At 63.0% G+C, this 54,492-nt stretch carries 59 protein-coding genes, 1 tRNA gene and 1 pseudogene (2 of these 61 cut by a window edge); 35 read left to right on the forward strand and 26 right to left on the reverse strand.

Translation table 11 applies throughout. The features are described from left to right. Positions 1-95: the 5' portion of a hypothetical protein gene (locus SZ64_RS19040; RefSeq protein ID WP_277813744.1), read on the reverse strand. Its footprint begins 37 nt before the window's first position; the window shows 95 of its 132 coding nt (coding positions 1-95); its start codon is at positions 93-95; the stop codon falls past the left edge of the window. Positions 96-110: 15 nt separating this feature from the next. On the opposite strand from SZ64_RS19040, the gene SZ64_RS15705 reads away from it, so the two are divergent. Then, positions 111-1,640 carry a DUF389 domain-containing protein gene (locus SZ64_RS15705; RefSeq protein WP_054531690.1) on the forward strand — a complete coding sequence of 510 codons (1,530 nt, stop codon included), beginning with the start codon at positions 111-113 and terminating at the stop codon, positions 1,638-1,640. Positions 1,641-1,650: 10 nt separating this feature from the next. After that, a complete protein-coding gene (locus SZ64_RS15710; protein WP_054531691.1) occupies positions 1,651-2,046 on the forward strand; it encodes an MAPEG family protein in 396 nt (131 codons plus the stop codon). 1,018 nt (positions 2,047-3,064) lie between these two features. Here SZ64_RS15710 and SZ64_RS15715 read toward each other — a convergent pair. Continuing rightward, on the reverse strand, positions 3,065-4,798 hold the full coding sequence (locus SZ64_RS15715; protein WP_054531692.1) for a fatty acyl-AMP ligase: 1,734 nt from the start codon (positions 4,796-4,798) through the stop codon (positions 3,065-3,067). Positions 4,799-4,957: 159 nt separating this feature from the next. Here SZ64_RS15715 and SZ64_RS15720 point away from each other — a divergent pair, with 159 nt between their 5' ends. The 4 genes and pseudogenes from SZ64_RS15720 to SZ64_RS18350 all read left to right on the forward strand — a co-directional run. After that, positions 4,958-5,530 (forward strand): regulatory protein RecX, encoded by a 573-nt coding sequence (locus SZ64_RS15720; RefSeq protein ID WP_054531693.1) that lies wholly within the window; start codon positions 4,958-4,960, stop codon positions 5,528-5,530. Continuing rightward, the gene (locus SZ64_RS15725) at positions 5,527-6,027 is read left to right on the forward strand and encodes a DUF192 domain-containing protein (RefSeq protein ID WP_054531694.1); all 501 of its coding nucleotides are present in this window, start codon (positions 5,527-5,529) and stop codon (positions 6,025-6,027) included. The genes SZ64_RS15720 and SZ64_RS15725 overlap by 4 nt, the downstream gene beginning before the upstream one ends. Before the next feature lie 94 nt (positions 6,028-6,121). Then, positions 6,122-6,532: an NADH:ubiquinone oxidoreductase subunit NDUFA12 gene (locus tag SZ64_RS15730; protein ID WP_054531695.1), complete on the forward strand. Its 411-nt coding sequence runs from the start codon at positions 6,122-6,124 to the stop codon at positions 6,530-6,532. Between the two features lie 49 nt (positions 6,533-6,581). Further along, a pseudogene (locus tag SZ64_RS18350) lies at positions 6,582-6,962 on the forward strand (DUF2155 domain-containing protein); the annotation flags it as partial. Positions 6,963-6,997: 35 nt separating this feature from the next. On the opposite strand, the gene aat reads toward SZ64_RS18350, so the two are convergent. After that, positions 6,998-7,789 (reverse strand): leucyl/phenylalanyl-tRNA--protein transferase, encoded by a 792-nt coding sequence (gene aat, locus SZ64_RS15735; protein WP_193391533.1) that lies wholly within the window; start codon positions 7,787-7,789, stop codon positions 6,998-7,000. Positions 7,790-7,915: 126 nt separating this feature from the next. Here aat and SZ64_RS15740 point away from each other — a divergent pair. Together SZ64_RS15740 and SZ64_RS15745 are read left to right on the forward strand one after the other, a co-directional pair. Next, positions 7,916-7,991: transfer RNA gene (locus SZ64_RS15740), tRNA-Trp, on the forward strand. 119 nt (positions 7,992-8,110) lie between these two features. After that, positions 8,111-9,268, forward strand: coding sequence for a glycosyltransferase family 87 protein (locus SZ64_RS15745; protein WP_082384631.1), 1,158 nt, complete (start codon positions 8,111-8,113; stop codon positions 9,266-9,268). On the opposite strand, the gene SZ64_RS15750 is transcribed toward SZ64_RS15745, so the two are convergent. Further along, on the reverse strand, positions 9,256-10,767 hold the full coding sequence (locus SZ64_RS15750; protein WP_054531697.1) for a sodium:alanine symporter family protein: 1,512 nt from the start codon (positions 10,765-10,767) through the stop codon (positions 9,256-9,258). The two genes, SZ64_RS15745 and SZ64_RS15750, sit on opposite strands and share 13 nt — an antisense overlap. Before the next feature lie 318 nt (positions 10,768-11,085). Between SZ64_RS15750 and secE the strand changes: the two genes are divergently transcribed. The 5 genes from secE to SZ64_RS15775 all read left to right on the forward strand — a co-directional run bounded on the left by secE (position 11,086) and on the right by SZ64_RS15775 (position 13,690). Further along, complete coding sequence (gene secE, locus SZ64_RS15755; protein ID WP_054532310.1) at positions 11,086-11,280, forward strand: preprotein translocase subunit SecE; 195 nt, start codon at positions 11,086-11,088, stop codon at positions 11,278-11,280. Between the two features lie 28 nt (positions 11,281-11,308). Next, positions 11,309-11,845 (forward strand): transcription termination/antitermination protein NusG, encoded by a 537-nt coding sequence (gene nusG, locus SZ64_RS15760; RefSeq protein ID WP_054531698.1) that lies wholly within the window; start codon positions 11,309-11,311, stop codon positions 11,843-11,845. Positions 11,846-12,062: 217 nt separating this feature from the next. Then, positions 12,063-12,494: a 50S ribosomal protein L11 gene (gene rplK, locus SZ64_RS15765; protein WP_054531699.1), complete on the forward strand. Its 432-nt coding sequence runs from the start codon at positions 12,063-12,065 to the stop codon at positions 12,492-12,494. Between the two features lie 4 nt (positions 12,495-12,498). Further along, a complete protein-coding gene (gene rplA / locus SZ64_RS15770) occupies positions 12,499-13,197 on the forward strand; it encodes a 50S ribosomal protein L1 (protein WP_054531700.1) in 699 nt (232 codons plus the stop codon). A gap of 94 nt (positions 13,198-13,291) precedes the next feature. Then, complete coding sequence (locus SZ64_RS15775) at positions 13,292-13,690, forward strand: DUF1801 domain-containing protein (RefSeq protein WP_054532311.1); 399 nt, start codon at positions 13,292-13,294, stop codon at positions 13,688-13,690. 78 nt (positions 13,691-13,768) lie between these two features. Here SZ64_RS15775 and SZ64_RS15780 read toward each other — a convergent pair whose 3' ends face one another. The 5 genes from SZ64_RS15780 to SZ64_RS15800 form a co-directional block, all read right to left on the reverse strand. Then, entirely contained in the window at positions 13,769-16,090 is a 2,322-nt protein-coding gene (locus tag SZ64_RS15780; RefSeq protein ID WP_054531701.1) for a TonB-dependent receptor, read from the reverse strand. A 189-nt stretch (positions 16,091-16,279) separates the two neighbouring features. Continuing rightward, positions 16,280-16,870: a hypothetical protein gene (locus SZ64_RS15785; protein WP_054531702.1), complete on the reverse strand. Its 591-nt coding sequence runs from the start codon at positions 16,868-16,870 to the stop codon at positions 16,280-16,282. Next, positions 16,867-17,799 carry a hypothetical protein gene (locus tag SZ64_RS15790; protein ID WP_054531703.1) on the reverse strand — a complete coding sequence of 311 codons (933 nt, stop codon included), beginning with the start codon at positions 17,797-17,799 and terminating at the stop codon, positions 16,867-16,869. The genes SZ64_RS15785 and SZ64_RS15790 overlap by 4 nt, the downstream gene beginning before the upstream one ends. 46 nt (positions 17,800-17,845) lie before the next feature. Next, on the reverse strand, positions 17,846-18,607 hold the full coding sequence (locus SZ64_RS15795; protein WP_054531704.1) for a molybdopterin-binding protein: 762 nt from the start codon (positions 18,605-18,607) through the stop codon (positions 17,846-17,848). Between the two features lie 34 nt (positions 18,608-18,641). After that, positions 18,642-20,120: an NAD(P)/FAD-dependent oxidoreductase gene (locus SZ64_RS15800; protein WP_054531705.1), complete on the reverse strand. Its 1,479-nt coding sequence runs from the start codon at positions 20,118-20,120 to the stop codon at positions 18,642-18,644. Positions 20,121-20,230: 110 nt separating this feature from the next. On the opposite strand from SZ64_RS15800, the gene SZ64_RS15805 reads away from it, so the two are divergent. Then, on the forward strand, positions 20,231-21,202 hold the full coding sequence (locus SZ64_RS15805; protein ID WP_054531706.1) for a magnesium and cobalt transport protein CorA: 972 nt from the start codon (positions 20,231-20,233) through the stop codon (positions 21,200-21,202). A gap of 51 nt (positions 21,203-21,253) precedes the next feature. Here SZ64_RS15805 and folD read toward each other — a convergent pair whose 3' ends face one another. Continuing rightward, complete coding sequence (gene folD, locus SZ64_RS15810) at positions 21,254-22,192, reverse strand: bifunctional methylenetetrahydrofolate dehydrogenase/methenyltetrahydrofolate cyclohydrolase FolD (protein WP_082384634.1); 939 nt, start codon at positions 22,190-22,192, stop codon at positions 21,254-21,256. Positions 22,193-22,206: 14 nt separating this feature from the next. Continuing rightward, positions 22,207-23,076 carry a methylenetetrahydrofolate reductase gene (locus SZ64_RS15815; RefSeq protein ID WP_054531707.1) on the reverse strand — a complete coding sequence of 290 codons (870 nt, stop codon included), beginning with the start codon at positions 23,074-23,076 and terminating at the stop codon, positions 22,207-22,209. A gap of 188 nt (positions 23,077-23,264) precedes the next feature. Between SZ64_RS15815 and SZ64_RS15820 the strand changes: the two genes are divergently transcribed. From SZ64_RS15820 to SZ64_RS15845, 6 genes are all read left to right on the forward strand, one after another. Then, complete coding sequence (locus tag SZ64_RS15820) at positions 23,265-23,957, forward strand: alpha/beta hydrolase (RefSeq protein ID WP_054531708.1); 693 nt, start codon at positions 23,265-23,267, stop codon at positions 23,955-23,957. Positions 23,958-24,014: 57 nt separating this feature from the next. Further along, complete coding sequence (locus tag SZ64_RS15825; RefSeq protein ID WP_054531709.1) at positions 24,015-25,424, forward strand: aminomethyltransferase family protein; 1,410 nt, start codon at positions 24,015-24,017, stop codon at positions 25,422-25,424. A gap of 212 nt (positions 25,425-25,636) precedes the next feature. After that, positions 25,637-26,539 carry a hypothetical protein gene (locus tag SZ64_RS15830; protein ID WP_156313664.1) on the forward strand — a complete coding sequence of 301 codons (903 nt, stop codon included), beginning with the start codon at positions 25,637-25,639 and terminating at the stop codon, positions 26,537-26,539. Next, on the forward strand, positions 26,532-26,951 hold the full coding sequence (locus SZ64_RS15835) for a DUF6152 family protein (protein WP_054531711.1): 420 nt from the start codon (positions 26,532-26,534) through the stop codon (positions 26,949-26,951). The genes SZ64_RS15830 and SZ64_RS15835 overlap by 8 nt, the downstream gene beginning before the upstream one ends. A gap of 11 nt (positions 26,952-26,962) precedes the next feature. Continuing rightward, a complete protein-coding gene (locus SZ64_RS15840) occupies positions 26,963-27,334 on the forward strand; it encodes a DUF6152 family protein (protein WP_054531712.1) in 372 nt (123 codons plus the stop codon). Continuing rightward, entirely contained in the window at positions 27,331-28,125 is a 795-nt protein-coding gene (locus SZ64_RS15845) for a hypothetical protein (protein ID WP_054531713.1), read from the forward strand. The genes SZ64_RS15840 and SZ64_RS15845 overlap by 4 nt, the downstream gene beginning before the upstream one ends. 91 nt (positions 28,126-28,216) lie before the next feature. Here SZ64_RS15845 and SZ64_RS15850 read toward each other — a convergent pair whose 3' ends face one another. Beyond that, positions 28,217-30,280, reverse strand: coding sequence for a TonB-dependent receptor (locus SZ64_RS15850; RefSeq protein ID WP_162225126.1), 2,064 nt, complete (start codon positions 30,278-30,280; stop codon positions 28,217-28,219). A 184-nt stretch (positions 30,281-30,464) separates the two neighbouring features. On the opposite strand from SZ64_RS15850, the gene SZ64_RS15855 reads away from it, so the two are divergent. Beyond that, positions 30,465-31,697: a helix-turn-helix domain-containing protein gene (locus SZ64_RS15855; RefSeq protein ID WP_054531715.1), complete on the forward strand. Its 1,233-nt coding sequence runs from the start codon at positions 30,465-30,467 to the stop codon at positions 31,695-31,697. 19 nt (positions 31,698-31,716) lie between these two features. On the opposite strand, the gene SZ64_RS15860 is transcribed toward SZ64_RS15855, so the two are convergent. The 3 genes from SZ64_RS15860 to SZ64_RS15870 all read right to left on the reverse strand — a co-directional run bounded on the left by SZ64_RS15860 (position 31,717) and on the right by SZ64_RS15870 (position 34,109). Then, positions 31,717-32,487 (reverse strand): IclR family transcriptional regulator, encoded by a 771-nt coding sequence (locus SZ64_RS15860; RefSeq protein ID WP_241773062.1) that lies wholly within the window; start codon positions 32,485-32,487, stop codon positions 31,717-31,719. After that, positions 32,480-33,604, reverse strand: coding sequence for a cobalamin-independent methionine synthase II family protein (locus SZ64_RS15865; RefSeq protein ID WP_054531717.1), 1,125 nt, complete (start codon positions 33,602-33,604; stop codon positions 32,480-32,482). The genes SZ64_RS15860 and SZ64_RS15865 overlap by 8 nt, the downstream gene beginning before the upstream one ends. A 112-nt stretch (positions 33,605-33,716) precedes the next feature. Continuing rightward, positions 33,717-34,109, reverse strand: coding sequence for a nuclear transport factor 2 family protein (locus SZ64_RS15870; RefSeq protein ID WP_054531718.1), 393 nt, complete (start codon positions 34,107-34,109; stop codon positions 33,717-33,719). A gap of 80 nt (positions 34,110-34,189) precedes the next feature. Between SZ64_RS15870 and SZ64_RS15875 the strand changes: the two genes are divergently transcribed. From SZ64_RS15875 to SZ64_RS15900, 6 genes are all read left to right on the forward strand, one after another. Continuing rightward, on the forward strand, positions 34,190-35,845 hold the full coding sequence (locus SZ64_RS15875) for a GMC family oxidoreductase N-terminal domain-containing protein (protein WP_054531719.1): 1,656 nt from the start codon (positions 34,190-34,192) through the stop codon (positions 35,843-35,845). Continuing rightward, positions 35,842-36,231, forward strand: a complete 390-nt coding sequence (locus tag SZ64_RS15880) for a nuclear transport factor 2 family protein (protein WP_054531720.1) — start codon at positions 35,842-35,844, stop codon at positions 36,229-36,231. The genes SZ64_RS15875 and SZ64_RS15880 overlap by 4 nt, the downstream gene beginning before the upstream one ends. A 122-nt stretch (positions 36,232-36,353) precedes the next feature. After that, a complete protein-coding gene (locus tag SZ64_RS15885) occupies positions 36,354-37,106 on the forward strand; it encodes an SDR family oxidoreductase (RefSeq protein WP_241773063.1) in 753 nt (250 codons plus the stop codon). Beyond that, entirely contained in the window at positions 37,106-37,633 is a 528-nt protein-coding gene (locus SZ64_RS15890) for a DUF3237 domain-containing protein (RefSeq protein ID WP_054531721.1), read from the forward strand. Before SZ64_RS15885 ends, SZ64_RS15890 begins: the two co-directional genes overlap by 1 nt. 11 nt (positions 37,634-37,644) lie before the next feature. Next, positions 37,645-38,034 (forward strand): nuclear transport factor 2 family protein, encoded by a 390-nt coding sequence (locus SZ64_RS15895; RefSeq protein ID WP_054531722.1) that lies wholly within the window; start codon positions 37,645-37,647, stop codon positions 38,032-38,034. Positions 38,035-38,182: 148 nt separating this feature from the next. Further along, a complete protein-coding gene (locus SZ64_RS15900) occupies positions 38,183-38,686 on the forward strand; it encodes a DUF1097 domain-containing protein (protein WP_054531723.1) in 504 nt (167 codons plus the stop codon). Positions 38,687-38,752: 66 nt separating this feature from the next. Here SZ64_RS15900 and SZ64_RS15905 read toward each other — a convergent pair whose 3' ends face one another. From SZ64_RS15905 to SZ64_RS15915, 3 genes are all read right to left on the reverse strand, one after another. Then, a complete protein-coding gene (locus tag SZ64_RS15905; RefSeq protein WP_054531724.1) occupies positions 38,753-39,301 on the reverse strand; it encodes a nuclear transport factor 2 family protein in 549 nt (182 codons plus the stop codon). Position 39,302: 1 nt separating this feature from the next. After that, positions 39,303-40,274: a hypothetical protein gene (locus tag SZ64_RS15910; protein WP_156313665.1), complete on the reverse strand. Its 972-nt coding sequence runs from the start codon at positions 40,272-40,274 to the stop codon at positions 39,303-39,305. Positions 40,275-40,375: 101 nt separating this feature from the next. Beyond that, positions 40,376-41,425: an aromatic ring-hydroxylating dioxygenase subunit alpha gene (locus tag SZ64_RS15915; RefSeq protein ID WP_054531726.1), complete on the reverse strand. Its 1,050-nt coding sequence runs from the start codon at positions 41,423-41,425 to the stop codon at positions 40,376-40,378. 73 nt (positions 41,426-41,498) lie between these two features. Between SZ64_RS15915 and SZ64_RS15920 the strand changes: the two genes are divergently transcribed. Beyond that, entirely contained in the window at positions 41,499-42,128 is a 630-nt protein-coding gene (locus SZ64_RS15920) for a TetR family transcriptional regulator (RefSeq protein ID WP_054531727.1), read from the forward strand. Here SZ64_RS15920 and SZ64_RS15925 read toward each other — a convergent pair. From SZ64_RS15925 to SZ64_RS15935, 3 genes are all read right to left on the reverse strand, one after another. Beyond that, positions 42,076-42,498, reverse strand: a complete 423-nt coding sequence (locus tag SZ64_RS15925; RefSeq protein WP_193391534.1) for a hypothetical protein — start codon at positions 42,496-42,498, stop codon at positions 42,076-42,078. The two genes, SZ64_RS15920 and SZ64_RS15925, sit on opposite strands and share 53 nt — an antisense overlap. 22 nt (positions 42,499-42,520) lie before the next feature. Next, positions 42,521-43,525 carry a hypothetical protein gene (locus SZ64_RS15930; protein ID WP_054531728.1) on the reverse strand — a complete coding sequence of 335 codons (1,005 nt, stop codon included), beginning with the start codon at positions 43,523-43,525 and terminating at the stop codon, positions 42,521-42,523. A gap of 99 nt (positions 43,526-43,624) precedes the next feature. After that, on the reverse strand, positions 43,625-45,115 hold the full coding sequence (locus SZ64_RS15935; RefSeq protein WP_054531729.1) for a carotenoid oxygenase family protein: 1,491 nt from the start codon (positions 45,113-45,115) through the stop codon (positions 43,625-43,627). Positions 45,116-45,283: 168 nt separating this feature from the next. Here SZ64_RS15935 and SZ64_RS15940 point away from each other — a divergent pair, with 168 nt between their 5' ends. Beyond that, the gene (locus tag SZ64_RS15940) at positions 45,284-45,796 is read left to right on the forward strand and encodes a MarR family winged helix-turn-helix transcriptional regulator (RefSeq protein WP_054532313.1); all 513 of its coding nucleotides are present in this window, start codon (positions 45,284-45,286) and stop codon (positions 45,794-45,796) included. Between the two features lie 3 nt (positions 45,797-45,799). On the opposite strand, the gene SZ64_RS15945 is transcribed toward SZ64_RS15940, so the two are convergent. Further along, positions 45,800-46,351, reverse strand: coding sequence for a TetR family transcriptional regulator (locus SZ64_RS15945; RefSeq protein WP_054531730.1), 552 nt, complete (start codon positions 46,349-46,351; stop codon positions 45,800-45,802). A gap of 102 nt (positions 46,352-46,453) precedes the next feature. Here SZ64_RS15945 and SZ64_RS15950 point away from each other — a divergent pair, with 102 nt between their 5' ends. Then, the gene (locus SZ64_RS15950) at positions 46,454-47,506 is read left to right on the forward strand and encodes an aromatic ring-hydroxylating dioxygenase subunit alpha (RefSeq protein WP_054531731.1); all 1,053 of its coding nucleotides are present in this window, start codon (positions 46,454-46,456) and stop codon (positions 47,504-47,506) included. A gap of 4 nt (positions 47,507-47,510) precedes the next feature. Beyond that, a complete protein-coding gene (locus SZ64_RS15955) occupies positions 47,511-47,939 on the forward strand; it encodes a nuclear transport factor 2 family protein (RefSeq protein ID WP_082384637.1) in 429 nt (142 codons plus the stop codon). Here the strand turns inward: SZ64_RS15955 and SZ64_RS15960 are convergent. Both SZ64_RS15960 and SZ64_RS15965 read right to left on the reverse strand, forming a co-directional pair. Beyond that, on the reverse strand, positions 47,929-49,125 hold the full coding sequence (locus SZ64_RS15960) for an MFS transporter (protein WP_054531733.1): 1,197 nt from the start codon (positions 49,123-49,125) through the stop codon (positions 47,929-47,931). The genes SZ64_RS15955 and SZ64_RS15960 overlap by 11 nt on opposite strands. Beyond that, positions 49,122-49,994 carry a hypothetical protein gene (locus SZ64_RS15965; protein ID WP_054531734.1) on the reverse strand — a complete coding sequence of 291 codons (873 nt, stop codon included), beginning with the start codon at positions 49,992-49,994 and terminating at the stop codon, positions 49,122-49,124. The genes SZ64_RS15960 and SZ64_RS15965 overlap by 4 nt, the downstream gene beginning before the upstream one ends. A gap of 134 nt (positions 49,995-50,128) precedes the next feature. Between SZ64_RS15965 and SZ64_RS15970 the strand changes: the two genes are divergently transcribed. From SZ64_RS15970 to SZ64_RS15985, 4 genes are read left to right on the forward strand one after another with little or no spacing between them, the layout of a single operon-like run. Continuing rightward, positions 50,129-50,893, forward strand: a complete 765-nt coding sequence (locus tag SZ64_RS15970) for an SDR family NAD(P)-dependent oxidoreductase (protein ID WP_054531735.1) — start codon at positions 50,129-50,131, stop codon at positions 50,891-50,893. 44 nt (positions 50,894-50,937) lie between these two features. Next, positions 50,938-52,500, forward strand: a complete 1,563-nt coding sequence (locus SZ64_RS15975) for an FAD-binding oxidoreductase (protein ID WP_054531736.1) — start codon at positions 50,938-50,940, stop codon at positions 52,498-52,500. An 8-nt stretch (positions 52,501-52,508) separates the two neighbouring features. Next, a complete protein-coding gene (locus tag SZ64_RS15980; protein ID WP_054531737.1) occupies positions 52,509-52,925 on the forward strand; it encodes a cytochrome c in 417 nt (138 codons plus the stop codon). Further along, the gene (locus tag SZ64_RS15985; protein WP_054531738.1) at positions 52,922-53,509 is read left to right on the forward strand and encodes a hypothetical protein; all 588 of its coding nucleotides are present in this window, start codon (positions 52,922-52,924) and stop codon (positions 53,507-53,509) included. The genes SZ64_RS15980 and SZ64_RS15985 overlap by 4 nt, the downstream gene beginning before the upstream one ends. A 73-nt stretch (positions 53,510-53,582) precedes the next feature. Here SZ64_RS15985 and SZ64_RS15990 read toward each other — a convergent pair whose 3' ends face one another. After that, positions 53,583-53,963, reverse strand: a complete 381-nt coding sequence (locus tag SZ64_RS15990; protein ID WP_054531739.1) for a DUF559 domain-containing protein — start codon at positions 53,961-53,963, stop codon at positions 53,583-53,585. Between the two features lie 159 nt (positions 53,964-54,122). Then, positions 54,123-54,492 carry the 3' portion of a nuclear transport factor 2 family protein gene (locus SZ64_RS15995; RefSeq protein ID WP_054531740.1) on the reverse strand. It continues 125 nt past the right edge of the window, so the window shows 370 of its 495 coding nt (coding positions 126-495); its start codon lies beyond the right edge, outside the window — the gene reads right to left on this strand; its stop codon occupies positions 54,123-54,125.

Below are 54,492 nucleotides of genomic sequence, written 5' to 3' on the forward strand. Positions count from 1 at the left end.
TGCACCGCCTGCCCTGCCGGGCGGGCGATTGCCTTTTGCGCCATGTGGTAAGAGGATAGCGGCAAGGCACGGCCGGAGGAAGAGCGGCCGGCCACAGGCAGGAGAAATGCATGGCCACCAGCCCGGATAAAGCCGGCAACCCGGATAATGCGGGGCACAGTTCCTTCGCGCAGGTCGTGGATACGTGGAGCCACTGGTGGCGCAACGCCGTGGTCAACACGGTCGATCAGGTGGAAGTGATCGCCAACCGGCGCGAGGAATGCCAGCTTTCCGCGCGCTATCTGTTCATGCTCGCCATGTCGGCGGGCATTGCGATCCTTGGCCTGCTGCTCTCGTCCCCGGCGGTGGTGATCGGCGCCATGCTGCTTTCGCCGCTGATGGGGCCGATCATCGGGCTGGGCTTTGCGCTGGCTACGGGCGATTATGTGTGGATGCGGCAGGCGGCCAAGGCGCTGGCGCTGGGCACGGCCATGTCAGTGGCCCTGTGCGCGCTGGTGGTGCTGCTGTCCCCCTTGCAGACGGTGACTGCGGAAATCGCCGCGCGCACCCGGCCCAATCTGTTCGATCTGGCCGTGGCGTTCTTTTCCGCATTGGCGGGCGCCTATGCGATGATCCGCGGGCGCGAAGGCACCGTGGTGGGCGTGGCCATCGCCACGGCCCTGATGCCGCCACTGGCCGTGGTGGGCTTCGGCCTTGCCACGTGGAACGGGGCGGTATTCTGGGGCGCGCTTGGCCTGTTCGTCACCAACCTGCTGACCATTGCGCTGACGGCGTGGTTCATGGCGCGGCTCTATGGTTTCCGCTCGCGCTTGTCCGAACGGCAGAACCGCTTGCAGACTGCCGCTGTCGTGGCGGTATTCGTGGCGATGTCCGTGCCGCTGGCCATTTCGCTCAACCGCATCGTGTGGGAAACCCGGTCTTCCCAGAAAATCCGCAGCGAAGTGATGGATGCGTTCGACAACCGGGCCGTGCTGTCCGAAGTCCAGATCGACTGGGATGCCGAACCGATCCGCATTTCCGCCACTGTCTTCACGCCGCAGCTTCAGCCCGATGCGGAAGGTGTTGCCGAGCGGGCCATTGCGCGGGAAATCGCGCGGGATGTGGATGTCACGATCATCCAGTCCAAGGTCGGGCCGGACAAGGACGCAGCAGAGGCGGCGCAGCTTGCCGCCGCCCGCGCCAACAAGGAAGCGGCGGACCGCCAGCGGGCGGAACAATTGGGCGAAGGGCTTTCGCTGGTGGCGGGCGTGGATGAAAGCGCCGTGGTGATCGACCGGCAGAACCGCCGCGCGTTGGTAACGGCCCGCCCGCTCGAAGGGCTGGGGCTGGCCGGCTATCGCGAACTGGAAGCGCGCGTTGCCCGCACGGAACCGGAATGGAGCATCGAACTCAAGCCGCCCGCGCGCCCGCTGCCGCGCGTCGCCTTCGACAAGGGCGAACCGACGAAGGACGGGCAGGATGCACTGGCGCTGATCGGCTGGGCCGCGCAGCGCATCGGCGTGCCGGTAATCCTTTCGGGCACCGATGCCGAAACCGCCACGGCGGCCGAAGTGCTGGGCGGGCAGGGCGTGGTCACGCGCAGGGAAACCGGCGGCGATGCGGGCACCGTAACCGCGCGCTGGGCCGCACCGGATCAATAGGGGAAACGCGATGCACACAGAATTCACGATCCTGGGCCTCGCGGCATTGCTGCTGCTGGTTCACATCATGGCCGCGATCCGGATCAAGACGCAGCAATATGGCGTGGATTGGAACATGGGCGCGCGGGACGAGGCTCTGCCGCCGCTCAATCCCGTGGCCGCCCGGCTGGAACGCGCGCGCGACAATTTCTTGGAGACGCTGCCGATCGCGATCATTGCCCTGCTGGGCGTGGCACTGACCGGCAAAAGCTCCACGCTCACCCTGGCCGCAGGCTGGGTCTGGCTGGGGGCACGGGCGGTCTATCTGCCGCTCTACTGGGCGGGCGTGCCGAAGGTGCGCACCTATGTGTGGGGCGTAGCGCTGATTGCCCTGCTGGTGCTGCTTGGCGTGTTGCTGCTGGGGTAGCGGGGGAGTGCGCCCAACCCCTTCGCCAACCCGGACCTTCGACAGGCTCTGGGCGGACCTCCCTGCGGTCGATCCGGGATCGCTGGCCTTTGCGCGCGTACCCACTTCCTGTTTCGTCATCCCGGACCTGTTCCGGGATCCAGCTTCTTCTTCTCGCCGGAAAGCTGGACCCCGGAATAAATCCGGGGTGACATGTAAAGTGCGAGCGCATTTGGCAAATCACCTTGACATTACGAACCGTTTCGGTTATATGCCCCGCACCTTGCAGCAATAGCACGCTGCAAGCCTCCAATCCGGAGGGCGGCATGTCGACTGCCTTTCCTCCCTTGTTCGCTTTGAACAACGCGGCCGGTGCGGGTGTGTGTCTGCGGGGGCGTTACCCCTTGGCAAAGCCGCCTGCGCCAGATGCGGTTACCGGATGCGCGGATTTCACCGGCCGCCCCCGATCCTGCCCCCTCTTGCGGGCAGGCCATCCGGGGCGTGCACGCAGAACCGCCAGTGGCGCGGGATCATCACCCGCGAGAAGGGGATGCCCGGCTGCGAGCCCGCGGGCGCCTTTTCCGGCCGGTCACCGATCGGGTTGAGCCAGGTGCATGGTGGATGCCCCGGCCCTTCGCTATCCTTCCGCCCGCCCCCTGCACGCGCCATTCCTGACGCCGTGCCGGCCGCGCGATTGGTTTGTTTGCATTACACTGGCGGTAAGGTCCGGGTTTGCCGCCGGATGGATTTACGTAGCTGCCCGATCTTACCCTTCGTCATCCCCGCGAAGGCGGGGATCCAGCAGCAACCGTCGAACTGGATTCCCGCCTGCGCGGGAATGACGAATTAAGCCCACACCCGCTCATCCTGAGCTTGTCGGAAGCGAAGCTGGCCGAAGGCCAACGACGCGCAGAACATGTGCCCAACCGGACCCGCACAAGGACCAAGCCCAAAGCTCAGCGCGTGTCCTTCGACAGGCTCAGGACGAACGGGGGGAAGGCGGAGGCCGGCCCGCCCTCAAGGCGGGCCTTGTCCCTGCTTACGCCGCGATCTTGTAAGGCTCGATCTCGCCCGAAAGGTAGAGCTTCTTGGCCTTGGCGCGGCTGAGCTTGCCGCTGCTGGTACGCGGCAGGGTGCGGGGGGGAACCAGTTCCACCACGCAGTTCATGCCGGTGACCGAACGGACCTTGTCGCGGATCAGTTCGCGCAGTTCCACGCGCTTGTCCTCGTCCGAAACGCGGCAGTGGACCAGCACGGCGGGCACTTCCTCGCCATTGTCCGTTTCCACGGAGAAGGCGGCGATGTCGCCATGGTTGAAGCCCGGCAGCTGTTCCACGGCCCATTCGATGTCCTGGGGCCAGTGGTTCTTGCCGTTGATGATGATCATGTCCTTCGCGCGGCCGACGATGAACAGATAGCCATCGGCCATGTAGCCCATGTCGCCCGTATCCAGCCAGCCATCCACCAGGCAGGCGGCCGTGGCCTCGGGGTCGCGGTAATAGGAATGCATCACGCTTTCGCCGCGGCACCACACTTTGCCGATATGGTGATCGGGCAGGGCGTTGTTCGCTTCGCCGCGGATTTCCAGGTCGATGCCCTTCACCGGCTTGCCGCAATTGACGATGGCGCGATAGCGGGCCGGGCGCGAGAGATCGCGCGGCGTGCCGGAAAGGCGTTCTTCCTCCACCAGTTCCACGTGGATGCCTTCGCCCGGCGGCATCAGGGTGACGGCCAGCGTCGCTTCGGCAAGGCCGTAGCTGGGCAGGAAGGCACTGGCGCGGAAGCCGGCTTCGGCAAAGACGTTGACGAAATTCTGCATCACGTCCGGGCGGATCATGTCCGCCCCGTTGCCTGCGATGCGCCAGCGCGACAGGTCGAAGCGTTCCGCCACATGGGTCTGGCTCGAAACGCGGCGGGCGCAGATGTCATAGCCGAAAGTGGGCGAGAAGCTGACCGACGTATCCGGGTTGCGGCTGATCAGGTCCAGCCAGGCGAGCGGGCGGCGGGCGAAATCCTCGGTCTTCAGGTAATCGACCGAGAACTGGTTGCCGATGGGCGAGAGGAAGCAGCCCACCAGGCCCATGTCATGATACCAGGGCAGCCAGCTGACGCAGCGGTCGAGCGGGCCGATTTCCATGCCATGGCCGTGGCCGGCCAGATTATGCAGCAGCGAACGGTGCGTTACCGCCACGCCATGCGGGAAGCGGGTGGAACCGCTGGAATATTGCAGGAAGCAGATGCCTTCCGGATCGAGCGCCGGGAGTTCGGTCTCAGGCGCGTCTTCCTGTTCGAAACTTTCCCAGCTGATGCCTTCGCAGCCCTGCCGTTCGGCAGCGGCCAGCGCCATGCCTTCGATCTCTGCGGGATAGAAGAGGAACTTCGGTTCCGCGCTTTCCATCTGCACGGCGATCTGGTCGATATAATGATCCTTGCCGCCGAAGCTGGTGGGCAGCGGCAGCGGCACGGGCCACACGCCGGCATAGACCGCACCGCAGAACAGGGCTGCGAATTGCGGACCCGTCTCGGCGATCAGGGCCATCCGGTCCCCCGGCTTCGCGCCGCGCGCGATCAGGCGGTGGGCCATCTTCAGCGCGTCCTGGCGCAGTTCGCTGAAGGGATAGGGCCGGATCAGCGTCCCGCGCGGATCGTGGAAATTGAAGCCTTTTACGCCTTGCGCGGCATAGTCCAGCGCCTCCGCAAAGGTTGCGAAGTCGGCGCGGCGGCGCGGCAGATCGCACTTGTTCGGCGTCGGCTGGAGTACGGCGTCGGTCATGGTCTAGCGAAACCCGTTATTGATCCCAAAGCACGCCCCAATTCGCCGGGGCGCTTGAACGCAAGCTGAAACGCACACCTCTCCCCAAGTGCGGTTTCGGGTGGTTTACACCTCGCGCATGCTGTCCAATCCACGGCGAGTGTGGCACGAATATGGCCGATGCAACCCGATGCCCGTCACAATCCCCGGCTAAAACGGCCGCCGCGCCCGCTCGACCGGCCCCGGATGGAGGAAATGGCGCTGGCCTATGTCGCGCGTTTCGCCACCAGTGCGGCAAAGCTGGAAGCCTATCTGAAGCGCAAATTGCGCGAACGCGGCTGGGACGGGGAAGGCCAGCCCGATGTCGCGGCGCTGGTCGGGCGCTATGTCGAACTCGGCTATATCGACGATGAAACCTATGCCCGCACCAAGGCGGGCGGCCTGCTGCGGCGCGGCTATGGCCCAAGGCGCGTGAGCCAGGCCTTGGGCGCGGCGGGAATTTCGGAAGACATTCGCGAGAATGTGCAGGCCAGCGAGGCAGAGGAACGCCGCGCCGCGCTGGCGCTGGCCCGCAAGCGCCGCTTCGGGCCGTTCGGAACCGCGACGACGGATCGTGCCATGCGCGAGAAACAGATCGCCGCCATGCTGCGTGCAGGCCACGCTCTCGACAGCGCGCGCGAATTGGTGGATGCCCCCAGCACCGAGGCGGCCGAGCAATGGGCCGCTGCCGGGGAAGAAGAGGATGGGTCGTGACGATTTCTAGGCTTTTCGCATTGGCGGCTGGGGCTGCACTGGCATCGCTCGCCGCCTGTTCGCCGCAGGACAGGGCATCTGCCGCCGGCACGGCGCCGATGGCCCAGCCCTCACGCCACCCGGAATCCGGGTTGCCGGTGATCCCCCTCACCGTCACGCAGAACGGCAAGACCCATCGGTTCATGGTGGAAGTGGCCGCCAGCGAGGAAGAACAGGCCAAGGGCCTGATGTTCCGCAAGCAGATGGGCGCGGATGAAGGCATGATCTTCCCCCGCCGTCCGCCTGACGTGCCCAGCTTCTGGATGCGCAACACGGTGATCCCGCTCGACATCATCTTCATCGGCACGGACGGGAAGGTGTTGAACATCGCGGCTAACGCCGTGCCCTATTCGCTCGATTCGCGTCCCTCTGTCGGGGTTGCCAAGGCTGTGCTGGAACTGAATGGCGGCCGCGCCGCCGAACTGGGGATCGGCCCCGGCGCAAAAGTGGAATGGTAAGGGCACGGTACTGATACCCGGCTCAGCCGATTTGAGAGGCGAGGGCGCAGTGTTTGGCTTGCGCGGCCCCCGGCTTTGCGGCTAACGCGCGGCCATGGGAATCCTCGGCAAGATCTTCACCTGGTGGGACGGCGCCACCATCGGCACCTCGATGTTCAGCTCGATGAATGGCGAGCATGTGGGCACCGATGCGCAGGGCAACCGCTATTTCCGCTCCACCAAGAAGAAGACCGTGGAAGGCCGCGAACGGCGCTGGGTCATCTATAACGGCGCCAACGATGCCAGCCGCGTTCCGGCCGAATGGCATGGCTGGCTGCACGGCGCGTTCGACAGCGTTCCCGAAAGCAATCTTCCCCCGCCGCGGATCTGGGAAGCGGATTACACCCCCAACGCTACCGGCACTTCCTCGGCCTATCGCCCGGCCGGCGCGCTGGAACGCGGCGGCGTGCGCGCCCCCGCCACCGGCGATTACGAAGCCTGGTCGCCGGATGGCGGCAATCTTTGACCTCGCCGGACGCCTGATCATGCGCCGGGCGACAGCCCTTTCGGCAGTGATGCTCCTTGGGCTGCTGGCAGCCTGCAAGGGCGAACCCACGGTTCCCGAAGGACAGGAAACCGAAGTCCCCAAGGAATTCGCGTCCGCCGATACGCCTTCGGGCATCGCGGATGAAGGGCTGGGCACTCCGCGTGAAGAGCGGGTGGCCACTCTGGGCCTGCTGAACAAGCGCAACAACATCACGCAGGACATTCAGCTCAAGCCGGGCGAATCGAAGCGCGTAGGCGATGTGATCGTGCGCCTCGCCACCTGTGAGCGGACGCCGCCCTGGGAAAATCCGCCCGAAACCGGCGCCTTCGTTCAGGTGCTGGTGGCGCAGCGCAGTTCGCCCGGCGCGACGCCGAAATGGCTGCGCGTTTTCTCCGGCTGGTTGTTCAAGAATTCCCCCTCGCTCAACGTGGTGGAACACCCCGTCTATGACGTGTGGGTCAAGGATTGCGCGATGAGCTTCCCGGGCGAAGAGGCGCCGCTGCCTTCGGAAGAACGCGCCGCATCGCCCGCGCCTTCGGCCAGCGCCTCGCCTGCCCCGGCGCCTGCGGCCAGCCCTTCGGCTTCGGCCAGCAACGCGGAATAGGCACTCGGCAAGTCGGCCAAGGGGCCGGGCCGGCAGGCCTGCGCCAGCAATTCCAGATAGCGCGCTTGTGTGATTTCAACCGCGCCCAGCGAGGAAAGATGCTCGGTCAGGAACTGGCAGTCGAGCAGTTCGGCCCCGGCCCGGCGCAGCAGCGCCACCAGCCAGGCCAGCGCCACCTTGGACGAATCGCGCGTGCGGCTGAACATGCTCTCGCCGCAGAACACCCGGTCGAACCCCACGCCGTAAAGCCCGCCCACCAATTCGCGTCCGCCACTGCCGTCAGGCAGCCAGCATTCGATCGAATGGGCATGGCCCGCCAGGTGCAGCGTACGATAGCTGGCGGCGATTCGCTCGCTGATCCAGCTTTCCTGCCTGCCGGCACGCGGCGCGGCGCAGGCGTCCAGCACTTCGCCAAAGGCTTCGTTGCAGGTTACCGTGAAGCGATCCTGCCGGATGACCTTGGCCAGCGAGCGCGAACAGTGGAACCCGTCCAGCGGCAGGATTGCGCGCAGGCGCGGCTCCACCCAGAAAACCTCCGGATCGTCGCGGCTGTCGGCCATCGGGAAGATCCCGCTGCGATAGGCCAGCAGCAGCGTATCGGCCGGAATGATCTTGGGCGCGGGTGCGTGCATGAATGCAGTTTACCAGCCTGTGCCGCATTGCGGAAATACGAAGTGTCCCGACACGCCGTGTGACACAGGATGTGATGACGGGGTTGCTATCGTGGGGGCTTGGCGATAGAGGCCGCATCCGCCTGGAGGAGTGTAGCTCAGTTGGTAGAGCATCGGTCTCCAAAACCGAGGGCCGCGGGTTCGAATCCTGCCACTCCTGCCAGGCGATTTCCTCTCTGACATCGCTGTAACGCGCCCGCCCCGGTTTCCCGCCGGGCCGAATCGCTCTGGCCTTTCGCCGGATGCTCGGGATATGCCTGGTGCGGGCAACTGGGGGACGGCATGATCGATATTCGCGAAGCAGGCTGGCTCACGCCCGAACGGGTGCGCGGCTATGCCGTGCTGCTGTGCCTTGCCTCGCTGGGGCTGCTGGTCGACGCCTGGCTGAAGGCGACCGGGCCGGTCGGCAGCGATTTCCTGGCCTTCTGGGGCGCGGGGCAGGTGACCGCAGGCGGGCATCCCGCGCTGGCCTATGATCTGGACGTGCAGGAACGCGTGCAGCTCGCCACTGGATCGCAGGGCTGGTTCGCCTACGTCAATCCGCCGCCCTTCCTGTTCATCGTCGCGCCGTTCGGCATGTTGCCCTTCCCGCTGGCGTGGATCGCCTGGGTGGCCGGAACCTATGCGCTATGGGCATGGGCCGCGATCCGCGCCTTTCCGCGCTACTGGCTGCCGGTGCTGGCCTTCCCCGGTGCACTGATCGCGGCAGGCCATGCGCAGAACGGATTGCTGACCGGCGCGCTGCTGGTGGGCGGGGTTGCCCTGCTGGACCGCAGGCCGCTGCTGGCGGGCGCCCTGCTTGGCGCGCTGATTATCAAGCCGCATCTGGCGCTGCTGATCCCCTTCTGGCTGGCGGCAGGCGGGCGGTGGAAGGCCTTCGCGGCAGCCGGTTGCAGTGCGGTGGGGCTGCTGGCCCTGTCATGGGCGGCGTTCGGCACAGCCACGATGCAGGCCTATATGACCAGCTGGGAAGTCAGCAGCGTCATCATGCAGGTGGCCGATGCGGATTTCTATCTGCGGCTGTCCACCTTCTATGGCCAGCTAAGCCTGTTCATGCCCAGCTCCGTTGCGCTGGCAGTGCAGGTCGCGCTGGCGGCGGCGATGCTGGGGTTGACCGTGATCTCATGGCGCAGGTTCGGGCAGGATGGCATGGCCACCGGCGCGCTGATGCTGGCCTGCACGGCCATCGCCTCGCCCTATCTGTTCAATTACGATCTGCCCTTCCTGATCCTGCCGGTGATGTGGCTGGTGCTGCGCGGGCAGGCAGAAGGCTGGCGGCATTGGGAAAAGCTTGCCGTGATCGCACTCTATTTCGCGCCCTATGCCACGCGCGCGGCGGCGCTGCCGCTGGGCATCAACCTGATGCCGCTGGCGGCCGCGCTGCTCGTCTGGCTGATCTGGACGCGCGGCGGAAAGCCGCGGCAGGATCAGTATTCCTGAGGTTCCTCGTCCGTCTCGGTGCCGTAATCGGTGCCGGCAAAACGGTCACCCTTTGCCAGCTTGAACACCACGCCGGAAAGCAGCGCCAGCGCAACCAGGTTAGGCAGGGCCATGGCGGCATTGGCGATGTCGCCAAGGCGCCAGACCAGTTCCAGCGGCTGGGTCGAAGCCAGGAAGATGGCCATGCACCACAGCACGCGCCAGGTGATGTGCAGCGCCTTTTCGCCCTTGCGGTTCGATCCGGGCACACGGTCATAGAAGAAGGTGATCGCCCGTTCCCCGTAATAGGACCAGGTGAGCAGCGTGGTGTAGACGAACAGGATCAGCGCAATCCCCGCCACCAGCGTGCCGATGGGCACGCCGCCCACCATCGCGGGGAAGGCCGCGGCAAAGGCGCCGGACGTCATGGCAAAGCCGTTGAGGTCCGATTGCCAGGCATGCAGAACCGGCTGGCCGCCGGTGGTGAAATTGCCTTCTACGGTCAGGATCACCAGCGCGGTCAGGGTGCAGATCACGATGGTGTCGATGAAAGTGCCCATCATCGCCATGCGGCCCTGCTGCACCGGGTCTTCCGTCTGCGCCACGGCATGGGCGATGGGGGTGGAGCCTTGCCCGGCCTCGTTGGAGAACAGGCCGCGCGCCACGCCTGCGCGGATCGCCACGATCACCGCCGCCCCGGCAAAACCGCCCGCCGCGCTTTGCGGATTGAACGCACCGCCGAAGATCAGGGCGAAGGTTTCAGGCACGTCGCGGATGTTCAGCGCAATGGCCAGCACCGCCATCACGATATAGGCCAGGGCCATCACCGGCACGATCTTCTCGGCAAAGCTGCCGATCGACTTGATGCCGCCGATAATCACCACGAAGACGGCGATGGCCACGATCAGCCCGCCCAGCCATTCCTCGATACCGAACAGTTCGTTGAGGCCATCGGCCACGGCATTGGCCTGCACCGAATTGCCGGTGACGAGGGCGGAAACCATGGTGCCCACGCAGAAGACCAGCGCCAGCCAGCGCCATTTGGGGCCAAGGCCGCGCATGATGTAGGTCATCGGGCCGCCGCGATGCACCCCGTCGGACGTGGTCTCGCGGAAACGAATCGCCAGCGCCCCTTCGGCAAAGGCCAGCGCCATGCCGATCAGCGCGGTGATCCACATCCAGAAGATCGCGCCCGGTCCGCCCAGCGCGATGGCCGTGGCGACGCCGGTAAGGTTGCCGGTGCCGACCTGCCCGGACAATGCGGTTGAGAGCGCGGCGAAGGGCGAGATCTCGCCCGCGCCATGCGCCTTGCGGCCCTTGAACAGACCGGCAAAGGCCGTGCCCAGCGACAGGATGGGGGAGAAACGCAGGCCGACCATCATATAAAGGCCGATGCCGAACAGGATGATCACCATCGGCGGAAAAGGCAGGGCCTGCGCGCCGTCCCACGTTCCGCCCCAGATGAAGTCGGACACATTCGTGATGTGATCGATCAGCCCCGCCGGTTGCCCTGCCGCCATACTGTCATACCCCCCGATACATTACCAAGCCGGGGAGGCTATCGGCACATCCCGCCGGGCGCCAGTGCCCGATGCAATATTTCCCGCAATGCGAAACCACAGGCGGGCGGCTCGGCAGGCGGGGCGAATCGCAATTCGCCGCTATCTTGCCTTCGGCGCCTCTCTTGCCATCGGGTTGCACCATCGCTACATGCGGCCGGGCTTTCCGACATCGGAGAATCCTTGCCCCTCCCGGTAAATTGCCGGGGCGGCGACGATCCTTTGCCGGAATGCATGACAAGTTTGTTTGCCGATCGCGAAAACGAAAGCGAGATAACCATGGCCAAGATCAATCCCGGCGAATTCATGCGCCAGGTGCAGGCGGAAGCCCGCAAGGTAGTGTGGCCCACGCGTCAGGAAACCGTCACCACGGCTATCTTCGTGGCGATCATGATGGTGATCCTGTCGGTGTTCTTCCTGGGTGTCGACACGCTGTTTTCCATGATCGTCCAGTGGCTGCTGTCGCTGGCCTGAGGCTGACGCAAGAGACGGAACCGTAACAATGTCCCGCTGGTACATCATCCACGCCTATTCGGGCTTCGAGAACAAGGTACGCGATTCGATCATTTCGGAAGCGGAACGCATGGGCCTCTCCGAAGGGGTTGAGCAGGTCGAAGTTCCGGCCGAGACGATCACCGAAGTGAAGCGCGGCAAGAAGGTCCAGGTCGAGCGCAAGACGATGCCCGGCTATGTCCTTGCCAAGCTGAACCTCAACGATGACGTGTATCACCTCATCAAGAACACTCCGAAGGTGACCGGTTTCCTCGGCCCCAACGGCAAGCCGCAGCCGATTTCGGAACGCGAGGCCGCCCGCTATTTCGGCGCGCGCGAAGAAGCCGCCGCGATGCCGAAGCGCGAAGTCCACGTCGATTACGAAATCGGCGATCAGGTCAAGGTGCTGGAAGGCCCCTTCAGCAGCTTCACCGGCGTGGTGGAAGAGCTGGATTTCGACAAGAACAAGGTCAAGGTTTCGGTCTCGATCTTCGGCCGCGCGACTCCGGTCGAGCTGGATTTCGAGCACGTCGAACTTTCCAAGTAAGCTGGCCCGACAGGTGCGTTTCCGCCCCTGTTTGCGCAGGGCGGGATCGCGGTTGTAATTCGGCGCTTCCTGCTGTAGGGGCGCCGCTTCCCGCGTTTGCGCGCGGGATTCCGTGCGGGAGGGGCCTTGGCAGAGGCTCCGCAAAAACCGCTTAACATGAGCCCCGGCCGGACCGGTTTGCCGCAAGGCGGGGCGACAGTGCGAAAGGAGGCCTCTCATGGCCAAGAAGATTGAGGGCTATATCAAGCTCCAGGTGCCTGCCGGCTCCGCAACTCCGTCTCCGCCGATCGGCCCGGCTCTGGGTCAGCGCGGCGTGAACATCATGGAATTCTGCAAGGCGTTCAACGCCGCCACGCAGGAAATGGAAAAGGCCATGCCGATTCCGACCGTGATCACCGTCTATGCGGACCGTTCGTTCACCTTCGTCACCAAGACGCCGCCCGCCACCTTCCTGATCAAGAAGGCCGCCAACCTGAAGTCGGGCTCGAAGGAGCCGGGCAAGGTTTCGGCCGGAACGATCAAGCGCTCGCAGCTCGCCGAGATCGCACAGGCCAAGATGGCCGATCTCAACGCGAACGATATCGAGCAGGCGACCAAGATCATCGAAGGCTCCGCGCGTTCGATGGGCCTCGAAGTGGTGGAGGGCTGAGAACATGGCCAAGCAGAGCAAGAAGCAGAAGGCGCTCGTCGCCAAGCTCGACGCCGACAAGCTGTACAGCGTTGACGAAGCGCTCGCGACCCTGCGCGAGAACGCCAGCAAGAAGTTCGACGAAACCGTCGAAATCGCGATGAACCTGGGCGTCGATCCGCGCCACGCCGACCAGATGGTCCGCGGCATGGTTTCGCTCCCGGCCGGTACCGGCAAGGACATGCGCGTCGCCGTTTTCGCCAAGGACGCCAAGGCCGCCGAAGCTCTTGAAGCCGGTGCGGACAAGGTCGGCGCCGAAGACCTGATGGAAGACATGCAGGCCGGCAACCTCGACTATGACCGCGTCATCGCCACCCCCGACATGATGGGTGTGGTCGGCCGTCTCGGTAAGGTGCTCGGCCCCAAGGGCCTGATGCCGAACCCGAAGCTGGGCACGGTGACCATGGACGTCGCCACCGCGGTGAAGACCGCCAAGGCCGGCCAGGTTGAATTCCGCGTCGAAAAGCAGGGCATCATCCACTCGGGCATCGGCAAGCTCTCCTTCTCGGACGAGCAGCTGAAGTCGAACTTCGACGCTTTCGTCGATGCGATCGTCAAGGCCAAGCCGTCGGGTTCGAAGGGCAAGTATGTCCGCAAGATCTCGGTGACCTCGACCATGGGTCCGGGCCTCAAGATCGACACCACGGAAATCGCCGGCGCGTAATTCACGCGACAAAGCGAAATCACCAAGGGGCCGGGGGAGCAATCCTCCGGCCCTTTTGCTTTGCCTGCATTCTGCCGGGCGCTACGCTGCGGGCATGACCGAGAAGAGCCCATCCGAATTGATCGACGAGCGGATCGCAGCACTCGCTGACTGGCGCGGCGAAGTGCTCGCTCGTCTGCGCGGCCTTATCCATCAGGCACTGCCGGAAGTGGCGGAGCAGGTGAAGTGGCGCAAGCCCTCCAACCCGTTGGGTGTTCCGGTGTGGGAGGATGCAGGCATCCTCTGCACGGGGGAGGTCTACAAGGACAAGGTGAAGCTCACCTTCGCCCGTGGTGCCGCGCTGGAGGATCCAGCGGGCCTGTTCAATGCCAGCCTGGACGGCAATGCCCGCCGTGCCATCGACCTGTATGAAGGTGACGAAGTGGATGCTGACGCATTCACGGCGCTGATGCACGCCGCGGCCCTGTTGAACCGGAGCAAGGCGAAAGTCTGAGGTTCTCCCAGGCCCAAAAAGAAACGGGGCGGCACCCGCATGCCGCCCCGCCTCATTTCGATCGCGAGAGGACTGCGATCAGAAGTTGCGCTTCACGCTCACTGCAAATTCGCGCGGACGGCCGGGCAGGCCATAGGCATTGCCCGACTGGCTGACGCGGTCATACTTGTTCGCGTAATAGAACTTGTCGGTCAGGTTGGTGGCCGACAGGGCAACTTCCCAATCCTTGTCCTGCGAACGGAAAGTCAGACGGGCATTGAGCAGCCCGCGCGATTCCACCCGGCCCAGCAAGAAGCCTTCGATGCTGTTGGGGATGTTGCTTTCCATGTCCGACTGCCAGGTCCAGTCCACGCGCGGCGTGAGCGAACCGAGGCCTTCCAGCGGGATTTCGTACTGGGCGCCGATGGCATATTTCCATTCCGGCACGAAGGGCGCCTTGGTCACGCCCGGCACGATGCCGGAACCTTCGATGCCGCTGACGAAATCGAACTTGGTGTAGCTGACCGAACCGTCGATCGAGAGGCCTTCCACCGGCTGTGCGTCGAATTCCACTTCGAAGCCGTCGATCTTGGCATCGCCCACATTGCGGGTGGCCGAACAGAACTGAGGCAGCGGATCGGGGGTGAGGTCGGGGCAGTAACTGACCAGGCCCTGATAGTTGTTGTAGTCCGTATGGTAATAGGCTGCGTTCAACCGAAGCCTGCGGTTGAACAGCATGGTTTTGAGGCCAGCCTCATACGAAGTCGCCGTTTCCTGTTCGAATGGCTTGACTTGGGTTTCGTAATAGGGCCGCGGGTTAATGCCACCACCCTTGAAGCCAGTAGAAATCTGACCGTAGAAGCGGATGTCGTTCACAATCTCGTAGTCAGCCGCGATGCGCCAGTCGACACGATCTCCTGAAAAGCTTGCCTTGAGCCCGTCTAGACCGGCCACACGGAAATCTGTTGGCACGCCCGGCAGTGGGCTGGTGCGGCTGAAGGTGTAGGTCTTGTTCTCGTCCGTATAACGCACGCCCGCAGTGAGGTTGAACCGATCGGTGAGATGCGCCACGCCGTGGATGAAGGCCGACTTGGAGGTCTGCTTGAACGGATCGTTCGAGACGAAGTCCAGCCCGGCTGCGCCCACGTTGACGCGGCCCCCGATGCTGCTGTCGCCCTTGTAGTAATAGCCGCCCACGGTCATTTCGAACATGTCGCTCAGGCTGGCCGAGAGGCGCAGTTCCTGAGTGAACTGGTCATGGTCGAAGATGGTCGTGTTGTTGGAGACGTTCTCGGGCGAATTGTCGCCATCCCACGAGCTTTTGCCGTCCGCGTGGCGGAAGGCAGTGATCGAGGTGAGAGTGACGGTGTCGCTCAGGCCGATCTCGAGATTGTTCGAGAAGCCCCAGGAATTGACGTAGCTGATCGCCGGGTTGGTGTACTGGTCCGCCAGCCCCGGATAGCCGGTGTAGGTGGCGTAGTTGGTGTATTCTTCCGGCCCGGTGACATAGTCATTGCCGTTGATCGGCGGCAGGAAGATCGCCTTGCCCGGCGAGGCTTCTGAACGGTCCCGCGTGACGTCGGCGATGAAGTTGTTCTCGATCCGGTCGTTCACGATCCAGCGCAGCGCCGCGCGCCCGGCAAGCACGTTCTGCCCGCCTTCGGTGCCGATCACGCAATCTTCGGCTGCCGATGCCAGCGATCCGCCGGGGGCGGGGTTGCCAGTGACGCATTCATAGTCGAGCCGCTTGAGGTAGCCGTCGGAATATTTGCCCACGCCGGTAAGGCGCAGATAGAGCTTGTCGGGCACCAGAGTGGCATTGCCCGCAGCCTTGATGCCGAGGCGGCCGAAGGAACCGACCGTGGCTTCCACATAGGCATCGGGATCGTCATTCGGCTTGCGGCTGAACAGCTTGATCGAACCGCCGATGGAGTTCTTGCCCGAAAGAGTACCCTGCGGGCCGCGCAGGATTTCCACCCGTTCAAGATCGACGAGGTCGAAAGCGCTGGCGAAGGAAATGCCGTAATAGACATCGTCGATATAGATGCCGACGCCCGGTTCGTTCGGGAACTGGAAGTCGCTCTGGCCGATGCCGCGGATATTGGCTGCGGCGGTCTGTGCGCCGCCACCCTGGCCGCCTGCGGTGAAGCTGACGCTGGGCGCGCGCTGGGCAACATCCTGCACGTTGGTCTGGCTGCGGGCTTCCATCAGTTCCGCATCGACGGCGGTGATAGCCAGCGGGGTTTCCTGGATATTCTGGCTCTGGAACTGGGCGGTCACGATGATTTCGTGAATGCCGCCTTCCTGGCTGCTGCCCTCATCCTGGGCAAAGGCGGTCCCTCCGGCAAAGAGCGACACGGCAATGGCGAGATTTGCGGCGCCGGCGCGGAATGCACGCGGCGAAAGGCCGATAGGCATCATCTGACTCCCTAGTATGTTGTACCGCTAATGTAACGGGTGTTAATTTAACGCCAGTTACAATGGACCGTTCCCGCCTTGTCAACAGGCTGCACAGTGCCACGCGCGAAATTGCGCCTTGGCCGGTGCAAGCGGGCAACAGGCCTTTGGAAGATCGCTATTTTTGATCGAGGCCCGGAATGGGCCGTCTGCTCAGCGCAGATTCTCGGCTGTGTAGCACTCGATCACGGTGCTGATCGGACGTCCGTCCGGCAGGCGCAAAACGGCGCGGTGGTGGAGGATCGTGTCGGGCGGACAGCCCTCTATCGGCCCGCGTGTTTCGAACAGTCTTTCGCGCGTGAAGCCGAGCGACTTTACGGCCTTGCCGAAGGGAATGTCGCTCGTCTCAAGCTGTTGGTTGATCTCTGGAGTGAGCCTGCCGGGAACATACCAATTATGCGCTTCGGACAGGATCTTGTCCCCGCAGCGCAGCGCGACGTGGCGATAGCCGACCGGCTCGCTCTCCGAGACTTCGAGCACGATCCGGTTGCGCGTCGTTGCAGGTCGGATCGGCCCGCCTGCCGGGGAGGCGACAATCCGGGCGGGCTGGGCAATGCCGCGCGCGGCGCACCAGCCTTCAAGCGCGGCCGTGGCACTGTCCTGCGCGGCAAGGGCGGCTTCGAAACGGGAAAGCAATTGCTCGTGCTGCCCCAGCTGCGCCTGTGGAGTGGCGCAGGCCGCCAGCGCCAGCGTGGCTGCGAGCACGCTGGCAGACAGGGCACGGGCAGGCTGGCGCGGCGTCACGCGATGTCGCCTTCCTCCAGCGGCCAGTTGGGGCGCATGCCATAGGGGCAGCCGGTCATGACCGCCTCAATGCGAGTGAACAGCCTCTTCTCGATCCGGAACGCCTCGCCGATTTCCCAGCTGAAGGGGCGGGTCAGGCCGGTGGTCACAGTGCGGCCGCTGGCCAGTTCATAGTCGCGTACAGTGCCGGAATGATCGAAGAAGGCGAAGGAAAAGACCACGCCCAGTTCCTCGTCGATCACCGGGAAGCGCCGGTCGCGGATGCGGTCCACGAAGCGGAAGAAGCCGGTTTCGAGCTGGGCCTTCGCGCTCATCGCCCGGAAGTCGGGCTGATAGGGCGTGTCCCTGTCGGCAGGCTCTTCCTCCAGCGCGATGCCGGGCACTTCCGTGGTGCGAAAGCCGTTCTCGATGCGGATGCAGCCATCGGCGAAAGGATAGGCGCCTTTGCCGTCGTTCTTCTCGATCCCGCTGAAATACATATTGGCCACCCGGCGCAGTTCTTCGCGGGGCAGCCGCTCTCCCTCGGGGATCGGGGCAAACCACTCCGGGGCGGGGCCACCAGACAGGTCGAGCTGGTTGGGCCCGTCTGCGAAAGGGGCCTGCCGGGTCATCACGTCGGGCCGCGCGGCGATGGCTTCAACTTCCGCGATGCCGCCAGCATCCAGTTTCACGCGCAGCACCAGGATGGACCGCACGGCGCCTTCGGCGATGGTGGTAATTGTCGCGGCCTGTCCGCTCACCGTGTCTAGGAAGTCGTGGCGATAGGTGCCGAGCGTATCGAGCGTGCCCCACAATCCATCACCGGGGATCAGTTCCTGCCCGTTTTCCGTATAGCGCGCGCCGGGCGCCAGCCTGGCAGCGGCAGGATCATGCGCCTTCATGGCTTCGAGCACGCGCGTGATCGCGCCCGCCAGTTCCTCGCGAGTCATGATTGTCTGTTCTCTCCCTTCGTCCGCCGGTTCCGGCCTTTGCGGCCTAGATACCTCCCGGCGTGAAATCCTTGCCCAGTTCGCCCAGCCCCTCGCACAGTGTGTCCACTGCGCTGCGCAGGGTTTCCGGATCGGTCGAACGGATTACGAAATTGGCGCCGGTCTTCCCCTCACGGAAGAAGGGATAGCTGCCGATCTGGCAACCTTCGTGTGCGGCTTCGACCTCGCGCAACAGGTTGGCGACTTCGCTTTCGGCAACCCAGCAGCCGATGGTTTCAGTGAGCAGCGGGGCGCCGCCTTCCAGCGTGCCGGTCAGCCCATCAAGCATCTGGGCGCAGATGGTGGGCACGCCCGCCATCACGAAGATGTTCTCCACATGGATGCCGGGCGCGCCCGACATGCGATTGGGAATCAGGTCAGAGCCGGCAGGCACGCGGGCCATGCGCAGGCGCCCTTCATTGAGGCCGCCGCGCGTGGCGTAGTAATCTTCCAGGATCTTGCGCGCTTCGGGGTGGACGATCACTTCCACGCCCAGCGCGGCGGCGATGGCGTCCACCGTGATGTCGTCATGCGTGGGGCCAATGCCTCCGGTGGTGAACAGGTAATCATGCTTCACGCGCAGTGCATTCACGGCCTCGACAATGGCTTCCATCACATCGGGCACCACTCGTACCTCGGTGAGGCGAATGCCCTGCACCTGCAGCCAGCTGGCCACCTGTGCGATGTTCTTGTCCTGCGTGCGGCCTGACAGGATCTCGTCGCCGATCACGACCAGCGCAGCTGTCCAGATTCGTTCACCCTTGCCCATGGCATGGGTGGTTAGGGCAATTCGATCCGGCCCGCTACTCCGCAGCTTGCGCTATTGCATTTCCAGCCTTTTCAAAGGCCAGCACGCCATCGTCCACCGGCCGTTCGCGAAAGTCCTTCGCATCGGCGAGGTAATCCATGTTCAGCCGCCAGGGCAGTTCGGCAGCGCTCTTGGGCATCATGTGCCGTGCGCGCTGGATATAGCCGGACGAGTAATTGAACACGTCATCCTCCACCAACACACTTTCATCCGGCAGGGCGGGATAGACCGTGTCTGCCCCCAGCGCCTCCATGCGGTTGAGCACGTTGCAGACGTAGCTTGCCGTATTGTCGGCCCGCAGTGTCCAGGATGCGTTGAGATAGCCGAACACCACGGCGAAGTTGGCCATGTTGGAGAACATGCAGCCGCGATAGAACCAGTGCTGCGCCCAGTCGGCGGTCTGCCCATCCACGCTCACAGCAATCTTGCCGCCCATGGTCAGGGCAAGGCCGGTGGCGGTGACGATGATATCCGCATCGAGGTGCTCGCCGCTTTCCAGCTGGATGCCGGTGGCGTCGAACCGCTCGATCCGGTCGGTGACGATGGAGGCTTTGCCGGATTTTACGGCCTCGAACAGATCGCCGTCGGGCACCAGGCACAGGCGCTGTTCCCACGGATTGTAGGGTGGCACGAAGTCCTTCGCGTTCCATGCCGGGCCAAGGGCCTTTTGCGCGTTGCGGGTAAGGAAGCCTGCGATCTTCTCCGGCTTGGCCCGCGCCCGCTTGAAGATGAAATTGTGCATGCGGATATTCTTGAACCGGGTGATCCGGTAGGCGAGCCGCTGCGGCAGCACCTTGCGCAGGAAATTGGCGACGGCATCCTTCTGCGGGCGGGCACCCATCCATGTGGGCGTGCGCTGCAGCATGGTCACATGGGCGGCATCTTTCGCCATGGCGGGCAGGATCGTCACTGCCGTGGCGCCCGACCCGACGATCACTACCTTCTTACCCTTGTAGTCCAGCCCTTCCGGCCAGAATTGCGGGTGGACGATAGTGCCCCGGAAATCCTCCCGGCCCGCAAAGCCGGCATCATAGGGATTGTCGTAATCGTAATAGCCTGAGCCGAGATAGAGGAAGGAGGCAGTGCGATGGCTGCGATGGCCACCTGCATCTTCCAGTTCGACATGCCACAGCGCTTCGGCAGAATGGAAATCGGCACTGACCACTTTCTGCCCGAATTCCATGTTCGGGCGGATGCCGTATTTGTCGACCACCCGCTCAAGATATTCGAGGATGTTCGGCCCGTCGGCGATGGATTGCTCGTGAATCCAGGGTTCGAAGCGGAAACCGAAACTGTGCATGTCGCTGTCGGACCGGATGCCGGGATAGCGGAACAAATCCCACGTGCCTCCCAGCCTCTCCCGCCGGTCGACCATTGCATAGCTGCGATGCGGGCACAGCATCTTCATATGCGCGGCCATCGAAATGCCGGAAATACCGGCGCCGACGATCAGGACATCTACGTCGCCTGCCATCGATCTCTCTCCCTTTGCTTACATTTGTGTAAGCCGTTTCCATCCGCTCGCCAATGGGGGCCGTGCGCCTGCGATTGCCAGCCGCGCGTGGCTCTGTCAGATGGTGCTGCATGACGATTGTCGCGGCAAGGCGCTATTCGGCGGGCAAGGTAACGGTGCCCGCGCTCGATCTCGAGCATTGCGACCTGCCGACTGCCGATGGCGAGTTCGACTGGATCGGCGTGGCGGACCCCAGCGAGGACGAGCTGGTCCTGCTCCAGCACCGCTATGGGCTGCATCCGCTGGCGATCGAGGATGCGCTGACGCGCGGCGCCCCAGCCAAGGCGGAAGCTTTCGGTACCATGCTGTTCGTGATGACCTGCACGGCCGCTCTCGAAGAGCAGGAAGGCATTGCCTATGGACAGACTGCGATCTTCCTCGACAAGCATTTCATCATCACCGTCCGTCAGGGCAGTGCCCGTGCGCACACCGCGCTGCGCCAGCAACTGGAAGCAATGCCGGAGCGGCTGGCTGAAGGGCCGGACGTGGTGCTGCACGGTCTGCTGGACTATCTGGTGGATGGATACGGCCCCTTGCTCGACAGTCTCGACAAGGCGGTCGAGGAAATGGAGGAAGGCGCCATTGTCGGCTTCCCGGATCAGGCGCGTATCCGTCGCATATTCCGCCTGCGCCGCAGGCTCCGCCGGTTCGAAAGCAATGTGCGCCATATGGAGGAAGTGGCAGGCAAGCTCGCCTCGGCCAGCCTGCCGGCCATCGACAAGAAGGCACGGCCTTACTTCAACGACATTCACGATCATGTGCGCCACAGCCTCAGCCGGGCGCGGGGTTTGAACGAGACTCTTGGCAGCATCGTGGAAGTGGCCAGCCTGCTCGAACAGAACCGGCAGGGCGCGATTACTCGCCAGCTTGCCGCCTGGGCTGCGATCCTGGGTGTGCCCACTGCTCTGGCCGGGGTCTATGGCATGAACTTCGACTTCATGCCTGAACTGCACTGGCACTATGGCTATTTCGCCGTGACCGGACTGATGCTGACGATCTGCCTCGGCCTTTTCTGGCGCTTCCGCCGGATCGGCTGGCTCTGACGAAAAAGGGGCCCGAAATCGGGCCCCTTGAACGTCTGGCTGCGATGCCGCTCAGTCTTCCGACTGGCCGAAGATCATCGAACGATCGGGCAGATCGTCCCAGTCGATCTGGAAGCCGTCGCTGCTCTTGCCCGAAAGCTGTTCCTTGGCGGCCTGCACAGTGTTGGCCAGCAGACAGGAAATGGTCATCGGGCCGACGCCGCCGGGCACCGGAGTGACCGCGCGAGCGTGCTGCACCTCGTCGAACGCCACGTCGCCCACCAGCTTGGTGGTGCCGTCTTCGTTCTTCTGGCGAGTGATGCCCACGTCGATGATTACGGCGCCTTCCTTCACCCAGTCGCCCTTCACCAGACGCGGAGCGCCGGCGGCAGCGATGATGATATCGGCCTTGCGGCACAGGCCCGGCAGATCCTTCGTCTCGATATGAGTGACCGTAACGGTCGCCTCCCGTTCGAGCAGGAGCATGGCGATAGGTTTGCCGACGATGTTGGACTTGCCGATCACCACCACATCGAGACCGGTCAGATCGTCGAACACCGTATCGAGCAGCTTGGTCACGCCCAGCGGAGTGCAGGGCACGATGCCGCCCGTGCCGGTGGACAGGCGGCCCACATTCACCGGGTGGAAGCCGTCGACATCCTTGGAAGGAAGGATGGCGCGCAGCACCAGGCCGGTGTCGATATGCCGGGGCAGAGGCACCTGAACCAGAATGCCGTGCACGGAAGGATCGGCGTTCAGCGTGGCGATCAGGGCCAGCAGCTCTTCCTGCGTGGTCTGTTCGGGCATGCGATGCTCGACCGACAGGATGCCCGTCTTCTCGCAGCCCTTGATCTTGCGGCCGACATAGACTTCGCTTGCCGGATCGCTGCCCACCAGCACCACGGCGAGACCGGGGCGAGGCAGACCCGCCTCGGTCATCGCGCGCACTTCGGCGGCGGTTTCCTCGTCAAGCTTGCGCGCTACGGCGCGCCCGTCGATAATGTCGGCCATTCCCAGATCTTGCCTTAGTGTTTGTCGGCGTAGCCGTTGATCCAGTCGGCAGACGCGGTTAGCGCGCCGAACGGGTAGAAGTGCAGGCGAACGCGGCCGGCTTCTTCGGTCAGGCCCTTGTCGAGCGAGTTGACCAGCTTGTCCGGGCCGGCGCTGCCGATGAGGTTGGTCAGCGAGATGCCGTACTTCTTCATAACAGAAGCCGATGCACCCACGCCGCAGCGCTTGGCGAAGCCCAGCAGGCGCTTGATGCCAGCGGGGCCGGGGATGCCGAGGCGCACAGGCACGTCGATGCCGCGACCGCGCATTTCCTTCACCCATTCGACAATGGCATCATCGTCGAACGCGAACTGGGTCACGACCAGCGGGGTCATGCCGCGGCTGCGGATCGCTTCGATCTTCTTTTCCATCCAGATCCACAGATCGGGCTTGGAGACATTCGGGTGGCCTTCAGGGTGGCCGCCGATGCCAACGATTTCGATGCCGTACTTTTCAAGCAGGCCGGTCTCGATGATCTGCAGCGAGTCCGAATAGGGGCCTTCCGGCTCCGGCGGGTCGCCCGCGATGATGAAGACGCGCTTCACGGCAGCCTGACTGGTGATGTCCGACAGATACTGCTCAAGCTCGGCTTCAGAAGTGAAGCGGCGGGCAGAAAGGTGGACGATCGGTTCGAAGCCGAGGTCACGCACCAGCTTGGCGCATTCGACGCGCTGGCTCATTTCCTCGCCGGGCAGGAAGGTCACGGCGATCTGGGTGCCGGGACGGATCTTCGATGCGGCTTCCTTGAGGCCTTCGATTTCCTTCGCCGTCATTTCGAGCGAATAACCGTCGACCATGTTGGCGCGCGATTTTTCCCAGTCGGGATGGATGGCGGCGTAGGACATGAGTGTGCTCCCAAATGTTCCAGGCGGCTGCTGGTGGCGGATTCGCCTTGTTGGTTGGATTTTGCGGCCCCTTTTTCACGCAAGGGCCGCCATTGCAAGAATGTCTCTAGCAAAGGCCCATTTATTCGTATAGGTGAAATGTTCACGTTGACGAAGAAAGTTGCGAGCGCGACTTCTGGGGAGACCGGATGCTGATCCTGCTGCCAGGCCTGATTTGCGATGCGAGCATTTATGCCGCGCAAACGGCCGCTTTTGCTGATGCGAAGGCCATCGATGGCTATGGAACCGCGGATTCCCTTGAAGAGATGGCGCGCGTCGCGCTCAGCCAGTGCCCGGAGCGATTCGACCTGTTCGGCCATTCCATGGGTGGACGCGTGGCGCTGGAAGTGTTCAGACTGGCACCGGAACGCGTTCGGCGACTCGCCCTTGTCAGCACGGGGATGCACTCCGTTAAGCCGGGCGAGCGTGAGAAGCGCCAGGTGCTGATCGATATCGGGCGGGAAAAGGGCGTGGAAGCCCTGGTCGATGCCTGGCTCCCTCCGATGGTCGCACCTGAACGTCTGGAGGAAGAGGAACTGATGGCCCCCATGCGCGACATGTGCATCCGCGCCGGCACGCAAGTGTTCGAAGCGCAGATCGCCGCGCTGCTGGGGCGCCCCGAGGTGGAAAGCCTCCTGCCCACTATTAGCTGTCCCACTCTGGTCATGACCGGTTCGAAGGACGGCTGGAGCGGCCCCGCGCAGCATGAAGAGATCGCGGCAGCCATTCCGACCTCGGAACTCGTCATCGTTCCGGGCTCCGGCCATATGATCATGGCCGAAGCGCCCGACGCGGTGAACGCAGCGATCGCCGACTGGCTCGCCCGGCCGGCAAACGATTAACCCAACCGTTCAACCCGTAGCTTCAACAGAGCCCTTTTTTCCTAGGAGAGGCATGACATGAGTGAGCAAACCCTTCAGCAGAAGCTGGATTCGGTCGACAACGTCGTCGACTTCCTGCGCAACCAGCAGGTCGGCCCGAACGTCTATCCGGGCGTGCCGGCAGAATATTCCAACTGGCGCAACGAACAGCGCGCCTGGTCGGAAAGCGCCGTTCTGTTCAACCAGTCCTACCACATGGTCGAACTCTATGTGACCGGCCCCGACGCTTTCGCGATGCTCAACTACCTGGGCATCAACAGCTTCAAGAACTTCACCGTGAACAAGGCCAAGCAGTGGGTTCCCGTGACCCCCGACGGCTATGTGATCGGTGACGTGATCCTGTTCTACCTGGATGAAGAGACCTTCAGCCTGGTCGGCCGCGCTCCGGCTATCGAATGGGCCGAATACCACGCCTCGACCGGCAAGTGGAACGTGAAGGTGGAACGCGACGAGCGCACCGCCCTGCGTACCGACGGCAAGCGCAAGAACTATCGCTTCCAGCTTCAGGGCCCGAACGCCATGAAGGTGCTGGAAAAGGCGATGGGCACCACCCCGCCCGACATCAAGTTCTTCAACATGGCCCACATCGACATCTCTGGTAAGGACGTGATCGCGCTCCGCCACGGCATGGCCGGTCAGCCGGGTTACGAACTGTTCGGCCCCTGGGACGATTACGCAGCCGTTCACGGTGCGCTGGTGGAAGCCGGCAAGGAATTCGGCCTGACCCTCGTCGGCGGCCGCGCCTATTCGTCGAACACCCTGGAATCGGGCTGGCTGCCTTCGCCGCTGCCCGCCACCTACACCGGTGACGACGAAATCTCGAAGGGCTTCCGCGAGTGGGCTTCGGCCAACTCCTATGCCGGCAAGTGCTCGATCGGCGGTTCCTACATTCCGGAAAGCATCGAAGGCTACTACCTGACCCCCTGGGATATCGGTTACGGCATCATCGTGAAGTTCGATCATGACTTCGTGGGCCGCGAAGCCCTCGAAAAGATGGCCGAACAGAAGCACAAGCAGAAGGTCACCCTCGCGCTCGATCCGGAAGACGTGAACCGCGTCATGAGCTCGATGTTCGCCAAGGGCGACCGCGCCAAGTACTTCGAATTCCCGAGCGCCGTGTACGCAATGCACCCGTTCGACGAAGTTAAGTGCGACGGCAAGGTGATCGGCGTTTCGACCTGGATTGGCTATTCGTCGAACGAAGGCGCGATGCTCTCGATCGGCATGATCGATCCGGACTTCGCCGAATTCGGCAAGGAAGTGACGCTGGTTTGGGGTGAACCCAACGGCGGCACCACCAAGCCGACCGTCGAGCCGCACGTGCAGACCGAAATCAAGGCGATCGTCTCGCCGGTGCCGTACTCGGCCGTGGCGCGTAACGCCTATGCCGACAGCTGGCGCCAGTCGGGCAAGGGCGCCAACGCCTGAGCTGACTGACAGTTTCTGTCAAATTGAAGGGGCGGTCGCGCAAGCGGCCGCCCTTTTCGTTTGGATGCGTGCTTCCTGCCGGCGCGGACTGTTCTCGAAGGTTAAAATGCGCTCGGAGCGATAAAGCTTATTGATTTCGTCAACTGCTTTCTGGCAATCCGGTTCTGCAAGCGGTGGAAGACACGCCGCACCAGACAGCTGGGAGAGTATGGATGGCGAAAGGCGCTTCACTACGCCTGGGAAGAATTGTCGGCGGACTGGCCACAGCAGCGGCTGCTGTGACGGCACTTGCCGCGCCAGCATCGGCACAGACTGATCGCAGTGCACCGATACCGGAAGAGCGTTTTCAGCAGATGATCCCGAAGCACCCCGGTTATCTGGGTGCTCTGGCGCCGGAGAACCTGAAGAAGGAGCGTCCTGCGCCTCCGTTTGACCTGACGGGGACCTGGTTCGTGGATCTGCGCGAAGGGTTCTCCAAGTTCATGTTCGGCCCGCCCTATCCCAACTTCCACGAGGAAGGGCGCCGCGCGCAGGAGGAGGCCAAGGCCGCTGCCGCGCGGGGCGAGACCTACCGGGATTCGATCGGCCAGTGTTACCCGCCGGGCATGCCGATGATCATGACGCGCGTGTGGCCTCACGCCTTCATCCAGCTACCCACCGCAATCTACATGATCAGCGGCTTCAACAATGCCGTGCGCATGATCTACCTCGACGGGCGCGATTTCTCCGATCCCGATCTGGTGGTGCCTTCCTACAATGGTGAGAGCATCGGCCATTGGGAGGGCGATACGCTGGTGGTGCACACCAAATATTTCGAGACCGACAATCACTGGATCGACAGCGGCCTGCCGATCTCTGACGATTTCGAAATGTTTGAGCGTATCCGGCTGGTGGACGGCGGAAAGACGATGGAGGTGGAATACACCCTGATCGATCCGCAGAACTGGGATGGCGAGTGGAAGAACACCAAGCGCTATGTCCGGGCGGACTACACCGACATCAACGAGAGCCACTGCATCCTGCAATATAACGAGCATTTGCCCGGCACAAACCTGGGCAAGGCGACGGCCGACGAGCGCGGCGAAAGCGAAATCGAAGAGGTGACCGGTGAATAAACGTAGCGGCATTCTCGCCGCGGCGCTGGCTTTTGCCGTGCCGCTGGCCATTGCGGCGCCCGCCATGGCGCATCACAGCTTTGCGATGTTCGACCAGAAGAAGGTGATGACCCTGGTGGGCACGGTTACCGAGTTCCAGTGGACCAACCCGCACGCCTTCATCGAGATCGATGTGCCCAGTGGCGGCAAGGTCACGCATTGGAGCATCGAGCTCAACAGCCCGAACAATCTCAAGCGGCAGGGCTGGAGCCGTACCTCGCTCAAGACGGGCGACAAGATCACCCTGCGGATGAACCCGCTGCGGGACGGCAAGAAGGGCGGCCTGTTCCTCGATCTGAAGAAGGCTGACGGCAAGGTGCTGGATTCCGGCCTGCCGAAGGACGGCACGCCGATCAACGTGCCCAAGGTTTGAGGAGAGACCCGATGAAACCCGCACTTCGTCTTGCGCTCGCGGCAGCACTCCTTGCTCCCGCCTCCGCCGCAATCGCCCACCATTCCTATGCCATGTTCGATATGAACAAGACCGTTCCGCTGGAAGGGACAGTGGTGAAGTTCAAATGGCAGAACCCGCACGCCTTCATCGAGATCGATGTGCCGGTCAAAGGCCAGAACGAACGTTGGGCTATCGAAATGACCAGCCCCAACAACCTCACCAATGAAGGCTGGAAGCGCACCACGCTGAAGACCGGCGACAAGGTGACGCTGAAGATCCACCCGCTGCGCAATGGCAGCAAGGGCGGTTCCTATGTCGCTGTCCGCAAGGCAGATGGCTTCACTCTGGGAGACTGGAAATGAGGCGCCTTGTCCTTGCCGCGCCGCTGGCCATGCTGCTGGCGTCGCCCGCCGCCGCCCAACTCGGCGCCGTCACGGCCACACCGCCGCCCGAAGGGCTGGAGGAAGGCCAGAGCGCCGGCTACCCCAAGGGGCGTTATGCCGCGCTCGATGCCCTGCCCGATTGGGGCGGCATCTGGTTCGCGCAGTTCCGCGCAGGAGATTCCGGGGCTGGCGCGCCGAAGCTTAAAGGCGACTTCAAGGCTCGCCATGACGCCTATCGCGAGGAAGTGCGCACCAATGACGGTGTCGTAAAGCGGGCCACTTCCAATTGCTCCCCTCCGGGCATGCCGGTGATCATGCAGACCTTCCAGTACCCGTTCGAGTTCATCTTCTCGCCGGGCCGGGTCACGATCAACCAGGAGGCCTGGATGCAGACCCGCACCATCTGGACCGATGGGCGCGAGCATCCGCCGCTGGAGGAAATCGATCCGACCTTCATGGGCCATTCGATCGGCCATTGGGAAGGCGATACGCTGGTCGTCGACACGGTGGGTATCAATGATACGCTCGATCTGCAGCGGGGCATGGGCCATTCGCCGGAACTGCGCGTGACCGAACGTATCCATCTCGATCCCGCCGATCCCAACGTGCTGCTCAACGAAATGGTGCTGGACGATCCCGAGGCACTGGAAGAGCCGTTCAAGGTCACCGTGCGTTACGGGCGTGACCGCAACGGCATGCTGATCGAGTTCCAGTGCAGCGAGAACGACCGCAACAAGGTCGACGAGCACGGCAACACGATCTTCGACTGATCCTGCCCGACAAAAATTGGGCGCGGCCGGAGTGACCATGGCCGCGCCCAGTGAGACCCCGCTGGGAAAAAGGGGGTCGGGAGATTTCCGTTCAGAACGTCTTCTTCACGCCCACGCGGAACTGGCGGGGCTCGACGATGCGGCTGTTGCGCCCCTCGATCCCTTCGGCAGGCTCGCCGGGGAAGCGCGTGGCATAGAAATAGTCGATGTCGTCGCTCTTGGAATTGAGGGCGTTCAGCAGTTCGCCATAGAGTTCCCAGCCCTTCAGTTTCGAGCTGGTGGGCGTCCAGGCGAGACGTAGATTGACGAGCGTAGTCGCCTTACCGCGCTGGGAATTGTCTTCGATCAGCGGGTGCGGGCCGAGATAGCGCAGGCGGGCCGCCGCATTCCATTCCGGGAACAGGGCTGAGACACCCAGTTCGCCCGAGCTTTCCAGTGCGCCCGGAACGTAATTCTCACCCTCGGGCAGACCAACATAATGGGCGGACGATCCGGTAAGCACGCCGTCGAATGCCAGCCAGCCATTGGGCTTCCAGAAGGCAGTCAGTTCATAGCCGTGGCGCACGGCCGGATCGGACGGTTCGACCGCGCCGCTGTCTCCCACATAGATCAGTTCGCTCTCGATCGAACTCCACCAATAGACGCCGGTGAAGATCAATCCGCCCTTTTCGACGCGGAACCCCAGTTCCTCGAAATCGCCTTCCACCAGACCGGGGGCCGGATCGTCGGGATTGGTCACGCCGCGCGCATCGTTGGAATGGAAGCCTTCGCCGTAATTGGCATAAAGGGCGATGCCATCCGCGATCTGGTAATTCAGGCCGATCTTGGGCGCGAAGCTGTCATCCTTGACCACGCCGCTCCAGCCGAATTCGCCGCCAAGGTCGTTGGTGCGGAAGCGATACCAGTCATTGCGAATGCCGCCGATCACCATCAATCGGTCGATCGGCTGCCAGATAGCCTCAGCATAGAGACCCGCGGAAGATTCTTTTACGTCGAAGGCGGTCTTCACGTAATCGAACTGGCCCTCGATAGTGTGGTCGAGACCGACAGGATCGATCGCATCTTCGCGCAGTTCCGCGCCGATGCGCAGCTTCAGCGTGTCCGAAACGGTGATGTTGCGTTCGATACGGCCGCCATAGGACCACATCTTCTCATACTGGCGCAACTGGTCGCCATTTACCGGATCGTCGAGGAAATAGGTGAAGTTGGACAGCAGGCTCCAGTCATAATGCTGTGCCCAGCCGGTCAGCCGCCAGTCGTCATCCTCGTAGTTCAAAGTGAAGGTTTCGCGCTCGGTCCGGCCGCGCAGCGTGTGGTCGAGCGAGCCGTAACGGTCGTCCACCAGCCAGCCGACGGTGCGTTCGGGCAGCTGTTCGGTGGGAGACCATGTGGCTTTGAAGATGCTCAGCGATGCTCTGATCTCGCCCGCACCGAGCGGGGCGGAATATTTGACGAGGCCGGAATAGCCTTCGTAATCCTCGGGCAGTTCCCATGGACCGTCGTTCAGTTTCACCTGGCCGGCGACCAGCAGGTTGCCCTTGCCGACTTCCGCCGAACCGCCCGCCACCGCGCGCCGATAGCCATATTCGCCCACTTCCACGGCTGCGAAAGGCGCCATCTTGTCACGTGTGGTGATGAAACTTGAACCGACGAAGCTGAAATCGCCTGTGTCGGCGCGATAGGGGCCTTTGCGGTAATCGACCCGCTGTACCACTTCGGGGATCAGCCCGTTGACGTCCAGATAACCCTGGCCGTGACCATGGGTGCGGAAGTTCATGGGCATGTCGTCGATATACAGGGCGAAGTCCGTGCCGTGATCGAGGTTGAAGCCGCGCAGGAAGTACTGGTTGGCCTTGCCGCCGCCGGAATGCTGTGTGGCAATCAGGCCGGGTGTCGCCTCCAGCAGTTCGCCGGGTCGCAACAGGGGGCGGATCTCGATGTCGGCGCCTGCCACCCCGCCTTCGCTGGCGGCAATGGCTTGACCGATGCGCTTCTCGCCACGGCCATAGACCACGATTTCGCCGTGCCATTCCACGGCATTGTCTGGGGCCTTCTCACCATCTGCCGGTTGCGTTGCGGTGTCCTCGGCGGCCTCGTCCTGAGCAAGCGCAGGGGCTGCCCCGCACAGCAGCGCAACACCGGCTGCACCAGCCATCAGGTTGAGCCGGCGGCGAGGGGTAAAAACAAATTTTTTGGACAAATCCATTTCCCAGCTATTAGTTGCAAATTGTTTGCAACAGCTCTGGGGAACCGTCCGGGGCTTTCCAAGTTAATTACGGTTATTGAACGTTACATCACGTTACACGGGTAAAAATCCGCAGAAATCCGGGAATTTTTGATTGAACGACACATCCGCCGATCTGACCGAATCCACCGTTGGTGAGACCGCTGCCTTCGCGGCGGAAGTCGCCCGCGTGAAGTCCAGTGGCGTGCTGGGCGAGGCCGGACGGCTGGTGGAGCTGTTCGATTTTCTCGCTCGGCGGGGCGCTTCGGCAGAGCCTGCGACGCAGATCGAAATTGCCGAAACAGTCTTCGGCCAGGCCGCCAGCGAGAGCGACGATGCGACTGCGCGCGTCTATGTCCATCGCCTTAGGAAGCGGCTGGAAGAGTTCTATGCGCAGGACGGCGAAGAGACGGCTGGACGGCTGACGATTCCTTCCGGAACCTACGCTCTGCGTTTCGCTCCGCCTGCCCGTCAGGAGGAAAAGGCACCCGAACCGCGCGCACCGTGGACCATGCCCAAGTGGGGCCTGTCGGCAGTGTTGCTGGTGGCGCTGATCGGCGCCTTCTGGTTCGGCCGCGCGGTCGAGACAGGCGCGCCCGAAGTGAACCCCGTCTGGCGCCCCTTCCTCGAATCGGATCGCCCCATCGTGATCGTGGTGGGTGACTATTACATCTTCGGTGAAATCGACCCGATGAACCCCGAATCGGGGCGCCTGATTCGCGAATTCACCATCAATTCGAAGACAGATCTGGCCCGCGCGCAGGAATCTGACCCCAATCGCTACGAGATGACCGAGGATATGGGGCTCAATTACCTGCCCTTCTCCTCCGCCTATGGCCTTGCCGAACTGATGCCGATCCTGACCCAGCATCACAAACAGGTGACGATCATGCCTGCCTCGCAGGTCACGAGTGACACGTTTCAGACCTACAATGTCGTCTATATCGGGCTGATCAGCGGGATGGGCTTGCTTGAAGACGTGAATTTCATGAATTCCGGCTTCATTGTGGGCGAGAGCTATGACGAGTTGATCGATAGCCGGACGCGCAAATCCTATATCAGCGAGGAGGCGCGCAGCCTCGCTTCGACCCAATATTATTCCGATTACGGCTATTTCACCGAGTTTCACGAGCCAGGCGGAGCGCTGGTTGCTGTTGTAGCAGGCGCGCGGGATACGGGCCTGCGCGGGCTGGCGCCGATCATCGCGTCAGGGGATCTGCCGGGCGATATTGCCACGCTGGCGAAGGGACGGAACGCCAAGGGCTTCGAAGTGCTCTATGAGATCAAGGGCCAGCAGGGCGCGGATCTTTCGGAAAAGCTGGTCACGGCGCGCCCGCGTCCGTCCTGACTCCGGTTTCCGGAGGATTTCAGCTTTCTTCGAGCAAAGTGGCGGTGCGCTCCATCAAATCCTTGGCCCGCTCTTCCAGCGCCTCGCTGTAGCGGACCTTGGGGATGGCTACCGAGAGCGCGCCGATCACGTCGTCGCCCACGCGCACTGCGCGGCCGATGCCGTTGATGCCCAGGCTGTATTCTTCCTCGATCACGGCAAAGCCGGTCTTGCGCGTTTCGGCAATCTGCTTGCGCAGTTTCGCTTCGCTGGTGATCGTGTGGGGCGTGAACTTTTCCAGCTTCACTTCGGCGAAATAGCGATCCAGCTCATCGTCCGGCATCGCGGCAAGAACCGCCTTACCGGAAGCCAGGGCATACATCGGCAGGCGCGTGCCGGTGATGACGGCATAGCGCAGGGCCTGCTCGCTCATCTCGGTGGCGATAGGTTCGATTTCCCAGCCGTGGCGCACCCAGAAGCTGGCCGTCTCATTGAGCTGCACCCGCAAGGTGCGCACCAGCGGCGCCACGCGTTCCACCAGCGAGAAGCCGCCGCGCTTGGCCTGCAGTCGCTCCAGCCCGGGGCCGGGCGTGTAACGCCGGCCTTCGCGCTGGAGGTAGCCGCGATCGGCCAGGGTGGAGAGCAGATAGGACAGGCTGCTGACAGGAATCCCCAAGGCATTGGAGATTTCCTGTGCCACCAGCGGCCGGCCGGCAGCGACGACATACTCGATGATGTCGAGCGTGCGCGTTGCCGACTTGACGCTGCTGGACTGGGCACCTGCCCCGCTGCCCACCATGGCCTTATCCAATTCGGGCGTCCGCAATGTCTGCACCGTCGCGCAGGGCACGCAGCTTTTTCCAGGTCACGGCCGGATCGATCTTGCCGTAACCGGCGAAGGTGCCGAAACCGCAATCGCTGGATGCGATCACGCGATCCTTGCCGACGATGCTGGCGAAGCGTTCGACGCGCTGGGCGACGAGTTCGGCGGTTTCGATGTAGTTGGAGCAGCTGTCGATCAGGCCCGGGGCCAGGATCTTGCCAGCCAGATCGGCGGCCTTCCATACCACCCATTCATGTTCGTGGCGCGGATTGGCCGCTTCGAACAGGATGGTGGAGGGGCGGGCGGACAGCACGATGTCGATGATCCGCTCCAGCGGGATGTCGAAATCGTGGGGGCCTTCGTAATTGCCCCAGCACACATGCATGCGCAGCTTTTCGGGCGGAATGTTCTTCGTCGCCTCGTTCAGCGCTTCCACATTGGCGCGGGCGATCTTGAGGAATTCCTCCTCGGTCAGATCCTGATAGCCGGTGTGGCGGCTCATCGCGAGGTCCGGGCAATCGAGTTGCAGATCGAAGCCGGCTTCCACGATGGCTTCGTATTCCGGCTGCATCGCGGTAACGAGATCGGCCAGATAGGCTTCGTGGCTGGGGTAATACTGGTTCGGCTGGAAAGCCGTGATGAGGCCCGGCGAAGCCGAGTTCATGAATGCCGCCACGCCGTGGCCATGCCCGGCCAGTGCAGTCTTGAAGCGGCGGATGTCGTCATGCAGTGGCTGGAGATTGACCAGCTTGACCGGCGCGATGGCGCTGGCGCGGGTAAATTCCTGCGCGCCCATGATGGCAGAGAGCTTCTTCGCCAAATCCGGCACTTCGGCCAGATCGAGCGCGGGCTTGCGGGGCGAGTGGCCGCCGAAGCCTGACAGGCGCTCAATGATGTAGGTCGAGTAGCCGACCTTGCCCAGTTCACCGTCGCTGACGACGGAAACCCCGGCCTCGACCTGCTTGACCACCGCCTCGTTCACGGCTTCCTGAACGACGCGGTCGAACTCTTCAGCATCGTAAGGTTCGCCCTTGTCGCGGGCGAGCAGCAGAGGGACGAGTTCGGGCCCGCGGGGCAGGCTTCCGACATGCGTGGTCTTGATCAAGTTAGGCTCCTCCTATCCGGAGCCCATGTTTCATATATGCGAAATAAACGCAAGTGTGAAAGCGGAGGGGCCTGCGCTCTTCCACAGGCCTTCTCATTGCTGTCGTGTGCGCTCAAACGAGTGCGCAGCCGACGCTTTCGATCTTACCATCTTTCAGGTGGTAGTGAATATATTGCCGCATTTCCTGCACTTCACCTTTCGCGATGGGGAAGAACTGCGGCATGCCGCGCTCTGCAAGGATTTCCGGCGTCAGGTCGGCAATGCCTTCCACGCGCACGATGCCTTCCACAGCGGCGAGTTCGTCGGACCCGGCGAAGCGTTCAACCTTCACCGTTTCCTTCACATATTGGTGCAGGAAACCGTAGAAATCCTTGAGTTGTCCGCGCGTGGTGATCTCGATCCCGAAGAAGGCCATCTTCGGATTTTCGGCGTAGAAGTCGAACACCGCATCATAGTCGCGCGCGTTGAAGGCCGTGACGTAACGCTCGTAATCTTCCCTCGTCATGACCGGTCCTCTCCTTTTCCGTCACATTCCTTGCCACCCTTTGTAACGATCGTTAGAAAACCGGCAAGGGAGAGGTACCGATGGCCACAGGTTCTGGCGAAGCGTTCGATTACATCGTTGTGGGTGGCGGCTCTGCGGGCTGCGTCGTGGCCGCGAGGCTGAGCGAAGACCCGAAGAGCAATGTCCTGCTGCTGGAAGCCGGCGGCAAGGACGATCATATTTTCCTCAAGATGCCGCTGGCCTTCCTCAAGGCCATGCCCGATCCGCGCTTCAACTGGACTTACTGGACCGAGGAAGAACCGCATCTGGACGGGCGCCGCATGCCCCTGCCGCGTGGGCGAGTGATGGGCGGTTCCGGATCGATCAATGGCATGTTCGCCATGCGCGGCCATCCGCTGGACTATGACCAGTGGGGCCAGATGGGCGCGCGCGGTTGGTCCTATGCCGATGTGCTGCCCTATTTCCGCAAGATGGAAGACAGCTGGCGGGGTGAGAGCCAGTATCACGGCAAGGGCGGCCCGGTAGCCGTGCGCCCGATCGACTCGCCCTTCCTGCTGCACAAGGAAATGATGGCGACCGCTAAGGCGGCAGGCTTCGATACGACCGACGATTTGGCCGGTGCCAAGCCGGAAGGCTTTGCCCGCGGCGAGCAGACGGTGGATGCCAAGGGCCGCCGCGTCAGTGCCTCCACTGCCTATATCAAGCCCGCCATGGGCAGGCCGAACCTTGCCGTGCAATCGGGTGCGCTCGCCCGGCGGGTCGTGTTCGAGGGCAAGAAATGCGTCGGGGTGGAAATCGACACGCCCGCCGGCCCCACGGTGATCCGCGCCAATCGCGAAGTGATCCTTTCGGGCGGCAGCTACAATTCGCCGCATCTGCTGATGCTGTCGGGGGTCGGCCCGGCGGAGCATCTCAAGAGCCATGGCATCGACGTTGTGCATGACAGCCAGGGCGTGGGCCGCAACCTGCAGGAACACCCCTGTGTTTCGCTGGAATGGGATGCAACCCAGCGGGTGACCTTCCTCAACCAGCTGCGCTGGGACAAGATCGCGCTTAACTCGCTGCGCTGGATGCTCACGGGCAGCGGGCCGATGGCGACGCAGGTCAACAGCTGCAACGTAGTAGTGCGCACCAGCGATAAATATGATCGGCCCGACCTGCAGATCATGGTCAACCCGATCCGTTTCGATGCGCAGACATGGTTCCCCGGCATCAAGAAGGAACAGGAACACGTCTTCTGGGCTGGCCTCGTCCAGCTGCATCCCGAAAGCCGGGGCTGGGTGGAACTGAAGAGCGCCGATCCGCGCGATGTCGCCGCCGTCACGCTCAACATCATGGCCGAGGAAGCCGATCTGGCGCAGATGCGCGACGCGATCCGCACCGCGCGCCGGATCTATCGCACCGAACCGATGGGCTCGCTCACCGGGCGCGAGCGCACGCCGGGCGCGCAGGTGGAGAGCGACGAGGAACTCAACGCCTTCATCCGCGCCACTTGCTATGTTGCCCAGCACCCCACCAGCACTTGTGCCATGGGCATGGGCGAGCGGTCGGTGGTCGACAGCGACCTGAAGGTGATCGGGGTGGAAGGGCTGCGCGTGGTCGATTGCTCGGTCATGCCCACCGTGCCCGGCGGTAATACCAATCTGCCGGTGATGATGCTGGCCGAAAAGGCGGCTGACATCATCAAGGGCCAGAGCCTGCCGCGCGCCGAACTCGCCGGGGAGCATGCAGCATGAGCCGCACTGCGCAGGAAGAGGCGAACCTTCAACTGGTGCTGGATATGTTCGCCCAGATGCTGAACCCGATGGATTCAGGCGCGGTGGATCGCTTCATTGCCGATGGCTACATCCAGCACAATCAGTCGGTCGAGCCAGGCAAGCAGCCGCTCAAGGACTTCCTCGACATGATCAAGGGCCAGACGCCCGAGGCTGTCCACGATGTGAAGCGCGCTTTCGTGGATGGGGATCACGTGACGGTGCACTATCACGTGCGCCGCTTCCCCGGCGATCTGGGCTGGGCCGTGATCGACATCTTCCGCGTCGAAGACGGGAAGGTGAAGGAACATTGGGACGTGATGCAGGATGTGGTCGAGGGCGGGCCGAACCCGAATTCGCCGTTCTGACAGGTTTTGCGTACTTACCCCGTTCGTCCTGAGCCTGTCGAAGGACGCGCGCCAGAAGGGGAAGTGCGGCGCGCATGGTTCGACAGGCTCAGGACGAACGGGCGTTGAGGTTGAAGGAGAGAATGATGCGTTTCAAGGACAAGGTCGTCCTCGTGATGGGCGGCAATAGCGGGATGGGCCTTGCCACCGCGCAGGCCTTTGCGGCCGAGGGCGCAAAGGTGCACATCACTGGACGTAATCAGCAAACGCTGGACGAGGCAGTGGCCTCCATTCCGGGCAGCACCGGTTATCAGGCTGACATTGCTGACATCGCCTCCAGCGAGGATGTGGTGGCGAAGATCGGGGCCAGCGACGGCCGGATCGACGTGCTCTACATCAATGCCGGCGTGGGCGGTTTCGCGCCCCTGCGCGACATTACGTCCGAAGCGTGGGATCACACCCATTCGATCAATCTCAAAGGCTGTGTCTTCGCTCTGCAGAAGGCCGTGCGGATCATGGGCAAGGGTGGTTCGGTGGTAGTCACCGGCTCCATCGGCGCCCATGCCAGCCTGCCGGGCAATGCCGTCTATGCGGCGGCGAAGGGCGGGCTCTATGCCGCAATGAAAGTGTTTGCGGGCGAACTGGTTTCCGAAGGCATCCGCCTCAACATGGTCAGCCCCGGCCCGATCGATACGCCGCTGCTCTATCGCAATCCCGGCATGACCGATGAGGCGATTGCCGCGCTGAAGGAAAAGATGATCGAGAACGTGCCGATGCACCGCATGGGCCAGAGCGAGGAAGTCGCCAAGGCCGTGCTGTTCCTCGCTTCCGACGATGCCTCATTCATTACCGCCGCGAACCTGTTCGTCGATGGCGGCATGCTGGAGCTGCGCTGATGAGCTTTTCCGATACTACTCCGTTCCAGCCGCCTTTCTCGGATCTGGACAATCCGCGCATGGAATTCGTGATGGAGGTCCGCCTGACCTTCCCCGAAGTCTATTCCATCGCGCCGCACCCCAATGGCGGCATGCGCAGCGCCGTGCTGGTGCAGGGCGGCACTTTCGAAGGGCCGAATATCCGCGGCCGGGCCGTTCCCGGATCGGGCGGGGACTATGCCTATTTCCGGCCAGACGACGTGGCGGTGTTCGATGCGCGCTATCTGCTGGAAGAGGATGACGGCACGATCATCCTGCTCAACAACAAGGGCTTCCTGTGGGGCCGCAAGCCCGACACCATGGCCCGACTGCGCGATTGGGCCTTCAATGGCGGCGAACCGGTTCCGCATGAGGATTACTACCTGCGCGGCAACCCCACTTTCGAATGCCCGGTGGGCAAGCATGACTGGCTGACCAAGCACGTCTTCATCGGCGTGGGCGAGCGTCGCAGCGACGGCAATCTGCTGCGCTATTACGCGCTGGTGTAAGGAGAGATACGATGAGCCGGACGCCGCAAGAGCAGGCCAATCTCGATTTCTGCACCCGCATGTATAACGAGATGCTGTTCAAGTTCGATGCCAGCAAGATCGATGAGTTTCTGGCGGACGGTTACATCCAGCACTCCACTGCCGCGAGCGAGGGCAAGGAAGGGCTGCGCGACTTCTTCGAAAATCGCGCCAGCCGCTTCAAGGACATCAGCTTCTCGATCAAGGCCAGTTTCGTGGATGGGGACTTCACCATATTCCACATCCACACGGTGCGCTTCCCGGGAGATCCGGGCATGTCGATCATCGACTATTTCCGGCTCGAAGACGGCAAGGTGAAGGAACATTGGGAAGTGCTGCAGGAAATCCCCGAGACCCTGCCCCATTCCAACGGCATATTCTGAACACCCGCCGTCTGATCCTCCGGCGCATCCGGGGATGAACCGGACAAAAGCAATGGACGGGCGTGGCGGCTTGGCATAGCTTCCCCCTGCGGACGGCAACGACCGGGTCGCACATAAAAGAAACAACATACGTCTTGGGGGAATCTCTATGCCTGCAGTTGTTGCGCTGGCCTTGTCGGTCGGCCTGCTCGCCGTTCTCGATACCTGGCTCTATGTCGGGCCGCTTGCCACCAGCCTTGTTTCCGGACTCGTCTGGATTTCCTTCATCGCCTGGGGCTGCCACTTCCATTCGGGCGGCGGAATCAAGGGCACTACCACCGCTATCGCCTGCATGACCTGGGGCGCCATCGTCGGCATGGGGGCGGTGATGCTCGCATCCGGTCCGCTCGGCAGTGCGCTGGGTGCGGAAGTGGGCACGGCCGTTGCGGTCGGCCTGGGTGCCGCGCTGATCTGCCTGTCCAGCAAGGTTCCGCTGCTGGCGACCATTCCGGCCAGCGTCTATGGCTTCGCCTCCATCGCCGGCCCGATCATTCTGCGCGGCGATGCGCCGGAAAAGGCGATCATGCCCGTGGTCGCCTCGGTGATCATCGGCGCGGTGTTCGGCTTCGTGTCCGAAATCGTCGCCAACGCGCTCACGAAGAAAGAAGCGTAAGCACGGATTTGCGCTCGCAGGAAGAACTGGGGCGGCACCCAAAGGGGCCGCCCCTTTTCTATGTCCTCAATCCTTGGTGACGTCGTAATCCCTGCGCGGCTGATAGGTCGCGGCGAACATTTCCGGCATCCCGCTATCGGCGATGATGGTCCGCTTCTGGATCAGCCACTTGCCGTCCACTCGCTTGAGCAGATCATATTCGCGGCCCTGTTCCTGGAAGTGGGGCGGCTCGTCGATCTTGCCGTTCATGATCCCGGTCCACACGAATTCGGCCGTGGCGGTATCGCCGTTCACTTCGATCTGCGGGTTGCTCAGCAGCATGTGGAACGTGCCTTGGCTGGATGGATCGGCCTCGCCCATGCCGGAATAGAGGCCTTCGATCGCCTTGTGGCCCTTGTTCACAATGCCGTTCACGTCCAGCACCGCATCCTCGGTGTAATATTCACCGATCCCGGCCTCTTCGCCGGTGCCGAGCTGTTCGTAATATTTCACGATCATGTCCTCGATCGCGATCCGGTCGGCCAGCAGCTTCATGGCCGGATCATCGGCCTTCTGATTGCAGGCGGACAAGGCGATGCCGGCAGCCGCCAGCGTCATGAAAGGTGCAAGGCGCATCTCAGTTCTCCCAGCCGGTCGGCGAATTATAGGTGGTGGTCAGGCCCACGGCCTCGATCTCGTGGATCTTGCCGCCCCACACCTTGTAGATATGGATCGCGGGCATATCGAAGGGCTTGTATTCCATGTGCCGCACGGGAACGCCCGGCACGCCGATCAGGGCGAAATCCTGCTTGGTGAAGTCATGGTGGAAATGGCTCATGCCCCAGACCAGCCCGGTGACGGGATCGGCGATCTCCACCCGGCGGTTCTCGATGCGGCTGATATATTCCCACATATTGGTGTCCATCTGCGCGGCGCAGCCCAGCCCGCCCAGATAGGCGAAGGCCGGATCGGTCTGCCCGTTGCCGCCGCCTGACTGGCGCACCATCGGGTTGCGCGCGGTCTGGAAGCCGTTCTCGCGCCGCTCGCAATCGTCGGCCATGGCGGATTGCTGGGAATTGCCGTTATCCAGCGCGTCGTAATAGCTTTTGCCCAGCCAGATCATCCGGCCGCGCGAATCCGCATATTCATAAGGCACTTCCCTCAGCAGTGCCGGGCGCGGCGTCTGGAGGTTGGCCAGCTGCCCGTCGGTCAGCGCATTGCCGATGATGTGCTCGGCTTCCACGATCTTGCCGCCGGTGAGCTTCAGCCGGATGCCGACCAGCACGGGCTTCTTTTCCGCTCCGCCCATCACCGCCATGATGCCCACCTGCTGCGAGACCGGATCGGGCACATGGATCACGAAATCGGTCGCGCCACTCGTGGTCGACGCCCACAGGCCTTCGCCGGGCTTGATCCGCTTGAGATTCTCCACGGTCTTCACGCTGTCAGCCAGCGGCACTGCCTTGGGGTTATGCGTGGCCAGTGCGGCGACATATTTGTCGGAAAGGTCGATCAGGCACTGCCTGTCGCAATCCTGTGCCGCCGCAGGCATTGCGGACATGGCCGCAAAGGCCAGCGCAGTGCCGGCCAGAAAACGGTGAATCGTCATGTCAGTCATCCCCTTTTTGATCTTTCCAATAGCTTATCGCGTGCTTGGCGTGCGGCAAGCTTGGATCGAGGCAAAGAGGATGTGTCTGCGCCCGCCGCAGGTCAGGCCGCGTTGCGATTCCCTTCGGTTTCCGCGCGGGCCATCCGTTCGACCAGCCGATTGAACATGGTGACGCCCTTGTCATGCGCGGTGGGCATCACGCGAGGATCGGGCGTGCGGTCAATCACCTTCTGCTGGGCCTCGATCATCACCTTGTCCTCATCAAAGGCCTGACCGGCAATGCCCATCAGCATATCGCGCAGGGCTTCATCGCCATGTTTGCGATGGGGGCCCCAGGAAAAGAAATAGCGGGACGTCTTGCCGGTGACGGGTGTCACGGCCTGACTGGTGAAGGTCACGCCGCCTTTGGCTTCGTCCAGATCGGGCGCGCCGAAGGCGCAGGCTTTCGCGGTGCCGAGCGGGAAGATTCCCCCCGTCATCAGCAGCACACCGGGGATCAGGAAGTCATAGCGCATATAGCTGTCCATCGGCACGTCGCTCCGGCGCGAGGAGGAACCGAGGGAGTTCTCGATCCAGCGCTCATAGCGGATGCCGCGATCCAGTGGCGTGATCCTGGCCTGCGTCGCGGCAAATTCCGGCCCGGCGCCGAAGCTGTTTGCGTGGACGAAAGTCAGATGGCTGAAATCCAGCAGATTATCGTTAATCAGCCGCGCTTCGGCAGCGTAGTCCAGATGGCCATGGCCAAGGATATAGTCCGGATGATCCAGGCCAACCGCAGGCGGGATCAGCGCCTCGTCCGCAAGGGCGGGATCGCCCATCCAGACCCAGACCCAGCTATGGAGCTCAACCACCGGGAAGGCGCGCACACGGGCCTGAGGCGGGATCTGATCCTGCCCCGGAATCTCCACCACTGTGCCATCGGCGGCAAACAGCAGCCCGTGATACATGCAGCGCAGCCGGTCCCCCTCGCAGCGGCCGAGCGAGAGCGGGGCGAGGCGGTGGACGCAGCGGTCTTCCAGAGCGGACAGGCGCCCGCTTTCCCCGCGAAAGATCGCCAGCGGCTCGTCAAGGATGGTGATCGCGAAGGGCTTGCCGTCTTCGATCTGCTCCGACCACGCGGCTACATACCACGCATTGCGCACGTAATTCATGGCTGGCCTCTCCGCCTGTCCTTCTTCGCCGCAAACTTGACTTAACACTGTTAAGGAGTCAATCCGCTATGCGATGACGAAGCGCACTGTTCCTTCGCTCGATCGCGCAATGGTGGTCGATGCGGCCTTTGCTCTCCTACGGGAAGAAGGGATCGATGCGCTCAGCATGCGCAGGCTTGCCGCGCGGTTGCAGGTGAAGGCTCCGGCGCTTTACTGGCACTTTCGGGACAAGGGTGAATTGCTCGGCCTGATGACCGGCGCGATCTACGGCAAGGCCCGTGCAGGGGTCGGCCCTTGCGCGGACTGGCGGGAATGGCTGTTCGAATATGGCGCGGCCCTGCGGTGCGGCATGATGCAGGAACGCGATGCCGCGCAGCTCTTCGCGCTTGCGCCCCCGGTGAGTGAAGGCGATGCCGCGCGGGCAGAGGCGATTGCCGCGCCGCTTACCCGGTTCGGGCTGGATCAGGCCAGCGCGCTCAGCGCGACGGCGGCCGTAATCTCCTTCGTGCTGGGCTGGAGCACGTTCGAGGAGAACGGCCCTATGCACCACTTCCTTGAAGGCATGCTCGATCTCGATGCGAGCTTCGAGGCAGGCCTGCGCGCGCTGGTCCGTGGCTTCGAGCCGCTACCCGGACCGAAGCGCCTTGTGCCTATGCAGGAAAGCGCGGCTCCATCGAATAATCCGCTGCGCCCTTCCACGTGAACAGCTGCCAGAAATAGCTGCGCCATGGCCATGCGATCACGGCGTTGAAGATCACGGTCAGCGCGGCAAAGGTCCATTCCACCAGGCCTTCATCAAGCGCGACGTTCCAGTAGACGATCACGATGTTGAGCGGAACGACCGCCAGGATCGTCAGCGGCATGGCGCGATTGAGCAGCAGGGTGATCCCCGTCACCACTTCGATCGCCTTCACCCAGTCGAACAGCCCGCTGGCCAGCAGGGCCTTGGTGAAGTCGATGGCTTCGGGCGTGTTGCCCATCGGCTGGAGCCACGGCCAGAAGAAGTGCCACAGCCCGGAAAACAGGAACCATGCGCCGAACAGCAGGCGACAGAAGTGGTAGATATATTTCATCGATTGACCCCCGGAAGCCCCTCTATTTTCCATTCGCATCCCGTGCCGCGACGGCGGCATCCCGCTCCGCCTGCAGGCGCGGGCTGGTCCCGGCGATATAGCCGCGGATCTGCACGTTCCCTTCGTGGCAGGCATATTCGTAAATCTGATAATCGCTGTTGCGCTGCCACGGCATGTCCAGCTTGAACGGTGCGGTCAGCACCACCGGGTCTTCGATCCAGGCTTCGTAATGGATGGAGTCCGGCCCGGTGGGGGTCAGCTTCTCCACGATCTTCATTGCCTCGCTGTTGGGCACGGGGCGCGGATTATTGCCGACATTGCCCAGTGAATTGCCCGGCTCGAAATTGGTGGTTTCAATCACCAGCGCATCGCCTTCCCAGTGTCCGCGCGAATAGCCGAGCCAGTTCTTCACTTGCGGCGGCGGGGCCTTGGCATCGCCCAGCGGGACGATCCGCGTCTCGTGGATCATTTCCAGCCGGATCGCGACGAAGCCGGGGGACTGGTAGATCTCGATCCCGCTATTGTAGTTTCCGGGCAGCATGGATGACGGCATGCCGCGCGTGATGCAGCGGTCGAAAGTGTTGAAATCGTCCACCCACTGAAACACTTCCTCGGTCCAACTGCTGCGCATCTGAGAGGCGCGGCGCTCCCCTTCCGGCGTCATCGGGGGCAGGCGGCCATTGGCGGGTTCGGTGATCAGCGATGCCTGACGCAGCGGCTTGCCCCGTTCAATCCAATGGCCCATGCCGAGCTTCCCGGCCTCGCCTTCATTGGCATATTGGTCGATCTGGAACTGGGCATTCTTCAGCGCCGCTTCGTATTCCTCGTCGGTCAGCGTGTCGCGCGTGCCGAAATGCTCGGGGCGCTGGCGCGGGGTCTGGCCGAGGAAGTCGACGGGCCACTTGCCCCGCAAATCCGGGTCACCCCATTCGGTGCGCGGGGCTTTCCAGTTTTCGTCGGCGGATACCGGCATGGCGGTGAGCAGCAGGCCCGCGCATAGCGCGGCCCCGTTCAGGCGCAGACTCATGTTCCTCTCCCCATTTTTGCGGGAGTATGGACGAGTGTTTGCCGGTTGCAAGAAGGGCCTCCCCACTACCGTCTGCGGTAATGGGGAGGGCACTGCGCGTCAGCCCTTCAGGACCGAGGCGTTCATCTTCTCGCGGCTGACCCAGCTGCCATGGACCTGGCTGCGCAGGGCAATGCCGGTCTTCACCTTGGCCACCGGGCCGGCGGCGACATTGCCTGCATCCACGATCCACAGTTCGGAGGAATAGTCCCCCGGGATATGCTGGGAAGGGTCGGGATTATTCGGAATGTCCACCACGGTCAGCAGCCAGCCATCGTGGCCTGCCTCTTCGGAGGGGACATGGGCAGGTTCGCTGATCGCCGCGCCCGGCGGAACGCCCATGGCTTCGATCCGGCCATTGCCCGGCTCGATCCGCAGCAGGCAATTGAAGTTGGCGCCAACAGGGCCGCCCGGCATCGGCGGGCCGCCCTGCGGGTTCATGCTGAGATACCACGCGACGCGGTAATTCCGGCCCTGATCGGCATCGGCCAGACGCGGCAGATCGCCCGGAGGGCCTAGCGGACGCTCCTCGATCTGCGGCTCGTCCTTCGACATGTCGATGGTCCAGCGCACCAGCCCGCCCTGCACTTCCTGCTGAGGGATGTTGATCCCGCCCGCTTCACGCATGAAGGCGAAGGCGTTGGTGCTGGTCAGGCACAGGTCGATATGAACCAGATCGCCGTCGTCATAGGCGTTGACCTCGTGGAACACGGAGACGCCGACCGGCCCCTTGATCCACTTCATTTCCTCCACCTTGCCATAGCGGGGCATGATGCCCACCCAGCTTTCCAGATCCTGCCTGTGTGCCCAATGTGCGCCGCCGGCCTTCAGGCGGTCGAGATCGGCCAGGGTCGGGAAAATCGGCCAGATCGCGTATTTCTCGGTGATCACGAAATCGTGGATCGTGGAGAGATAGGGCTGCTGGAACCACTGCTCGGAAACAAGGTTCCCGTCCTTGTCCGCGATGCAATAGGCCACATCCGGCGTGCACAAACCGCCTGCTTCGTAACCGAAGAAGAACAATTCGCCGGTTTCGGGATCGATGCGGGGATGGGCAGTGAAGGTTTCGGACTTCAGCGCGCCATTATAAGTCCACTTGCCGATGGTCTCGAGCGTGTGGGGATTGATCTCGTGTCCCAGCCCGTCTTCCTTGGTCATGAACAGGCGGCCGGCGTGCCAAACGGGGGTGGTGTTGGCGACGGTGCGGTCCACGCCTTCGACGCTGGGATCGTCGGTAAAGGGATTGCGATACTGGCCGAACAGTGCACGGCGGGCGGCCTTTTCGGCCTTGTAGCGATCGGTCCCGACATATTTGATGTCGAAATCCACGGCGCCGTTCTGAATGTTGAAGCGGGCCACCATGCCATCGGCATTCAAGGCAATGTCATCCTCAAACATCGGGGCGTGGGCATTGTCGGGCACGGCACGGAAGAACGCACCGTCGACTTCGGCCGGAATCTGCCCTTCGACTTCGAGATCGCGCACGGAAATTTCCATCCGGCGGGGCTTGTTGGAACCGATGAAGTGTATGGTCTGCGGAAAGGCGTTCATGCCTTGCTTCTCCCCCAAGATTGTTGTTTCCCGATCTTAACGAGTGTTACGATTGCTGCCAAGGCCGAACGCCGGATCGGTTCGCAGTCGGGCCAGAGTGAAGAATATGGTGGATTTGGCAGCGGAGTCGATTGACCGCAAGGCTGTCAAACGCGAGGGATGGGTGCCATGGCAACTAGGGTGGCAGAAAAGAAGACGCGCAATCCGCAGCCTGACAGGGCCCGGATGCTGCATCAGCTGTTGAAGCTGACCAACGTGCTGATGACGCCGTTTTCCACGCATCTTGCGGATCGCTACAAGATCAGCCTCAATGAATTCCGCTTGCTGATGACCATCGGCGCGCTGGGCGCGACAGCCAGTCACGAGGTGGCGGATCTGACCGGGGTTAACGTGATGAGCGTCAGCCGCGCGGTCGCCACGCTGGAGCGTAACGGCCGTATCAGTGTCGCGACCGATCCGGCCAACCGTCGCCGCAAGGTGCTGACGCTGACCGAAGAGGGCCGCCGCCTTTACGAGATCATGCGCCCCCAAAGTCAGAAGGTGGCCGAATATCTCTTCAGCGAGCTTGATTGCGGCGACGTTGTGGCGCTGGAGCGCATTCTGGACCGGTTGATCGATACGCTGGAATCGCGCGATGAAGGGGGCAACTGGCGCTTCCTGGAAGAAACACGGCCGGATTGATTTTCAGGCCGCCGCTTCGAAGCCCGCAATCAATGCCTTGAGTGCATCCTCGAAAGCGTGATCCGTCGGCAGATGCGCGGCGAATTGGCTCGCGCGGGGTGATTTTTCGAACACCATCCAGCCCGTGACCAATGCCTGAATCGCAGCCTGCTTTGTCTGGGCCTGCGGACCGTCCAGCCCGGCTTCCGACATCAAGTGCCGCAACTGCGTACCGATGCTTTCCTGCACGGTCTCGTCCGGTTCCACGATGGACAGCAGGGCGGCGACGTCCCGCGTTTCCGACTGCTTGCGGCGCAGGGCATGGCCGAATGCTTCCAGCCATTCGTTCCCATAAAGGCCGGGCGGGATGGTTTTCAGCGCCTCCCCGAAGATCGCGGCGGATAGCAGGGCCAGCAGATGCCCCTTGTCGCCCACATGGCGCGCCAGTGAGGGCGCACGTGCGCCAAGCCGCTCCGCGATCCGGCGCAGGCTGACAGCCTCCAGCCCGCCCTCATTCAGCAGGGTGATCGCCTCGCGCACGATCATCTCGCGATTCAGCTTTCCGGGAGGTGCCATGGGCCGGACATCCGATGGAACTGGACGCATTGCAAGCTTACAGCGTAAGCTATCGACATCAAGGCGCTGGCGACTCGACCGGCGCGATGTGGGAGATCGTGGATGTATCCGTTCCGGAAGGGCAGTTTTGCGCCGCGCAATGCATGGTATGTCGCGGCGTTCGCCAAGGATGTCGGGCGCGAGCTGGTTTCACGCACAATCCTCAACACGCCGGTGGTGATGTTCCGCAAGGAGAATGGCGACGCCGTGGCGCTGGACGGGCGCTGCCCGCATCGGCACTTCCCGCTGGGCAAGAGCTGCCTCAAGGGCGACACTATCGTTTGCGGCTATCACGGCATCGCCTTCGGGGCCGATGGGCAATGCGTTGATGTGCCGAGCCAGACCCATGTACCCAAGGCCATCCGCGTGCCTGCCTATCCGCTGGTGGAGCACGGCATGTGGCTGTGGATCTGGGTGGGCGATGCGGACAAGGCCGATCCGGCGCTGATCCCATCGCTGGAGGAAATCGGCCTGGTCGGGCAGGGCCTGACGGGGCACGAGATGTTCTTCCATGAAGTCGCCTGCCGCTATCAGCTGCTGAACGACAATCTGTTCGACCTGTCGCACCTGGCCTTCCTGCACGGCACCAGCATTGGCACGCTGGAGAACGCCTCGACACCGGAAGAACTCACCAAGCGGCCCGGTTTCGTCTCCAGCATGCGGCATATCCGCAATGCTCCCAATCCGCCGCTGATGCATTCGCTGGGCGTCTATCCCACGGACCGGATAGACCGTTCGATGGGCATGGAAAGCTACCTGCCTGCCTTCCACAGCGGGATCACGCTGGTGCGTTATCCTGAAGATCATCCGCAGGCGCCGGGCGAGCATATCTCGACAAATCGCGTCTATCACGCGATCACCCCGTCAACGCCGCGCAGCAGCTATTACCATTTTGCCGTGGCGGTGGACGATACGGTGGATGTGGCGAAGATGGCCCGCAATCTGGCGCCCGTGATCGACGAGGATATCTTCGCATCGGTGGAGATCGAAAAGATCATCGATCTCTATGACGGTGAACCGCCCGCCGAACTGATGGTGAAAAGCGATCAGAATGCAGTAGAAGGCCGCCGCATGTTGCAAGCCATGATGGATGCGGAGGCTCAGTTTGCCGGATAATGGAATGAGCGCGGAAACCCGCCGCGCGATAGAGGCGGATTGTACCCGCCTGATCAATCTCTACGCCAATCTCAACGATGCGCAGGACTGGCCTTCCGTGGCGCAGCTCTATGCCGAAGATGCCCTGTTTCGCCGCCCGAGCGGTGGGGACCCGGTTGTCGGGCGCGAAGCGATCCTGGCCAGCTTCCTCGCCCGCGCGCCGCGTGCCCAGCGCCATGTGATCGCCAATACTGTGGTGGACGTGGTGAGCGAGACGGAGGCGACCGCCTTCAGCGCGATCATCCTCTATCAGGGGGACCTGACCGACGATGGCAGCCTGCCCGCCCAGAGCGCGAATTCGCCGCTGGTCGGCTGGTATCGCGACCGGATGGTGCTGACCGGCGAAGGCTGGAAATTCGCCGAGCGGGCAGGCGGGCTGGACTTCAGGCCGTAGCCTTCGGTCCACTGCCGCCCTGCATTACCCGCGGAACCATCAGCGCCAGCACCCCGCACAGGGCGGCAGGCGCAACCAGCACGAGGAAGTAGCCGCCGGGAGAGATCCCGGCGTCTATCAGTTTCGCCCCGAAGATCGGCGCGGCAATGGCGCCTACGCGCGATACGGCAACTGCCGTGCCGATCGCGGTGGACAGCACGCTCGACGGGAACAGCTTTGGGCTGAGCGCCATCAGTGCGCCGTGAATGCCGGCGATCCCGCCGCCGCCGATCATGATGAGCGCTGCCCAGAGCGGCACTTCCATCGGCGATGCCCAGACGGCGAAGAAGGCTAGCGCAATCACGCTATAGCCCAGCGCCAGCGTCAGGCCAGGCTTCCACCGGTCGATCAGGAAGGCCAGCAGGATGCTGACCGGTAGTCCCGCCCCCTGCATCAGGCCTTGCAGGCGCGACGGCAGTTCAGCGCCGAAAACATCCTCCGGCAGCACGATGGGCATCCAGCGCACCAGCATATAGAGGGCCACGGCATTGACCATATAGGCGGCCGCGAACAGCGCCATCGGGAAGATCAGCGGCGGGCGGGTGAGGGCAAGCAGCGGCACCTTGGCGCGCTGTTCGGCCCCGGCGGGCCGCCCGCCCTCCAGAACGATGGCCAGTCCAATGCCCAGCACCAATGCGATAGTGGCCGGCACAAAGAACAGCATCTGCCAGCCGCCCCAACTGACTACTTCGGGAGCGGTGAAGCCTGCCACCATCGCGCCGATGGCGATCCCGGCGGACACGACTGCCATGATGGTGGAGCGCTTGCCTTCGGGGGCGACTTCGCTCGACAGGGCCGAGACATTGGCAAGGCACGATCCCAATGCCAGCCCGGTGAGCAGGCGCCAGAAGGCGAAATGGCTGATGTCGGTGGAAAAGGCCGTGGCGGCCGTGGCTACGGAAATTGCCAGAACTCCGCCCACGATGATCGGTTTGCGGCCGATCCGGTCGCCCAGCGGGGCGATCAGGAAGGCACCTGCGCCGAGGCCGAGGAGGTCCGCCGACTGGACGATGGCGAAGCTGGTCGGCTCCACACCCATTTCAGGCGCCAGCCAACGCAGGGCGAGCGACATGGCATTGAGATCGTATCCGTCGATCACCATCACCCCGGCCATCAGGATGAGGGCAAGGATAGTCCGCCCGTTCACGTAATCGGCTCCCCGCGGGAATCCCACGGCGAGGGCATGTGATAGGGCACGGTAAGGAAATCGGCCTCGATCTGCTCGATGGCTCCGGCGCGAATCTTGAAGGCTTCGGCCAGATAATAGGAATGCGGGCGACGTACGGGGCTGGAGGCGGGCGTGCCGTCCGTCAGCGTGTAATCGCCTACGATCCCGCAATGGTCGATGAAGCCATAGGCGAGCACGATGCCGCGTTCTTCATCCACCAGCGGGAAGCGGCGGCCGCGCAGGCGGTCGTCATAGCGATACCAGCCCATGCGGAACTGTTCCTCGCAGCCCAGCCGCGCGATGGGCAAAGGGAATTCCTGATTATTGGTGGTCTGCACCCCGTTCTCCACCCGGTTGCAGGTGGGGAAGAAGCGGGTGCGGATCGTGCCGTCATTGCGCTCGATCGTTTCGAAATAGCCATTGGCGATTTCCAGCAATTCCTCGCGGGAGGAACTCTCACCGGCGGGAACGAGGGCCTCCATCGCGGGCTTGCGTTCGAATTTCTGGCCGAGGAAAGGGAAGCCTTCATCCGCATTGCGGGCGACCACGGTCTCCACTTCCGCGATCTTCCCATCCTGCACTCCCAGCCGGATCGCGGCGGGTGAGGTGGCATTGGTTTCTTCGACGCAAGTGAACAATGCGACCTGCCCGGTCTTCACATCGGCGAAACGGAGATCATAGGGCCCTTGCCCGGTGATGGTGTTCCACAGCCCGTCGCCCGGCTCCAGCCGCACGTTGTTTTCTGAGATGAAGGGGGCGTCGGCCCAGCGAACTTTCGCAGAATCGCGGGCATTCAGCCCTGCGAGATACATATCGAGCGCGGAATAAAGCTCGTCGCGGCTGGCCATTTCTTCCCCCTTCTTCGTGGCGGGTTTATCGTCCCGCGCTTGACTCGGCACGATGCTAGAACAAAAGTAACGTCCGTTAAAGTCATGCCGCGATGCTTCACCCTATCGAAGCAGGAAGCGGCAGGGGAGAGGGTATGGATCCGGCAGGCAAGATCGCCATTGTCAGCGGCGGCAATTCGGGGCTTGGAGAAGGGGGCGTGAAGTGCCTCCTCGCGGCGGGCGCCGAGGTTGTTTCATTCGATGTTTCGGGTGATGCGCCACAGGGCGCGGAATTCATCCGTTGCGATGTGAGCGATGAGGCTTCGGTCAAGGCTGCTGTCGATCAGGTGATCGAACGGCATGGCCGGATCGACATCCTGCTCAACAATGCGGGAATCGGCGGGCTTGGCCCGGTCGCCACGCCCGAAGGCCCGGGTGACATGGCGGCTTTCCGCGCGATAATCGGGGTCAACCTGCTGGGCGCGACCCAGCTTGTCGCCCATGTGGCGCATCGGATGATGGCAAATGAGCCCTCCGGCCCGGATGGCGAACGCGGGGTGATCGTGAACACCTGTTCCATCGCCAGTTTCGAAGGGCAGGAAGGGATGGGCGCCTATACCGCGTCCAAATCCGCGCTGGCCGCGCTTACGCTGGTCTGGGCGCGCGATCTTTCGCACCATGCGATCCGGGTGAACGGCGTTGCGCCGGGCTTCATGGATACGCCGATGGTGGCGATGCTTCCGCCTGATTTCGTGGCGGAATTGCTGGCCGACAATGAATTTCCCAAGCGCGCAGGCCGTGCGGAGGAATATGGCCAGGTGGCGGAATTCCTCATCCGCACGCCGCTGATCAATGGCGAAGTCATCCGGCTCGACGCGGGTGCACGCCCGCCCGCGCGCACCAAATGGGCCGCCGGCTGAACGGCACCGAACAGGCACTCAAAGGGACATAAAGGCACCCAATCATGGCAGACACGCCCCTTCCTCCCGGTTTTACGGCCCAGAAGCTCGATCAGGCGCGCCGCGCCTTTGAAAGCGTGCTGGGCGCATCGAAAGTCTTCTTCGAAGATCTCGACCGGACGAGCTATCTCGACAAATTCGCCGTCAATGACGACGCCCACCATCCGGCGGGCGCCGTGGCACCCACTACGGTGGAAGAAGTGCAGGCGGTGGTGAAGATCGCCAATCAGTACCTGCTCCCTCTCTGGCCGATCAGCCGGGGCAAGAATCTCGGCTATGGCGGCACTGCGCCGCTGCTGGCGGGCAGCGTGGTGCTGGACCTTTCCGGCATGAAGAAGATCGAGTTCGACGAACAGTTCGGCACCGTGGTGGTCGAGCCGGGCGTCGGCTTCTACGACCTCTACGATTACATCAAGGAGCACAATCTGCCCTTCTGGCTCTCCACGCCGGGGAACAGCTGGGGCTCCGTCATGGGCAATGCGCTGGACCGGGGCGTGGGCTACACCCCCTATGGCGAGAACACCAAGAGCATCTGCGGGCTGGAAGTGGTGCTGCCCAATGGCGAACTGGTGCGCACCGGCATGGGCGCTTTTGACGGCGCCAATACCTGGCAGGCCTATCCCTTCGGCTTCGGCCCGGGGTGGGACCAGATGTTCGTCCAGTCCAATTTCGGCATCGTGACCAAGATGGGCATGTGGCTGATGCCCGAGCCGGAAAGCCTGATGGGCATGGATGTGGAATTCGACCGGCCGGAAGACCTCAAGGCCATGGTCGATGCGATTGGCCCGCTGCGGCGCGAACGCGTGCTGACGCAAAGCCCCTCCATCGGCAACTGGCTGCGCGCCGCCGCCGTGGTCACCCGGCGCGATGAATGGACAGACAAGCCCGGCGCCCTGTCCGACGATGTGATCACTGCCATCCGCAAGAAGTTCAACATCGGCTGGTGGGGCGTATCCCTGCGCCTCTATGGGCGCGAGGAGGTCAACAAGGCGGCTTACAAGATCCTCGAAAAGGCGATGAGTGACATCAAGCCGATGCTGATCAAGCCGACTGCATGGGTAAAGGGCCAGCCCAAGGAATATTCCGGCTGGACCGGCACGCCGATGACTTTCCCGATGCAGAATGTGAACTGGTACGGCGGGCGCGGCGGGCATATCGGCTTTTCGCCCATCCTGCCGCAGGATGGCACCAAGGCGCTGGAACAGTTCAACCGCACCTATGCCCGCTACAAGGAATGGGGGATGGATTATCAGGGCAGCTTCGCCTTTGGCGAACGGCACCTGATCAACGTCAACGCCATGATCTTCGACAAGGATAATCCGGAGATGATGTCGAAGATCGATCCCTTCTTCCGCACGCTGGTGAAGGATGCGGAAGCGCAGGGCTATGGCGAATACCGCACCCATCTCGATTACATGGATCTGGTGGCCAAGACCTACAGCTGGAACAATGGCGCGCTGAACCGCCTGAACGAGACCGTGAAGGATGCGCTCGATCCCAATGGCATCCTTGCTCCGGGCAAGAGCGGCATCTGGCCCAAGCGCCTGAAGGGGGAGCGTGGACAATGAGAACCGGCATGACCAAACCGCTCGCATTCGCGGTCGCAGCCCTGATGCTTGGCACTTTTGCGGCCTGTTCCAGTGGGGCGGAAGAGGCTGCTCCGCCACCTCCGCGCGGCGGGCCGGCCCCGGCGCCCGATCCGGTCACACTCGCCATGCGCCCCGCCGCGCAGGGCGGGGAGAAGGCCTATGTCGAAAAATGCATCATGTGCCACGGGGCCAACGGCATGGGTTCCGGCCTGCTGGCCCGCCGGATCGATGTGCCCGATCTGGAAAAGCGCACCGATCTCGACAGGAATTATGTGATCTTGGCCGCCCGCCACGGCATCGGGAACATGCCCGCCATTCCGCGCGGCGAAGTCAGCGATGCGCAGCTTGAACAGATCGCGGATTATCTCGCCAGCGGCAAAGGCCCGGCAGGGGGCGGTCAGTGATCCCCCGCTCGCTGAAAGCCAGCAGGCGGGCCGTGCTGGGCGCCGGGGCATTCGGCGCGCTGGCCGTGCCGACCGTCTCTGGCCTTGCCGCATGGCGCTGGCGCCATGGCGAGGCGCGGGTTCTGTTGCACGATCCCGCGCTGGAAGCCGGGCGCCGCTTTGCCGATGCGGGCAAGGCGCAGGGCCTCGCTCCGCGCGCGATCGAGGGGGACCGGGTGCGCCTGACGCGCGATGTGCTGGCTGCAAGGCCCGCTCTGGTCGCAGGCGTCAGCCGTCATGCCGATCTGCTGCTGATCGCCGATGTCGCGGCAGAGGCGGGCTATGTCCTGGCCGCCCGTCTGGATGGCCGTGGGCGCCAATGTTCTGGTGGCGAATGCCGTCCGGGCTGGAACGCGCTGGGCCGCGTGGCGAAAGCCGCCGGGCATGGCTGGACCGAAGCGCTGGCCGCCTATGCCGCCGATCCGCGCGGGGCGATGCCCGCGATGGCGAGTGCGGCAACCGCACGGCCGGATGCGGGGCTGGTGTTTGGCTGGGTGTTGGTACCGAAGGGATGGGGTAGGCAGTCCTCATCCAGTCTGCGCTAGCCAGCGAGCTGGCAAGCTACGCCATCCTTCTCCCATTGATGGGAGAAGGATACGCAGACTTGGCCTGAAGGGCCTAGTCGGAGTTGGATGAGGGCTGACCTGCCCGGAACCGCGAAGGCAAAGCACTGGCCTCAGCCAATATGCGCTCCACCACCGCGTCCCTGTTCTCGGTCAATTCATTGTTCCAGAACCGGATAACCCGGTAACCCAGCCGTTCCAGTTCGGCAGTTCGATGCGCGTCTGTTTCCGCACTATGCTGGCCGCCGTCCAGTTCCACGATCAGGCGTTTTTCCGCGCAGAGAAAATCAGCCACATAAGGCCCGACCGTGGCCTGTCGGCGGAACTTGAGGCCGCCGAGGCGACGGTCGCGCAGTTCCTGCCAGAGCAGGTTCTCAGTGTCCGTGGAATTGCGGCGCAATGCCTTGGCATGGGGGCTGATGGGGCGGACGGACATCTGTTCGGATTAGCGTTGGAACCACCCTCATCCTAGTTTCGCTAGCTCCGTTCCGGTGCAAGCTCCACTATCCTTCTCCCGCCAGCGGGAGAAGGATACGCAGGCTTGGCGGCTTGGCCGCCTCGCCGGAAGTTGGATGAGGGTGGGAGCCGCAACCACTTACTTCTTGATAATCAGCGAATCCGGGCGCTTGCGGGGTACCCACTGGCCCTTGCCGGGGAAGCGCTGCAGCACTTCGCCGTCCCACAGGCGCACGATGCGGCGCTGGAAGCGCCATTGGCCGTCGGCGCATTTCACGGCGTGATCGTCATACCAGCCGGTGAAGCGCAGCACCATCGGCGGCTCGCCCTCGCATTCGGTGACGAAGGCGAAGCTCTTGATCTTCACGCTGCCATCTTCCTGCGGGAAATATTTGATCTGGGTGACGTGATGCTGGCGGCCGGGGAAGCCGGGAGCATTGGCATAATGGCGCATCAGGCCGCGAATCCCGTCATGGCCGTTCCAGATATCCGGCTCGTCGAACACCTCC

This window comes from Erythrobacter sp. SG61-1L (assembly GCF_001305965.1).
Classification (GTDB): Bacteria; Pseudomonadota; Alphaproteobacteria; order Sphingomonadales; family Sphingomonadaceae; genus Andeanibacterium.

What these genes read in the sequence shown, in the direction of transcription:
- SZ64_RS15705 (WP_054531690.1), top strand. Translation starts at nt 111, where the DNA reads ATGGCCACCAGCCCGGATAAAGCCGGCAACCCGGATAATGCGGGGCAC.
- SZ64_RS15710 (WP_054531691.1), top strand. Translation starts at nt 1,651, where the DNA reads ATGCACACAGAATTCACGATCCTGGGCCTCGCGGCATTGCTGCTGCTG.
- SZ64_RS15715 (WP_054531692.1), bottom strand. Translation starts at nt 4,798, where the DNA reads ATGACCGACGCCGTACTCCAGCCGACGCCGAACAAGTGCGATCTGCCG.
- SZ64_RS15720 (WP_054531693.1), top strand. Translation starts at nt 4,958, where the DNA reads ATGCAACCCGATGCCCGTCACAATCCCCGGCTAAAACGGCCGCCGCGC.
- SZ64_RS15730 (WP_054531695.1), top strand. Translation starts at nt 6,122, where the DNA reads ATGGGAATCCTCGGCAAGATCTTCACCTGGTGGGACGGCGCCACCATC.
- aat (WP_193391533.1), bottom strand. Translation starts at nt 7,789, where the DNA reads ATGCACGCACCCGCGCCCAAGATCATTCCGGCCGATACGCTGCTGCTG.
- SZ64_RS15745 (WP_082384631.1), top strand. Translation starts at nt 8,111, where the DNA reads ATGATCGATATTCGCGAAGCAGGCTGGCTCACGCCCGAACGGGTGCGC.
- SZ64_RS15750 (WP_054531697.1), bottom strand. Translation starts at nt 10,767, where the DNA reads ATGGCGGCAGGGCAACCGGCGGGGCTGATCGATCACATCACGAATGTG.
- secE (WP_054532310.1), top strand. Translation starts at nt 11,086, where the DNA reads ATGGCCAAGATCAATCCCGGCGAATTCATGCGCCAGGTGCAGGCGGAA.
- nusG (WP_054531698.1), top strand. Translation starts at nt 11,309, where the DNA reads ATGTCCCGCTGGTACATCATCCACGCCTATTCGGGCTTCGAGAACAAG.
- rplK (WP_054531699.1), top strand. Translation starts at nt 12,063, where the DNA reads ATGGCCAAGAAGATTGAGGGCTATATCAAGCTCCAGGTGCCTGCCGGC.
- rplA (WP_054531700.1), top strand. Translation starts at nt 12,499, where the DNA reads ATGGCCAAGCAGAGCAAGAAGCAGAAGGCGCTCGTCGCCAAGCTCGAC.
- SZ64_RS15775 (WP_054532311.1), top strand. Translation starts at nt 13,292, where the DNA reads ATGACCGAGAAGAGCCCATCCGAATTGATCGACGAGCGGATCGCAGCA.
- SZ64_RS15780 (WP_054531701.1), bottom strand. Translation starts at nt 16,090, where the DNA reads ATGATGCCTATCGGCCTTTCGCCGCGTGCATTCCGCGCCGGCGCCGCA.
- SZ64_RS15790 (WP_054531703.1), bottom strand. Translation starts at nt 17,799, where the DNA reads ATGACTCGCGAGGAACTGGCGGGCGCGATCACGCGCGTGCTCGAAGCC.
- SZ64_RS15795 (WP_054531704.1), bottom strand. Translation starts at nt 18,607, where the DNA reads ATGGGCAAGGGTGAACGAATCTGGACAGCTGCGCTGGTCGTGATCGGC.
- SZ64_RS15800 (WP_054531705.1), bottom strand. Translation starts at nt 20,120, where the DNA reads ATGGCAGGCGACGTAGATGTCCTGATCGTCGGCGCCGGTATTTCCGGC.
- SZ64_RS15805 (WP_054531706.1), top strand. Translation starts at nt 20,231, where the DNA reads ATGACGATTGTCGCGGCAAGGCGCTATTCGGCGGGCAAGGTAACGGTG.
- folD (WP_082384634.1), bottom strand. Translation starts at nt 22,192, where the DNA reads ATGGCCGACATTATCGACGGGCGCGCCGTAGCGCGCAAGCTTGACGAG.
- SZ64_RS15815 (WP_054531707.1), bottom strand. Translation starts at nt 23,076, where the DNA reads ATGTCCTACGCCGCCATCCATCCCGACTGGGAAAAATCGCGCGCCAAC.
- SZ64_RS15820 (WP_054531708.1), top strand. Translation starts at nt 23,265, where the DNA reads ATGCTGATCCTGCTGCCAGGCCTGATTTGCGATGCGAGCATTTATGCC.
- SZ64_RS15825 (WP_054531709.1), top strand. Translation starts at nt 24,015, where the DNA reads ATGAGTGAGCAAACCCTTCAGCAGAAGCTGGATTCGGTCGACAACGTC.
- SZ64_RS15830 (WP_156313664.1), top strand. Translation starts at nt 25,637, where the DNA reads ATGGCGAAAGGCGCTTCACTACGCCTGGGAAGAATTGTCGGCGGACTG.
- SZ64_RS15840 (WP_054531712.1), top strand. Translation starts at nt 26,963, where the DNA reads ATGAAACCCGCACTTCGTCTTGCGCTCGCGGCAGCACTCCTTGCTCCC.
- SZ64_RS15845 (WP_054531713.1), top strand. Translation starts at nt 27,331, where the DNA reads ATGAGGCGCCTTGTCCTTGCCGCGCCGCTGGCCATGCTGCTGGCGTCG.
- SZ64_RS15850 (WP_162225126.1), bottom strand. Translation starts at nt 30,280, where the DNA reads ATGGCTGGTGCAGCCGGTGTTGCGCTGCTGTGCGGGGCAGCCCCTGCG.
- SZ64_RS15870 (WP_054531718.1), bottom strand. Translation starts at nt 34,109, where the DNA reads ATGACGAGGGAAGATTACGAGCGTTACGTCACGGCCTTCAACGCGCGC.
- SZ64_RS15875 (WP_054531719.1), top strand. Translation starts at nt 34,190, where the DNA reads ATGGCCACAGGTTCTGGCGAAGCGTTCGATTACATCGTTGTGGGTGGC.
- SZ64_RS15880 (WP_054531720.1), top strand. Translation starts at nt 35,842, where the DNA reads ATGAGCCGCACTGCGCAGGAAGAGGCGAACCTTCAACTGGTGCTGGAT.
- SZ64_RS15885 (WP_241773063.1), top strand. Translation starts at nt 36,354, where the DNA reads ATGATGCGTTTCAAGGACAAGGTCGTCCTCGTGATGGGCGGCAATAGC.
- SZ64_RS15890 (WP_054531721.1), top strand. Translation starts at nt 37,106, where the DNA reads ATGAGCTTTTCCGATACTACTCCGTTCCAGCCGCCTTTCTCGGATCTG.
- SZ64_RS15895 (WP_054531722.1), top strand. Translation starts at nt 37,645, where the DNA reads ATGAGCCGGACGCCGCAAGAGCAGGCCAATCTCGATTTCTGCACCCGC.
- SZ64_RS15900 (WP_054531723.1), top strand. Translation starts at nt 38,183, where the DNA reads ATGCCTGCAGTTGTTGCGCTGGCCTTGTCGGTCGGCCTGCTCGCCGTT.
- SZ64_RS15905 (WP_054531724.1), bottom strand. Translation starts at nt 39,301, where the DNA reads ATGCGCCTTGCACCTTTCATGACGCTGGCGGCTGCCGGCATCGCCTTG.
- SZ64_RS15910 (WP_156313665.1), bottom strand. Translation starts at nt 40,274, where the DNA reads ATGACGATTCACCGTTTTCTGGCCGGCACTGCGCTGGCCTTTGCGGCC.
- SZ64_RS15915 (WP_054531726.1), bottom strand. Translation starts at nt 41,425, where the DNA reads ATGAATTACGTGCGCAATGCGTGGTATGTAGCCGCGTGGTCGGAGCAG.
- SZ64_RS15920 (WP_054531727.1), top strand. Translation starts at nt 41,499, where the DNA reads ATGACGAAGCGCACTGTTCCTTCGCTCGATCGCGCAATGGTGGTCGAT.
- SZ64_RS15925 (WP_193391534.1), bottom strand. Translation starts at nt 42,498, where the DNA reads ATGAAATATATCTACCACTTCTGTCGCCTGCTGTTCGGCGCATGGTTC.
- SZ64_RS15930 (WP_054531728.1), bottom strand. Translation starts at nt 43,525, where the DNA reads ATGAGTCTGCGCCTGAACGGGGCCGCGCTATGCGCGGGCCTGCTGCTC.
- SZ64_RS15935 (WP_054531729.1), bottom strand. Translation starts at nt 45,115, where the DNA reads ATGAACGCCTTTCCGCAGACCATACACTTCATCGGTTCCAACAAGCCC.
- SZ64_RS15940 (WP_054532313.1), top strand. Translation starts at nt 45,284, where the DNA reads ATGGCAACTAGGGTGGCAGAAAAGAAGACGCGCAATCCGCAGCCTGAC.
- SZ64_RS15945 (WP_054531730.1), bottom strand. Translation starts at nt 46,351, where the DNA reads ATGGCACCTCCCGGAAAGCTGAATCGCGAGATGATCGTGCGCGAGGCG.
- SZ64_RS15950 (WP_054531731.1), top strand. Translation starts at nt 46,454, where the DNA reads ATGTATCCGTTCCGGAAGGGCAGTTTTGCGCCGCGCAATGCATGGTAT.
- SZ64_RS15955 (WP_082384637.1), top strand. Translation starts at nt 47,511, where the DNA reads ATGAGCGCGGAAACCCGCCGCGCGATAGAGGCGGATTGTACCCGCCTG.
- SZ64_RS15965 (WP_054531734.1), bottom strand. Translation starts at nt 49,994, where the DNA reads ATGGCCAGCCGCGACGAGCTTTATTCCGCGCTCGATATGTATCTCGCA.
- SZ64_RS15970 (WP_054531735.1), top strand. Translation starts at nt 50,129, where the DNA reads ATGGATCCGGCAGGCAAGATCGCCATTGTCAGCGGCGGCAATTCGGGG.
- SZ64_RS15975 (WP_054531736.1), top strand. Translation starts at nt 50,938, where the DNA reads ATGGCAGACACGCCCCTTCCTCCCGGTTTTACGGCCCAGAAGCTCGAT.
- SZ64_RS15980 (WP_054531737.1), top strand. Translation starts at nt 52,509, where the DNA reads ATGACCAAACCGCTCGCATTCGCGGTCGCAGCCCTGATGCTTGGCACT.
- SZ64_RS15990 (WP_054531739.1), bottom strand. Translation starts at nt 53,963, where the DNA reads ATGTCCGTCCGCCCCATCAGCCCCCATGCCAAGGCATTGCGCCGCAAT.